Annotated in this window: 50 protein-coding genes, 1 tRNA gene and 1 pseudogene (2 of these 52 cut by a window edge); 41 read left to right on the top strand and 11 right to left on the bottom strand. The window is 55.2% G+C overall.

Annotation, left to right across the window (positions count from 1 at the left end):
- From priA to thiL, 7 genes are all read left to right on the top strand, one after another.
- Nucleotides 1-219, top strand: partial view of a bifunctional 1-(5-phosphoribosyl)-5-((5-phosphoribosylamino)methylideneamino)imidazole-4-carboxamide isomerase/phosphoribosylanthranilate isomerase PriA gene (gene priA, locus QP442_RS05205; protein WP_103633573.1) — the 3' portion only. Its footprint begins 510 nt before the window's first position; only the last 219 of its 729 coding nucleotides appear in the window; its start codon lies off the left edge, out of view; its stop codon occupies nucleotides 217-219.
- A gap of 3 nt (nucleotides 220-222) precedes the next feature.
- Nucleotides 223-1,014 (top strand): SseB family protein, encoded by a 792-nt coding sequence (locus QP442_RS05200; protein WP_006681664.1) that lies wholly within the window; start codon nucleotides 223-225, stop codon nucleotides 1,012-1,014.
- Between the two features lie 365 nt (nucleotides 1,015-1,379).
- Nucleotides 1,380-1,967 carry a translation initiation factor IF-3 gene (infC, locus tag QP442_RS05195; protein ID WP_006681663.1) on the top strand — a complete coding sequence of 196 codons (588 nt, stop codon included), beginning with the start codon at nucleotides 1,380-1,382 and terminating at the stop codon, nucleotides 1,965-1,967.
- A 42-nt stretch (nucleotides 1,968-2,009) separates the two neighbouring features.
- A complete protein-coding gene (gene rpmI, locus QP442_RS05190; RefSeq protein ID WP_006681662.1) occupies nucleotides 2,010-2,204 on the top strand; it encodes a 50S ribosomal protein L35 in 195 nt (64 codons plus the stop codon).
- Between the two features lie 24 nt (nucleotides 2,205-2,228).
- Nucleotides 2,229-2,609: a 50S ribosomal protein L20 gene (rplT, locus tag QP442_RS05185; protein WP_006681661.1), complete on the top strand. Its 381-nt coding sequence runs from the start codon at nucleotides 2,229-2,231 to the stop codon at nucleotides 2,607-2,609.
- A gap of 33 nt (nucleotides 2,610-2,642) precedes the next feature.
- Nucleotides 2,643-3,476, top strand: a complete 834-nt coding sequence (locus QP442_RS05180) for a TrmH family RNA methyltransferase (protein WP_103633635.1) — start codon at nucleotides 2,643-2,645, stop codon at nucleotides 3,474-3,476.
- Between the two features lie 79 nt (nucleotides 3,477-3,555).
- The gene (thiL, locus tag QP442_RS05175; RefSeq protein ID WP_103633574.1) at nucleotides 3,556-4,545 is read left to right on the top strand and encodes a thiamine-phosphate kinase; all 990 of its coding nucleotides are present in this window, start codon (nucleotides 3,556-3,558) and stop codon (nucleotides 4,543-4,545) included.
- Between the two features lie 103 nt (nucleotides 4,546-4,648).
- Here thiL and rpmB read toward each other — a convergent pair whose 3' ends face one another.
- A complete protein-coding gene (gene rpmB, locus QP442_RS05170) occupies nucleotides 4,649-4,840 on the bottom strand; it encodes a 50S ribosomal protein L28 (protein WP_006681658.1) in 192 nt (63 codons plus the stop codon).
- A gap of 572 nt (nucleotides 4,841-5,412) precedes the next feature.
- On the opposite strand from rpmB, the gene QP442_RS05165 reads away from it, so the two are divergent.
- The 8 genes from QP442_RS05165 (at nucleotide 5,413) to QP442_RS05130 (ending at nucleotide 13,310) form a co-directional block, all read left to right on the top strand.
- Nucleotides 5,413-7,080 (top strand): DAK2 domain-containing protein, encoded by a 1,668-nt coding sequence (locus QP442_RS05165; protein WP_285069682.1) that lies wholly within the window; start codon nucleotides 5,413-5,415, stop codon nucleotides 7,078-7,080.
- Nucleotides 7,077-9,233 carry an ATP-dependent DNA helicase RecG gene (locus QP442_RS05160; protein ID WP_103633636.1) on the top strand — a complete coding sequence of 719 codons (2,157 nt, stop codon included), beginning with the start codon at nucleotides 7,077-7,079 and terminating at the stop codon, nucleotides 9,231-9,233. Before QP442_RS05165 ends, QP442_RS05160 begins: the two co-directional genes overlap by 4 nt.
- A 63-nt stretch (nucleotides 9,234-9,296) precedes the next feature.
- Entirely contained in the window at nucleotides 9,297-9,878 is a 582-nt protein-coding gene (gene rsmD / locus QP442_RS05155) for a 16S rRNA (guanine(966)-N(2))-methyltransferase RsmD (protein WP_103633576.1), read from the top strand.
- Nucleotides 9,879-9,980: 102 nt separating this feature from the next.
- On the top strand, nucleotides 9,981-10,463 hold the full coding sequence (coaD, locus tag QP442_RS05150; RefSeq protein ID WP_103633577.1) for a pantetheine-phosphate adenylyltransferase: 483 nt from the start codon (nucleotides 9,981-9,983) through the stop codon (nucleotides 10,461-10,463).
- 27 nt (nucleotides 10,464-10,490) lie between these two features.
- A complete protein-coding gene (locus QP442_RS05145; RefSeq protein WP_006681653.1) occupies nucleotides 10,491-11,207 on the top strand; it encodes a hypothetical protein in 717 nt (238 codons plus the stop codon).
- Nucleotides 11,200-11,748: a YceD family protein gene (locus QP442_RS05140; protein WP_103633578.1), complete on the top strand. Its 549-nt coding sequence runs from the start codon at nucleotides 11,200-11,202 to the stop codon at nucleotides 11,746-11,748. Before QP442_RS05145 ends, QP442_RS05140 begins: the two co-directional genes overlap by 8 nt.
- A gap of 77 nt (nucleotides 11,749-11,825) precedes the next feature.
- The gene (gene rnc, locus QP442_RS05135; RefSeq protein WP_103633579.1) at nucleotides 11,826-12,554 is read left to right on the top strand and encodes a ribonuclease III; all 729 of its coding nucleotides are present in this window, start codon (nucleotides 11,826-11,828) and stop codon (nucleotides 12,552-12,554) included.
- A 141-nt stretch (nucleotides 12,555-12,695) separates the two neighbouring features.
- The gene (locus tag QP442_RS05130) at nucleotides 12,696-13,310 is read left to right on the top strand and encodes a response regulator (RefSeq protein ID WP_040318714.1); all 615 of its coding nucleotides are present in this window, start codon (nucleotides 12,696-12,698) and stop codon (nucleotides 13,308-13,310) included.
- An 80-nt stretch (nucleotides 13,311-13,390) separates the two neighbouring features.
- Here the strand turns inward: QP442_RS05130 and QP442_RS05125 are convergent, their stop codons facing one another.
- From QP442_RS05125 to QP442_RS05105, 5 genes are all read right to left on the bottom strand, one after another.
- The gene (locus QP442_RS05125; protein ID WP_006681649.1) at nucleotides 13,391-15,034 is read right to left on the bottom strand and encodes a sensor histidine kinase; all 1,644 of its coding nucleotides are present in this window, start codon (nucleotides 15,032-15,034) and stop codon (nucleotides 13,391-13,393) included.
- A complete protein-coding gene (cydC, locus tag QP442_RS05120; RefSeq protein WP_103633580.1) occupies nucleotides 15,034-16,791 on the bottom strand; it encodes a thiol reductant ABC exporter subunit CydC in 1,758 nt (585 codons plus the stop codon). Before cydC ends, QP442_RS05125 begins: the two co-directional genes overlap by 1 nt.
- 4 nt (nucleotides 16,792-16,795) lie before the next feature.
- Nucleotides 16,796-18,679: a thiol reductant ABC exporter subunit CydD gene (gene cydD, locus QP442_RS05115; protein ID WP_285069681.1), complete on the bottom strand. Its 1,884-nt coding sequence runs from the start codon at nucleotides 18,677-18,679 to the stop codon at nucleotides 16,796-16,798.
- A gap of 188 nt (nucleotides 18,680-18,867) precedes the next feature.
- Nucleotides 18,868-19,989: a cytochrome d ubiquinol oxidase subunit II gene (cydB, locus tag QP442_RS05110; RefSeq protein ID WP_103633582.1), complete on the bottom strand. Its 1,122-nt coding sequence runs from the start codon at nucleotides 19,987-19,989 to the stop codon at nucleotides 18,868-18,870.
- 17 nt (nucleotides 19,990-20,006) lie between these two features.
- A complete protein-coding gene (locus QP442_RS05105) occupies nucleotides 20,007-21,551 on the bottom strand; it encodes a cytochrome ubiquinol oxidase subunit I (RefSeq protein ID WP_103633583.1) in 1,545 nt (514 codons plus the stop codon).
- Nucleotides 21,552-22,082: 531 nt separating this feature from the next.
- On the opposite strand from QP442_RS05105, the gene QP442_RS05100 reads away from it, so the two are divergent.
- From QP442_RS05100 to QP442_RS05050, 11 genes are all read left to right on the top strand, one after another.
- The gene (locus QP442_RS05100; RefSeq protein WP_103633584.1) at nucleotides 22,083-24,827 is read left to right on the top strand and encodes an Rne/Rng family ribonuclease; all 2,745 of its coding nucleotides are present in this window, start codon (nucleotides 22,083-22,085) and stop codon (nucleotides 24,825-24,827) included.
- Between the two features lie 213 nt (nucleotides 24,828-25,040).
- On the top strand, nucleotides 25,041-25,349 hold the full coding sequence (gene rplU, locus QP442_RS05095; protein ID WP_006681643.1) for a 50S ribosomal protein L21: 309 nt from the start codon (nucleotides 25,041-25,043) through the stop codon (nucleotides 25,347-25,349).
- A gap of 33 nt (nucleotides 25,350-25,382) precedes the next feature.
- Nucleotides 25,383-25,643 carry a 50S ribosomal protein L27 gene (gene rpmA / locus QP442_RS05090; protein WP_006681642.1) on the top strand — a complete coding sequence of 87 codons (261 nt, stop codon included), beginning with the start codon at nucleotides 25,383-25,385 and terminating at the stop codon, nucleotides 25,641-25,643.
- 108 nt (nucleotides 25,644-25,751) lie between these two features.
- Nucleotides 25,752-27,272, top strand: coding sequence for a GTPase ObgE (obgE, locus tag QP442_RS05085; RefSeq protein WP_006681641.1), 1,521 nt, complete (start codon nucleotides 25,752-25,754; stop codon nucleotides 27,270-27,272).
- 29 nt (nucleotides 27,273-27,301) lie between these two features.
- Nucleotides 27,302-28,417, top strand: a complete 1,116-nt coding sequence (gene proB, locus QP442_RS05080; RefSeq protein ID WP_219811054.1) for a glutamate 5-kinase — start codon at nucleotides 27,302-27,304, stop codon at nucleotides 28,415-28,417.
- Nucleotides 28,418-28,454: 37 nt separating this feature from the next.
- Nucleotides 28,455-29,738: a glutamate-5-semialdehyde dehydrogenase gene (locus QP442_RS05075; protein ID WP_103633585.1), complete on the top strand. Its 1,284-nt coding sequence runs from the start codon at nucleotides 28,455-28,457 to the stop codon at nucleotides 29,736-29,738.
- Nucleotides 29,735-30,427: a nicotinate-nucleotide adenylyltransferase gene (gene nadD / locus QP442_RS05070; protein WP_103633586.1), complete on the top strand. Its 693-nt coding sequence runs from the start codon at nucleotides 29,735-29,737 to the stop codon at nucleotides 30,425-30,427. The genes QP442_RS05075 and nadD overlap by 4 nt, the downstream gene beginning before the upstream one ends.
- A 71-nt stretch (nucleotides 30,428-30,498) precedes the next feature.
- Nucleotides 30,499-31,038: a ribosome silencing factor gene (rsfS, locus tag QP442_RS05065; protein ID WP_103633587.1), complete on the top strand. Its 540-nt coding sequence runs from the start codon at nucleotides 30,499-30,501 to the stop codon at nucleotides 31,036-31,038.
- Between the two features lie 2 nt (nucleotides 31,039-31,040).
- On the top strand, nucleotides 31,041-31,844 hold the full coding sequence (locus tag QP442_RS05060; protein ID WP_103633588.1) for a histidine phosphatase family protein: 804 nt from the start codon (nucleotides 31,041-31,043) through the stop codon (nucleotides 31,842-31,844).
- A 132-nt stretch (nucleotides 31,845-31,976) separates the two neighbouring features.
- Nucleotides 31,977-32,049 (top strand) — tRNA-Ala (locus tag QP442_RS05055).
- 116 nt (nucleotides 32,050-32,165) lie between these two features.
- Entirely contained in the window at nucleotides 32,166-32,354 is a 189-nt protein-coding gene (locus QP442_RS05050) for a hypothetical protein (RefSeq protein ID WP_103633589.1), read from the top strand.
- A 264-nt stretch (nucleotides 32,355-32,618) separates the two neighbouring features.
- Here the strand turns inward: QP442_RS05050 and QP442_RS05045 are convergent, their stop codons facing one another.
- Entirely contained in the window at nucleotides 32,619-33,836 is a 1,218-nt protein-coding gene (locus QP442_RS05045; RefSeq protein ID WP_103633590.1) for an amidohydrolase, read from the bottom strand.
- A 438-nt stretch (nucleotides 33,837-34,274) separates the two neighbouring features.
- Between QP442_RS05045 and QP442_RS05040 the strand changes: the two genes are divergently transcribed.
- From QP442_RS05040 to QP442_RS05015, 6 genes and pseudogenes are all read left to right on the top strand, one after another.
- Nucleotides 34,275-35,507, top strand: coding sequence for a YPDG domain-containing protein (locus tag QP442_RS05040; protein WP_219811055.1), 1,233 nt, complete (start codon nucleotides 34,275-34,277; stop codon nucleotides 35,505-35,507).
- A 187-nt stretch (nucleotides 35,508-35,694) separates the two neighbouring features.
- Nucleotides 35,695-36,817 (top strand): annotated as a pseudogene (locus tag QP442_RS05035) (IS1249 family transposase).
- Nucleotides 36,818-37,169: 352 nt separating this feature from the next.
- The gene (locus QP442_RS05030) at nucleotides 37,170-40,544 is read left to right on the top strand and encodes a tetratricopeptide repeat protein (protein WP_103633591.1); all 3,375 of its coding nucleotides are present in this window, start codon (nucleotides 37,170-37,172) and stop codon (nucleotides 40,542-40,544) included.
- 381 nt (nucleotides 40,545-40,925) lie between these two features.
- On the top strand, nucleotides 40,926-41,240 hold the full coding sequence (locus QP442_RS05025; protein WP_006681613.1) for a hypothetical protein: 315 nt from the start codon (nucleotides 40,926-40,928) through the stop codon (nucleotides 41,238-41,240).
- Between the two features lie 99 nt (nucleotides 41,241-41,339).
- Nucleotides 41,340-42,044 (top strand): DarT ssDNA thymidine ADP-ribosyltransferase family protein, encoded by a 705-nt coding sequence (locus tag QP442_RS05020; protein WP_006681612.1) that lies wholly within the window; start codon nucleotides 41,340-41,342, stop codon nucleotides 42,042-42,044.
- Nucleotides 42,037-42,747 (top strand): DarT1-associated NADAR antitoxin family protein, encoded by a 711-nt coding sequence (locus tag QP442_RS05015; RefSeq protein WP_103633592.1) that lies wholly within the window; start codon nucleotides 42,037-42,039, stop codon nucleotides 42,745-42,747. Before QP442_RS05020 ends, QP442_RS05015 begins: the two co-directional genes overlap by 8 nt.
- A 227-nt stretch (nucleotides 42,748-42,974) precedes the next feature.
- Here QP442_RS05015 and QP442_RS05010 read toward each other — a convergent pair whose 3' ends face one another.
- On the bottom strand, nucleotides 42,975-43,961 hold the full coding sequence (locus QP442_RS05010; protein WP_103633593.1) for a sugar-binding transcriptional regulator: 987 nt from the start codon (nucleotides 43,959-43,961) through the stop codon (nucleotides 42,975-42,977).
- Between the two features lie 197 nt (nucleotides 43,962-44,158).
- Here QP442_RS05010 and QP442_RS05005 point away from each other — a divergent pair, with 197 nt between their 5' ends.
- The 6 genes from QP442_RS05005 (at nucleotide 44,159) to QP442_RS04980 (ending at nucleotide 50,587) form a co-directional block, all read left to right on the top strand.
- Nucleotides 44,159-45,151 (top strand): ABC transporter permease, encoded by a 993-nt coding sequence (locus tag QP442_RS05005; RefSeq protein WP_103633594.1) that lies wholly within the window; start codon nucleotides 44,159-44,161, stop codon nucleotides 45,149-45,151.
- 66 nt (nucleotides 45,152-45,217) lie between these two features.
- A complete protein-coding gene (locus QP442_RS05000; protein ID WP_219811056.1) occupies nucleotides 45,218-46,243 on the top strand; it encodes a substrate-binding domain-containing protein in 1,026 nt (341 codons plus the stop codon).
- A gap of 5 nt (nucleotides 46,244-46,248) precedes the next feature.
- Entirely contained in the window at nucleotides 46,249-47,823 is a 1,575-nt protein-coding gene (locus tag QP442_RS04995; RefSeq protein ID WP_103633595.1) for a sugar ABC transporter ATP-binding protein, read from the top strand.
- A 3-nt stretch (nucleotides 47,824-47,826) separates the two neighbouring features.
- Complete coding sequence (locus QP442_RS04990; RefSeq protein WP_101627249.1) at nucleotides 47,827-48,465, top strand: SIS domain-containing protein; 639 nt, start codon at nucleotides 47,827-47,829, stop codon at nucleotides 48,463-48,465.
- Entirely contained in the window at nucleotides 48,462-49,940 is a 1,479-nt protein-coding gene (xylB, locus tag QP442_RS04985; RefSeq protein ID WP_103633596.1) for a xylulokinase, read from the top strand. The genes QP442_RS04990 and xylB overlap by 4 nt, the downstream gene beginning before the upstream one ends.
- 326 nt (nucleotides 49,941-50,266) lie before the next feature.
- On the top strand, nucleotides 50,267-50,587 hold the full coding sequence (locus QP442_RS04980) for a metallophosphoesterase (protein WP_103633597.1): 321 nt from the start codon (nucleotides 50,267-50,269) through the stop codon (nucleotides 50,585-50,587).
- A gap of 324 nt (nucleotides 50,588-50,911) precedes the next feature.
- On the opposite strand, the gene QP442_RS04975 is transcribed toward QP442_RS04980, so the two are convergent.
- Both QP442_RS04975 and QP442_RS04970 read right to left on the bottom strand, forming a co-directional pair.
- Nucleotides 50,912-52,837: an Eco57I restriction-modification methylase domain-containing protein gene (locus QP442_RS04975; protein WP_103633598.1), complete on the bottom strand. Its 1,926-nt coding sequence runs from the start codon at nucleotides 52,835-52,837 to the stop codon at nucleotides 50,912-50,914.
- A 469-nt stretch (nucleotides 52,838-53,306) separates the two neighbouring features.
- Nucleotides 53,307-54,602, bottom strand: coding sequence for an alpha-amylase family protein (locus QP442_RS04970; RefSeq protein ID WP_103633599.1), 1,296 nt, complete (start codon nucleotides 54,600-54,602; stop codon nucleotides 53,307-53,309).
- A 180-nt stretch (nucleotides 54,603-54,782) separates the two neighbouring features.
- On the opposite strand from QP442_RS04970, the gene QP442_RS04965 reads away from it, so the two are divergent.
- From QP442_RS04965 to QP442_RS04955, 3 genes are all read left to right on the top strand, one after another.
- On the top strand, nucleotides 54,783-56,108 hold the full coding sequence (locus QP442_RS04965; RefSeq protein WP_103633600.1) for an MFS transporter: 1,326 nt from the start codon (nucleotides 54,783-54,785) through the stop codon (nucleotides 56,106-56,108).
- Nucleotides 56,109-56,243: 135 nt separating this feature from the next.
- Complete coding sequence (locus tag QP442_RS04960; protein ID WP_257878494.1) at nucleotides 56,244-57,074, top strand: Sir2 family NAD-dependent protein deacetylase; 831 nt, start codon at nucleotides 56,244-56,246, stop codon at nucleotides 57,072-57,074.
- A 65-nt stretch (nucleotides 57,075-57,139) separates the two neighbouring features.
- Nucleotides 57,140-57,343 (top strand): PRD domain-containing protein, encoded by a 204-nt coding sequence (locus QP442_RS04955; RefSeq protein WP_219811058.1) that lies wholly within the window; start codon nucleotides 57,140-57,142, stop codon nucleotides 57,341-57,343.
- A 114-nt stretch (nucleotides 57,344-57,457) separates the two neighbouring features.
- On the opposite strand, the gene pepN is transcribed toward QP442_RS04955, so the two are convergent.
- Nucleotides 57,458-57,671 carry the 3' portion of an aminopeptidase N gene (gene pepN, locus QP442_RS04950; protein ID WP_285069680.1) on the bottom strand. Its footprint extends 2,342 nt past the window's final position, so only the last 214 of its 2,556 coding nucleotides appear in the window; its start codon lies beyond the right edge, outside the window; it ends in the stop codon at nucleotides 57,458-57,460.

Here is a 57,671-nt window from a genome sequence, read left to right as displayed (position 1 = left end):
GACGGCATGCTGTCGGGACCGAACGTTGATCTGCTTGCCCGCGTCTGCGACGCAACCGACGCCGCCGTTGTGGCATCCGGTGGCGTGTCAACGCTGGACGATATTGCCACCCTGCGAGGTCTCGTTGGCGTTGGCGTCGAAGGTGCAATTGTCGGCAAAGCCCTCTACGCCGGCGCGTTCACGATTGAAGAAGCCCTGAAAGTTGCGCGGGGGCTTTAAACGATGAGTGAAACCACGGATTCTCACCCAATCCCAGCTCTCGATGATGCGCAGAAGAGCCGGCTTGCTGCTCGGTTGAAGATGTCGAATCGCGATCGTGGTGACTCGGGTCAGATTCTCGAAGCGACGAGGCGTGCGCTGGCTCTTGAAGCGGATAGTGATAATGGCGCAGCCAGATTGGAAGCCCTCGCCGATGCTTTGGCTCACGATCGCGTGATTGTCCCGATTGCTGTTGAAGAGGATCCTCGTGTCACCGGACACCACGCAGGAATTGACGGCGACGGACAGGCGCCGACGGACTTTGTTCGTGTTGACTGCCTGGCAGGCAAGGCGATTGCCGTATTCTCTTCGGCCGATCAACTTCGGGCTTTCGATGCTTTCGCCAGACCTACCGCTCTCGCATTCCGGAGCGTTGCCCTTGCTGCGCTGGTGGAAACCGGAGGCCGAGTTGTCATGGATCCTGCCGGGTCCAACGTTGTGATACCACGTCCCCTTGTCGCGGCACTTGCGCAGGGAGACACGTGGTTGCCAGCCTGGAAAGACCAAGAACTCGCCGAAGAGTTGAAGATGCTCGCGCAGGTAAGCCATAACGGAACCTCGCCGATCGTTGACGTGCAGCTGACCTGCGGGGCAGTCGGAAACGTGACTGTCACCCTGTTCGTCAACGCCAATGCTGATCAGCGTGGGCTTAAAAAGTCGCTGATGGAAGCGGTGTCTGCTATCGGAGATTCAAAACGTCTTCAGGTATCAGCCGACAGGATTGAGATCGTTCCACGTTGGGTGAGCGTCGCATAGCCTGCACGTCGCATAGTCCACGTGTGTGAGCGATCCCATCTGCGCCGAAGTCACTGAAATTGGTGCGCTATCAGCGCAGATGTTAAAGTTGAAGCAACCGTCTGGGCGAATGCCTGGAATGCAAGCGGAGTTTCCTCCCACCTGGATGCCCGCCTTGGCTTGCCAAGGTCCACGCAATTGGCGTGACGTGAAAGGGGATCGGGTTCTTCGGTAGACGTTTCGGCGTCTGCCAAATGGGCTGGCCTCCGTGCGCATGAAGTGTAACGGAGGCCATTTTCGTTGCTCTTCACGAAGTACCGTGGAAGGAGCCACTCATCAGCGAGACTCGCATTAACGAGCGCATCCGAGTTCCTGAGGTTCGCCTCGTGGGACCCGGAGGGGAACAGGTCGGCGTCGTTTGTGTTGAAGACGCCCTGCGCCTGGCCGAAGAGGCCGGCCTTGACCTGGTAGAGGTTGCCCCCGACGCTAAGCCGCCGGTTGCCAAGCTCATGGATTACGGCAAGTTTAAGTACGAAGCCGCCCAGAAGGCTCGCGATGCTCGCCGTAATCAGGCGAACACCCAGCTGAAAGAGATCCGCTTCCGCTTGAAGATTGACGACCATGATTTTGGCGTTAAGAAGGGACACGTTGAGCGTTTCCTTTCCCAAGGCGACAAGGTCAAGGTCATGATCATGTTCCGCGGACGTGAGCAGTCCCGTCCTGAAGCTGGCGTTCGCCTGCTTCAGCGTTTGGCTGAAGAGGTTGGTGAGCTCGCAACAGTCGAGTCCATGCCTCGCCAGGATGGTCGCAATATGACCATGGTTCTCGCGCCTACAAAACGTAAGTCTGATGCTTTGAACGAACAGCGCAAGCGTCGTGAAGCAGAGCGTAAGGAACGACGCGGTAAGCGTCAGGAACGCGCAATCAAGGACCAGGCACGTTCCGCAAAAGCGGACACCACGGACAAGAACTGACATTGACGCGTAAGCGTTGATGGAACAAAGAAGGAATAGCAAATGCCGAAGAACAAGACGCACTCCGGTGCGAAGAAGCGCTTCCGCGTGACCGGCTCGGGCAAGATCATGCGCGAGCAGGCCGGTGCACGCCACCTGCTGGAGCACAAGTCCAGCCGTAAGACCCGCCGCCTCGCCACTGACCAGGTCCTTGAGAACGCAGACGTTAAGCGCGTCCGTCGTCTCCTTGGCAAGTGAGCTTCGCAAAAGGAGATTTGAAACATGGCACGTGTCAAGCGTTCTGTTAACGCCAAGAAGAAGCGTCGTACAGTCCTCGAGCAGGCGTCCGGCTATCGTGGTCAGCGTTCCCGCATGTACCGCAAGGCCAAGGAGCAGGTCACTCACTCCTTCGTCTACTCCTACCGCGACCGCAAGGCCCGCAAGGGTGACTTCCGTCGCCTCTGGATCCAGCGCATCAACGCTGCCTCGCGCGCGCAGGGCATGACCTACAACCGTTTCATCCAGGGCCTCGGCCTTGCTGGTGTTGAGGTCGACCGTCGCATGCTCGCCGAGCTCGCCGTCAACGACATCAACGCGTTCAACGCGCTGGTGCAGGTTGCCAAGGATGCTCTGCCGGCAGACGTCAACGCCCCCAAGGCCTGACATACGGTGACTTTTCAGTCCGAGCGCCCGTCCATGCTCGCCAATCCTCACGCTGAACGCGTGAAGAAAGTGGCAGCGTTGGCCGGGCGCTCGGCACGTCGTAAGACGAATCTTCTGCTTGTTGAAGGGCCACAAGCAGTCCGCGAACTTCTGGCTTTTAGTGGCCAGCATGTTCGCGATGTGTACTTCACTGACGGTGCAGCGAGTCTGCATCCTGACGTGCACGCCCTGGCTTCTTCCGTGACCCGCTGGTGCCATATGATGACCGATGAGGTCGCTTCTGCGATGAGCTCTGATGCTCAGGGCATTATTGCCGTTGCAACACGTGACGCAGTGGTGTCCACGTTGCGCGATACTGCGCCTCGGCAGACATATGTTGTGCTCGCCCAGGGGCGCGATCCGGGCAACGTTGGTACCATCATCCGCACCGCTGATGCGATGGGATGCGCCGGTGTCATCGTCGTTGCGGGCACCGTCAATGTTGCCAGCCCGAAGGTCATCCGTTCCTCCGCAGGCAGTGTCTTCCACCTTCCGCTCATTGGTGTTCCGTCGTTCGACGAGGCCGCCCGGTTGCTCAAAACGCGCGGTGCGCGCCTGCTGGGAACCAGCGGCGGAGTGGGCACCGAAGACCTTGGGCAGCTGATGACTCAGGCAATCGCTGGGGGAGCGGGTCCTCTTGCCTCATCTCATGCGTGGGTCTTCGGCAATGAAGCGAAGGGCATGAGCCAGGCTGAACTCGATGCGTGTGACACTCTTGTCCGCATCGACATGACCGGTCAGGCCGAGTCCCTGAACGTGGCCTCTGCAGCCTCAATGTGTCTTTTTGCTTCTCAATGCGCGCGCTTGTCCAATGAAGCGCTGAAATAGTGTGCGCGGCCTCGTGAGTCAATGAGTGAATCAGGCGCCAGCTGTCCTTTTGTCGCCACGAACCAACTAGGCTTGAACCATGACGTTGGTAAGTGAATGCTCGGAATCTGAACTCATTCGTCGCTATCAGGAAGTTCTTCCCGTTGGTGAACGCACCATGATCGGAATCGGCGACGACTGTGCACAGATTGCAACCCCTGAAGGATCGTTCGTCGTATCGACGGATGTCATCGTCGAAGACCAGCACTTCCACAGGTATTGGTCCGACGCTTACCAGATTGGTGCTCGCATTACCGCGCAGAATCTTGCAGATATTGCCGGTATGGGTGGGTACACGTCATCGATCGTTATCTCTGTTGTGCTCACTCCTGACACCGAAGTCGAATGGCTGATCGACGTGGTTCGAGGTATCGGCGATCGTGCTCGCGAAGTCGGTGCCGGCGTCGTCGGCGGTGATATGTCGGCGGGAGAAAAGATGGTGCTGTCGATGACCGTCATGGGCTGGTGCGAAGGCGATCCCGTGGTGCGTTCGGGAGCGAAACCTGGTGATGTGATCGCGGTGAGTGGTCGAGTTGGCTTCTCGCACGCCGGCTTGGATCTGTTGCTGGGCGAGCACATTGACCCTGCAATTCGTGACGACGAGTCAATGGGGATTATGGCTGAAGCCCTCAACATGTATCGCGCTCCCGAGCCACCGTTGGAGACCGGGCCAGCTGCTGCGCGCGCCGGTGCCCACGCAATGATGGACCTATCTGATGGCATTGCTATGGATGGCACACGTATGGCGAAAGCGTCTGGTGTGATCATTGACCTCGACCCGACTGCGTTGGAACGCGAAGCAGATCCGTTGCGTCAGCTCGCCGAGATCTGCGGTGTGAACCCGGTGGAATGGGTCGTCTTCGGCGGTGAAGACCACGGCATGATCGCTGCCTTTGGGCCAGATGCGACCATTCCCGAAGGATTCCGCATTGTGGGACACGTCCGCGAGGTCGGTGAAGGGGAAAACGCGAATATGTTCCTGAACGGCCGCCCCTTGCGTGGGAAGTGGGATCACTTCAAGAATGAGTAAGAGGCGCTCGAGGTGAAAAAGTCTGGCTCGCAAGGGCATCCTTGCGAGCCAGACTCATAAAGTGTGGTGACCTTTTAAAGGTCATCCAACAGGTGTGCGGCTATCAGATAGCGCGCTGAACCTTGTCGGATTTCAGGCACTTGGTGCACACGTTCAGGCGCTTCGGGGTGCCCTCAACAAGGGCGCGAACGCGCTGAATGTTCGGATTCCAGCGGCGGTTGGTGCGAACGTGAGAGTGTGACACGCTCTTGCCGAAGCCGGGTCCCTTACCGCACACGTCACAAACGGCAGCCACGATGATCTCCTCGGTTGTCAAAATAGGTTATTCCCGTTTTCACAGGACAGTATTGAGCGGTGTAGTCCACCGCAGGCAACTATGAAAGATTAACGGATTAACGCCTTCAACTCCAAGTTTTGCGCCCTTTGTGGGCTGTCAGGTAGCCCACATTCGTTGATAGAGCGCGGATTGTGTGCGGCTCGCGCAGGGCCGCGTAGCGGCTTGAAGGCTAGAGCGGGGTGTACAGCATCCTAGTGTTGCAGTGTGGTTTCTACGACGGTGATGACGAAGGTGATGCAAGCGACGGCTCAGTAGGTGGCGAGCTGTGCGGTCTGGGTATCCGTCCGTGCATTCCTTGTCCATGACACGGTCCTGCCTGCAGTTCCGGTCGTCTGAGGCGACATTGTGGGCTCTGTGGGAAGGGGAGTGTCGCCTCGTATAACTGGGGGAGCTAGGCGTTCAAAAACTAGTGTGAGCCGTGGAGTACGAAGCGATAAAAATGCAACGATTGTCGGGCTTAGATGTGTCTGGCACGCCGAACGCTGATCCCTGAACGATAATGAACGCAAAGCTAAACGGATGGAGCAAGAGTGGAACTGAATGCTGGGACTGTCGCCTCCCTGTTGCGGGTGGCAGCACATGAATCTGCCACGCTTGCTCAGTTCCTGAATGACCTCGACGGGTGGGACGGCTCAGACTGCGATACCGGCACGAACGCTGCACATACGCTGGCCTCCATGGCAAGCGCCGTCGAACGTCTAGATCCGGTCTCGTCGTTTGCTTCCGGGCTTGAAGCCGCTGTTGACGCTGGCATCATCCTTGCCCAAGGGCATATTGGTGTCATCATTACTGCTGTTCTTTCCGCATGGTCACAAGCCCTCAATGGTCCAGGTCAGATCACGCCGATTCAGCTTCGTCGCATGCTGTGTACACCACATGCGATCCAATCCGATTCCCATGTCACTGACGTTTTGTGTCGAACCCACCTGTCGAATGCGATCGTGACGGTCTTGGATACAGCCAGAACCGCCGCCACTGATTTGGGCGACACGATTGAAACAAACGAATACCTGGTCTCGTGGTACTCACTCGCAGCTCAAGAAGGCCTGATTGGCGCCACAAATGAGAGAACAGGGCGTATCGACGCAGGCGCATCCGTCCTGACCATTCTCTTCGCCTGCTTTGACTCGGTTGTTTCAGGACAAACATCAGTACTCGAGTCGCTAGCTCATATGCTCAGCGAATTAGCGGAAAACAACGGTGATATCCCCAGTCAGAACATTCCCGCCCCGAACCGCGCATTCAGTGTCGATATCGTCTGGCAAGCGACTGCAACAGACGCAGACCACTTTTTCACTTCCATTGAACTCATGGGAGCACGCCTTTCCTGCGTTGGAACGCTTGATCCATTCGGCGTAGGAATGTGGCGCCTACACATCGATACGTCCGCCCCTCTTTCAGTACGCCCCAAGACTGGACGCCTTATCAGATTCCAAGTCGCTGACGCGCGTCCAGATGAGATGCTCGGCGTCGACGAGCTCGCCGAAGAAGGCATTACCCACCGCGGTGTTCGCCTTCTCGAACGGCACCCCATGCGACGAGTCGAACGCGCCCGAGTCCTTGTATGCACCCGAGCTCCCGGATTGATTGAAGATGCCGCCAGAACAGGTGCAATCGTTCTCTACAATCCCAGCGCCGAAGACGCGGCGGGAATCATGGAAATTGCCACGTCCTCATCGACGGGCGTCAGTCTGTTCGTGCCGTGTGACGATGAGTCTTCAACACTTGGCACTATGCTTGCCTCTCGTCTGAACGCGCCCCAATCTCCGTTTGACCCCGAGCCTGCAGGCGCCACCTCGTCAACCGACGCCATCATTGTGGCGGCGCAGTCGAACGACGAACTGTCAGCGTTCTACGTCGCGCAAACATGCGCCGGCTACTTCGTTCCGCAACCCGGCGGGCACAAAGTGGGGCCAACAATGGAACGTCTGCTCACCCAAGGGGCGACGCAAGCGCTTGAAAACCAGGTGACCTATTCGCTCGACTCAGACGATGACCTTGCTATTTCGCAGGTGGTCGCCGACATCGCACGCAGGAACCCCACGCAGTTCCGCCTGCTCCTGTCCGCACACGACGGTCCGGATTTGGTTGGACTTCTCCGGCAACTGGTGATGCACGCTGACTGTCTCCTCGATGACATTGATGTGATCGATGGGGGACAAGCGGGTCGAAGCCTCATAGCGGGCATGTGGGCATGAGCGAACTCGATACCCCACTTTCTCTTCGCCTCCCTGCGTCAACCGCGCGCAAACTCGCAAAAGCAGGGTTTGAAACCGTTGAAGACCTGCTTCTTTGTGCGCCTCGTCGCTACTACCACTGGGGCGCACTGACCCCGATGTCGATGTTGCACGAAGGCGAAGATGTCACGATCCTCGCTCAAGTTGCACGAGCACACCTCGTTGCAAACCGAAGCCGTCAGGGCGTTCGCCTCGAAGTACAACTGACCGACGGCATCACTACGATGAACGCGACCTTCTTCGCGCACAATGAATACAAACTCGCCGTCCATCAGCGCCTCTTGAAACCCGGAGCCTCGTTTCTTTTCGCCGGAAAAGTCGGATCCTACCGCGGTACCCTTTCACTGGTACATCCCAGCTTCGAAGGAATGGATGACGCCAGCGACTCAGCAGAAGAACGCTCCCAACGGCCCATCCCGATCTACCCGACAAGCGGGGGGATCACCAGCTGGATCATGGCACGTAGTATCACCATGATTCTCGATTCTTTGGACGATGAATCGATCGACGACGTGATCCCGGCCGACATCCGAGAACAACGAAAATTGCCCAATCGTGCCACGGCTTTGAGGATGCTCCACCAGCCATCTACCGACGACGACTACAAACAGGCGAAAACCACATTCGCGTTCGAGGAAGCTTTCACCCTTCAGTGCATCCTGGCCGGACGACGCTACGGGGAACGCTCTTTAACTGCGCCTGCGTGTCCGCTCACTTCATCGCACGCAGTCAGTGAATTCATTGCATCGCTTCCCTTCACTCTGACCGACGCCCAATCACGCGCGCTCAAAGAAATCGACGCCGACATGGGCCAGGCCGCCCCCATGCAACGACTCCTTCAAGGAGATGTGGGTTCAGGGAAGACCGTTGTTGCGCTCGCGGCATTGATTGCGGCGGTTGACGCTGGACACCAGGGTGCGCTGGTGGCGCCGACTGAAGTGTTGGCCGGCCAGCATCTTGAGTCGATGCGCGCGTTAGTACAGGGTGTCATGGCCGATGGGAAACCAGTTGATATTCGTCTGCTGACCGGTTCGACACCGCCTGGCGCGCGTCGCGAAATAAGCGCGCTCATTGAATCGGGGGAGCCGCTGATCGTGGTGGGGACTCACGCTTTGTTCTCTGACAGTGTTGTTTTCAAAGACCTCGGCGTTGTCATTGTGGATGAACAGCATCGTTTCGGCGTTGAACAGCGCGACACATTGCGCACCAGCGACGGGGGGCGTAGCGCGCACCAGCTGGTGATGACGGCGACTCCGATTCCTCGTACGGTCGCGATGACGGTGTTCGGTGATCTGGAAGAGACGCGCATGGCGGGGATGCCTGCCGGTCGTACGCCGGTGCAGACGTTCCTTGTTGATAGCGCGAATTCGGTGTGGATGGAGCGCTTGTGGGCTCGAGCGCACGAAGAGATTGAGCGCGGTGGGCGTGTCTACGTTGTCTGTCCGCGTATCGACGAAACGGATGAGGTCACCGACGTTGAAGGAGAGGGAGCGAATCGCCCCCCGCTTGCGTCGGTCGAAAAGGTCAGTCAAACCCTGCGCCGTCTTCCCGCTCTTGGAGCGCACCGGATTGAAACGTTGACGGGCCGCACTCCGACGGCGGAAAAAACCCAGATCATGGAGCGTTTCGCATCCGGAGAATCGCCGATTTTGGTTTCTACGACCGTCATCGAAGTGGGCGTGGACGTCAAGAGTGCGACGATGATGGTGATCGTTGACGCCCAGCAGTTCGGCTTGGCGCAGTTGCATCAGTTACGAGGCCGCGTCGGCCGTTCGTCGACGCCATCTGTGACGATGGCGGTTCATCGTAGCGATTTGAATCCGGACTCGATGGCGCGTCTTGAAGCATTTGCATCAACGACGGACGGTTTTGAGCTCGCAGAAAAAGATGTTCAGCTCCGTCGTGAGGGAGATGTGTTGGGAGCTGGGCAGTCCGGTCGCAGTTCGCACCTGCGTTTCCTTTCTGTTCGACGTGACGAACGGATTATTTCCCACGCTCGCAGCGATGCGTTGCGGATTATCGAAGAGGATCCGAAGCTGATGAATCATCCGGAGTTAGCATGTGCTTTGAGGCGCTTGTCGGCTGATTCTCTTGCTTGGATTTCGATGAGCTAAAGGGGACTACCGTGGTGATCCCTGCAATCTGGGCATTGTGCTTCGCCCGTTAGACTATGGGTCATGACTCGAATCGTTGCAGGCTCAGCCAAAGGTCGCGTGCTGAAAGTTCCCGCGAAGGGGACGCGTCCAACATCGGAACGCGTCCGCGAGGCGCTGTTTTCTCGCCTGGAACATATGAACGTGGTTGAAAACTGTCTGGTTCTTGACCTCTATGCCGGTTCGGGAGCATTGGGGTTAGAAGCCGCGTCACGAGGTGCCTCGCGCGTGGACTTGGTTGAAAAATCGGCACCGACAGCGCGAATCATTGCTCAAAACATCCGCGCAACCGGTCTGAAAGCGCGGGTTCATACCGCCTCGGCGGCCACTTTCTTGAGGGCGCGTGATTTTGAGACGCTCAGTGGAGAGTTTGATCTTGTGTTGCTTGATCCTCCCTATGACGTGAGCGAAGAAGATGTGGCGGAGGTGCTCTCACTTCTTGGACCGTGGATCACCCCGGATGCGCTTGTCGTTGTTGAGCGTTCCAGCAGGTCACCGGAGCCTTTGTGGCCGGATTTCCTTGTGAAGGAAGATCAGCGGACGTGGGGTGAGACTGTCGCATGGTTTGCCGGTCCGCCCGTGAAAGCCGAAGAAGAGAGCGACTGAGATCTCGGATCAATTCATTGAGCATCATCGGTAATCCCACCGAGCAACGCTTGGGGGATACTATCGACTTCAATATCCTCGAGCTACTAGAACAGGACGACAATGCGAGTTCTTTTTGCGGGATCATTTGATCCCATCACCATCGGCCACGCCGATATCATCACCCGCGCTGCCTCCTTCGCCGACGAACTGGTTGTTGCTGTGGGCGTAAACCCTCAGAAGAAATACATGTTCGATCAGGACAAGCGTGTCGACATGGTGAACGCTGTCGTGGCTCAACTGGGGAACGTGCGCACCGTGAAAATGGAAGGGACGCTGATCGACTGCGCGAAGTCGAACGATGTTTCTTTCATTGTTAAGGGCGTTCGTAGCCAAAGCGATGTTGATGCCGAGCTTGCCCAGGCCGCGGTGAATCGTGACCTTGGAGGGGTGGAAACTCTGTTTATTCCCTCCCTCCCAGAGCTTTCGCTGGTGTCCTCATCGATGGTTCGTGAGCTTGTCCACCTGGGATTAAGCGTTTCTCGGTATGTTCCGAACGAAATTGAGCCGTTCGTAGCGCAAAATAGAGCAAAGAAAGGTCACTGAGACCGCTTCAACGATCTGGAGGACACAATGTCGGATCCCGTAACGCCTGAACCCAGCGAAAACGAGACGTGGGATGAGAACACGGTTTACGGACCGTCGACCGTCATTGCTGCTCTCGATCAGATTGAGGCCCTCGTCGAAGATGCCCGCGCTGTTCCGCTTTCGGCAATGATCATGCTGAACCGCGCGGAGATCCTGGATCTTCTTGACCAAGCACGTGAAGCGTTGCCGGAAGATTTGGTTGCTGCCGACGCTGTTGTTGCTGATGCCGATGCCGTTTTAGGACGCGCAGATACCGCTGCCGAAACGACTATTGCTGAAGCTAATTCTCGTGCTCAGTCAACTCTGGACGAAGCCGAAGAAAAGGCGAAGCACATCGTTGATTCTGCGAACGAACAGGCTGAACGCACGGTTGCTCGTGCGAACGAAGAAGCTGAGGCTTCCGTGAATCAGGCTCGCTCTGAAGCTGAAGCGATCCTGGTCGATGCTAACGAGCAAGCGAAGCGTCTGGTTTCCAGCGAGAACATTACTCGTATGGCCGAAGATCGTGGTCGCGAGATTGTTGGTCAGGCTCGTCAGCAGGAAGAAGAACTGCGTCTGGGCGCTGACGACTATGTTGCGAAGTCGCTGGCTGAGCTGTCGGGTATGTTGGCGGATCTGCAGCGTCGCACCGAGGCCGGTCGTCGTGCCATCGCAGAGCGCCAGGGCATCGACGTGACTGACATTGACCTCGACAATGAGTGACTCTCCTCTTGTCATCTCGTTGGTGACACTGTCGCGTCAGATTGGTTCTTTCCGCCACGAGGATCTGCATTGGGTTGCGCCCGATGATTTGGGGACTCCGTCAATGGGGGTTGAGCCGGGCACTCCTTTAGATTTTGGGGTTGATCTGACCAGCGTTGATGATGGCGTATTGGTTCGCTTGACCACCAGTGTTGACCTAGTGGGCGACTGCGTGCGCTGTCTGGATCCGGTCAGTGTTCACCATGACATTGATACGTCGGATGTCTTCTTTGAAACGGCTCCCGTGGCTACAGATGAGGATGACGAAGCCGATGATGTTCGCTTGATTGGTCAGCGTGACACGATCGATCTGGAGCCGATGATTCGCGATTCGATCGTGACGCTGGTGGATGATCGTCCACTGTGTCGGCCTGATTGTGGAGGCTTGTGTGACGTGTGCGGGCAGAAGTGGGATGAGCTCCCTGAAGATCATGAGCACTTCCAGGTGGATCCGCGTTTGGCTTCTCTTGCTTCTCTTTTGGATCAGGCCAAAGACAACTAGGACTACTATCGGTGCCCAAGCACGCTAGGGTGGCTCCTCACCGCACAATTGTATGAACAGAAGTTGAAGACGGACGTATGTCGCATAAGAAGAAACTCCCAGTTCCCGCCAATACGGACTACGACCAGCTCATGGAACGTTGGGGATCGAGTGTCGATCCTGAACTTCTGCTACTTGCCCTGACTCACCGTTCATATGCGAACGAAGCCGGGGGGTTGCCGAATAATGAACGCCTCGAGTTCTTAGGGGACGCGGTTCTGTCAGTAACGACCGCGGATCGTTTGTTCCACGACTACCCGGATGTCACGGAGTCGTCTTTGTCGCAGATGCGCGCTTCAACGGTTTCGCAAACTCCGCTGGCGCAGGCTGCTCGTCGTATTGGGCTTGGGGATTTTATTTTCCTCGGTAGGGGAGAGGCCGCTTCTGGTGGCAGTGACAAGGATTCGATCCTTTCCGACACATTCGAGGCGCTGATCGGGGCGACGTATCTGACGCACGGTATGGAGCACACGCGAGCCGTTGTGCTGGCCAATCTTGAGTTCCTTTTGAGCCAGGCCGAGGTACGAGGCTCTCATCATGACTGGAAAACCTTGCTTGTCGAATATGCGAAGGCGCATAACCTTGGTGAAATTCGCTATGAGGTTGAAGGTTCGGGCCCGGATCATAACCGTTCTTTCACTGCGACCGTCTTCGCGTCGAATGTTGAAGAACCTTTGGCTGTTGCCAGCGCATCGTCGAAGAAGCACTCCGAGAGCGCGGTTGCGCAACAGGCTATGGAGCTTCTTTACTCTCGCCTTGGTGACTAAGAAGCGACCAAAGGACGAAGAATCATCGCAATTTAACCGGTTCTTTGCGGCGTCTTGCCCGACCGTTTGATATAGGACCTAGGGCTTGTCTAGGATATGACTGTGACTGAAAACCCCAAGAATGCCAAGACTACTCGCGTCATGATCATCGATGATCATGAGATCGTTCGACGCGGTATTGCTGAGATTATTGATCGCGATGATGCCCTTGAGGTCGTTGCTGAAGCAGGTAGCGTCGCTGACGCCGTGCGTCGCGCAGATCTGGTTCGCCCAGACGTTGTTCTGGTTGACCTTCAGCTTCCCGATGGTACGGGTATCGATATTCTGAAGCAGCTTGCGGTTTCGCATCCGGAGATCCTGCCGATCGTGCTTACCTCGTTCGACGATGATGAGGCTTTGGCTGAATCTCTTGAAGCTGGTGCGCACGCTTACGTGTTGAAGACCGTGCGCGGTGCAGAAATCACGGACGTGATTAAGGCTGTTGCTGCTGGTCGTATTCTGCTGGACGAGCGCACGATCACGCGTCGTCGCGCTGATCATGATGATCCGACTGCTGACCTGACTCCGTCAGAGCGCAAGGTTTTGGAACTGATTGGTGATGGTCTGTCGAACCGCGAGATCGGTGAGAAGCTGGGCGTTGCAGAAAAGACCGTGAAGAACCACATCACGTCGCTTCTGTCGAAGATGGGCTTGCAACGTCGCACTCAGGTGGCAGCGTGGGTCGCTGGCCAGCGTGCGGCCGCGTGGAGGAACTAAAGCTTCGTTCTTTCTTACTGGTTACGAGGCCGGGGCGCAGTTCGTACGAACTGCGCCCCGGACCTGCATGAAGGTGGAACTTAGGCTAGCGGAGCGCGGAAGGTGATCCTGGCGCCGAGGCCTCCGATTCCGATTCCCTGTTCGAAGTTTCCACCACGGATTCGGGCGCGCTCGGACATGTTGGACAGGCCAGAGTTTCTGGTGTGGTTCGGGTCGATGCCTCGTCCGTCGTCGGCGATTGAAACGGTGACGTGCCCGTTTTCTCCCGTTCCCATGATGTCAACGGTCACCGAGCCCGCGGTGGCATGTGCATGGCGTGCGATATTGGATAGGCCTTCGCGCACGATGGCGACAATGTCATCTCCCAAGTCGGGGTCGATGCGATTGTCGATGGTTTCGATCATCAGCTGTTCGTCGTCTGCGACTTCGTTAATCGCGTGACCATCCAATGTGATCAACAGGGACGGGGCAAAACCAAGGAAGGAACGTGTCAGTGATGCTTCGCGTCGAATACGTTCCACCAGTGCCACTGATTTGTCGGGTTCACGTAGGTTGTGGACGATTGCTCGGATTTGGCGCACAGCCTCGTCGATGGAGGCCAGAGCACGGTCCAGTGTGGCAGTGATGGCCTCAGGATTCGGGTGTCCGCTTTCTACTTCCACCTTGGCGGCATCCAGTTGCATGCCGGTGGCGAACAGCTGTTGGATCGCGAAATCGTGCAGGTCGCGTCCGATACGATCTCGCTCGTCGAGCAGTGTGGCCACGTCTTCAGCGTGCTTGGCGGAGGCGAGCTCCAGTGCCAAGGCAGCTTGAGATGCGAGTGATTCAGCCAAAGACAATTCGGATAGATCAAATTCTGGCTGTCCGATGCGACGAAGCAGGATCAGAATGCCAGCGGAGTTACCTCGCGAACGGAGGGGCGCGTAGAGCGCCGGTCCGAAGGCCGCAAGCTGAGGAAGACGCATGGTTTGTGCCCGCGCCATGGAGTCGACGATCATGCCCGTTCCTTCGTGGAGCACGCTCATCGCGCGACCCTCGGGCGGGAAGACAACGCCGAGAAGAGTATCAGCCAGGTAGCCGTCAATGATTTCGGCAGCCCAGGTGTCACCAACGGAAGGCAGAACGATGATTGCCGTATCTGCACGTGAAACCTCTCGCACGGTCTGTGCGATCAGTTCAAGGGCTTCTTCTTCGTCGGTGCCTTCAAGCATCGTGGTTGTCAGCTGCTGGGAAGCGGAAATCCAGCGTTCCGTTCGACGCGAGTCCGCGTACAGGTGAGCGTTTTCCACTGCGACGCCCGCAGCGGGAGCAAGCATTGACAAAACATCGGCGTCAGAGGCTGTGAATCCGCCGTTCTTATCGGTCAGGAAGAGACGTCCATACACCTGCTCGTTGATCAGCACGGATACGCCCAGGAAACTGGTGATTGATGCCGGAGGAATGTCCTCGCATTCGCTCATGTCGTTGATCAGTAGGTGACCGGTAGCGGGGATCTGGCTGATCAGTTCTTCTGGCATTGAAGGCGAATGTGGCAGTGCTTCGCTGGTGTGTTCGATCAGCTGGGATGCTTCGCCCCATGTGTCAAGGACGATCAGGGCGCCGTATGGTGCGTGGGTGAGCTTGCATGCTTGGTCGACGAAGCTGGTCAGGGCCTTGCGCAGGTCGAGTGTGCTGGTGAGGTCAAGGGCGGCCTTCACCAGGGCATGTTCTGAACCCCATGGCATTAGTTTTCCTCTTCCTGGCCGACGGCCCAACGGTAGGCCTGAGATGTTTCAAGAAGGTCGGCGTGTGTGCCTCGTGCAATCAATTCTGCTTGGGTTCCTTCGCCGCCTGATCGTCCGAAGAACAGGATCTCGTCGGCGTTTTCGAGGGCGCTCAGGCGATGCGAGATGAGCAGGATGCCGCGCGTCGGATCCGAGAGTAGGTCGGAAATGAGCGCGTCAGCTGTCGACGCATCCAAGTGCTCGCCGGCCTCGTCAAGGAGTAGCAGGGGAGCGGGTGAAGCGAGGCCTCGTGCGATGAGCAGACGTCGACGTTCACCGCCGGACACTGTCGTGCCATCTGAACCGATCATGGTGTGGATCCCATCGGGCAGTGCTGCAAGCCAGCTGGCCAATCCAACGCGTTCAAGTAGAGCGATTGCACTGTCTTCGCTGAGCTCACCGTTGGCGACTCGCAGGTTTTCTAAGACGGATGCGGCGAAGATATGCGCGTCTTCGGTCGTGACATTGACGATCTTGGTGAGTTGTACGCGGTCGGCTTCCCACGCGTCCACGCCGTTCACCTGCGCAGATCCAGCCTTCGGCGGAATCATGCCAGACAAAGTCAGCGCGAGCGTCGTCTTACCGATACCCGACTCGCCCACGATCGCGATGGACTTGCCCGGGTGCAATTCCAGATCGATCGAATCGACGAGGCTGGGGCCGCTTGGCCATCCGATCGTCAGGTTCGTGGCGGTAAGTGACGGAACGTCAGTGTGCGGAACGGGGTGGGTAGCGACTTTGATGGATTCGCCGAGCATCTCGTCAATACGGACTGCCGCGGTCGCTGACTTGACCAGTTGAACGCCTGCAGGGGCTAGTTCAGCGGTTCCTTCAAACGAGGACAGGGGAGTGAGAACAAGGACTGCGAGAAGCAGGCCGGTAATCATGCCACCTGTTGTTTGAGGAATGCCGATCAGCAGTGCGGCAACAACGGCTGCTCCCATTGCTGCTCGGTCAATCCCGGAAGCGAGAGCAGCCATCCGCGCACTACGGTGTGAGGCTTCAACGAGCTTTTCTTCGGTCTCATCAATCGATGCTCTAAACGCCTCAAGTTCGCCGGACACCTGGAGTTCAGAGGTTCCCTCCATGACGGTCAGGATCTGCGTCGACAGGGCGGTGCGTGCGCGAAGCGTATCAATTTGAGCGATTCGTGCAGCGTGCATCGACAGTAGGGGGGCTCCGACCCCCGATACTAAAAGACAGAGCGCAACCAATAGCGCAGCGGGAACGGAAATGAGTCCAAGACCAATGACCGTACAGATTCCAACGATTACTGCCACGCAGGTGGGGAGCAGGGTCTTGACAACCAGATCGCCCAAATCATCCACGTCTGCGCCCGTACGAGCAAGCAGATCACCGCGCTTCATCGCGGTCAAGCGGTCGATGGGATTGTGTGCGAGGTGCTGATAGAGGTTCTGGCGCAGGGTGTCCATGCCACGCAAAGCAACGCGGTGGCTGGCCAAACGGCCCGCATATCTCAGGAGTGCGCGCGATACGCCGAATGTGCGTACGCCAACGGCAGCGACGGTCAGGAACAAAACCGGTGGGTGCTCTGATGCCCTAGCGATCAGCCAGGCAGCAGTCGCACCAAGGGCAATGGCAGCACCAAGAGCACCGGAGGCAAGCAGAACAGAGAAGACGAATGCTTTGATATCGACCTCGATGAGGGGGAAGACTCGTTTCAGAGCACGCTTTTCTTCGCGAGTAATGAACAGCATCAGTTCACCGCCTTTCCGGGTCGGTATCGGTCGCACTGACCGTCAAGATTCCTGGCAGATCAACATCGACGCTGGTCTGTGCCCAGTCATTGACCCCAAGTTGCGGATACTCTTCGATGTCTTGGATGGTAGCGGGTGCACTTTCAATCAAGATGACCAGATCGGCAATCGTCTTTAGCGCCTGGCGGTGTGCGATAACCAGAACCGTTTTCCCCTGTGCTTTAAGAGCTCGAATAGCCCGCGTGATCTCTTCTTCGCTGACAGCATCAAGATGCGCTGTCGGCTCGTCGAGGATCACCAGCGGTGAGTCATTCACCAGTGCGCGCGTCAGTGCAAGACGCTGACGCTGTCCAACTGACAAGCCAATGCCACCCACGCCAACCTTTGAATCCCACCCATCGGGCATCGCTTCAACAACGGTGTGGAAACCTGTTGCCTGCGCGGCTTCGACGAGGCTGCTTGTCACGGTTTTCAGCGCCATATTTTCAAGGAGCGTGCCGGGAAGGATCGTCGGAGCCTGAGGAACCCACGTGATTTGCGTCCACCATGAGTGTGCATCGCAGTCGCTGACGTCGCAGGGTGGCGTAGCCCCGTCAAGAGGAGCAAGGACAACGCGCCCCTTTGTCGGAGTCAGCAGGTTCAGAATCGTCAGAACAGTTGTTGACTTACCGGCCCCTGACGCACCTTCAAGAACGGTCAACTGTCCCGGCTGAATCGAAGCTGAAAGATTGTGAGGAGCCCACGTACCGCGAGCCGCCACGCTCAGATTTTCCAGCTCAATCGTGCATGATGAAATTGGGGGAGCTTGGCGCAAAGAAACAGGTGAAGTGCTGTCCCCATCCGCCCCTGAACTGGGGAAAGAAGTTGAAGTGGTGAGCGTGGCCTCGTTACTGGGGGAAGAAACGAGGGGTGAAACGATACGCGAAGCCTGCGGGCGCTCGGTCTCGATGATCTCGAAGGCGCTTTGTGCGGCGGTCACACCGTTCGCGGAAGCGTGGAATTGCGCGCCAACCTGACGAAGCGGTTCGAAGACTTCGGGGGCCAACATGATGACGGCGAGGCCGGTAAAGAGGGTGACGTTGCCGGCGACAAGGCGCATACCGACCTCGACGGCAACAAGAGCAACCGACAGGGTGGAAAGGAATTCAAGGGCTGCACCCGACAGGAACGCGACGCGCAGGGTTGCCATTGTGGTGCGCGTGTTTTCTTTGCCCAGGGCTTCAAGGTGTCCGCGAGGCCCATTCTCGCGACCCAGACTGCGCAGGGTAGGCAAGCCCGCCATGAGGTCAAGAAGCTGCGAGCCCAGACGCTCCATCGCGACTAGCTTCGCCTTCGACGAATCCTGAGTAAAACGACCGATCAACGCCATGAAAATTGGAATCAACGGAATGACGAAGAGCGCGATGACGCCCGACCATGCGTCCAAATAGAGCATGACAGCCAAAGCCAAAGGAGTTGCTGTCATCGTCAGGACAAGCTGAGGAAGGAACTTTACGAAGTACGGGCCCAGATCATCTAAGCCACGCGTCAAAAGCGTTGTCGTGTCGGCGCCGTGAACTGCGCGCCAGCGGGGACCGAGTTCTTCGGTCGCACGCAAAACCTCGCAGCGAAGATCTCGGATGGCACTGTCTGCAGCGCGCTGACCGAGTGAATCGCGCACCCCAACAAGCAACCCGCGAATAATGATCACGATCACCAGCGCAACAATGAAACCTGCAACGTCACCAAGACGAGCGTTGCCGGTGATCACAGGGGAGAGCGCTGCCGAGATCAGTAGGGACTGAGTGATGACGACGATAGCAATCAGCGTGCCGATGAGCCCCGTAATAATGATGGGCATTCGTGCAGAACGCGCGTATTTCAAAAGCCGTGGATCGAAAGGTCGCATTGAACTATTTTGCCGTAATTTCTAGGGGAAGCGGTAACTGAAAAACAGTGCGGACACGGCTGGAACGCGGGGTGAATCGAGGTGCGAAAGACCGGTATCCAGATGGTGGTGAATGTGGCACTGCAATCGTGGTGAAACACAACGGTGGCCCGGCACTGATGCACCGGGCCACCGAAGTGTTTTAAAGATCAGCCAGCAAGGAAGTTCTCACCAAGACGGATCTTGGAGGGAATCAAGCCAGGGTTCTGATCGACGTCGCCAACCGACACGCGCTTGCGGAAAGCCCAGTAGGACCATGCCGTGTAGATCAGGACGATCGGCGTGAAGATCAGAGCAACGATAGACATGACAACCAGGGTTGCCGGTGAGGACGATGCTTGGTCGATCAAAAGCGAGTACGCCGGATCGATCGAGGACTTCATGACGGCCGGAGCCATCGCCGAGAAGACCCAGGTGACGGTCGAAGCGATTGCGACAGCCATCAGGATGAAGGACAGGCCTTCGCGACGCAGTGCCTTCTGGCTGAATGCGGTCGAAGCAATGATCGCGAGTGCTGCGACGAGCAAGGGGATCCATGCCAGGACGTTAGCCGAGTAAGCGAACTGACCCCAGATCAGGAAGATTGCGGCAACGACGGTTGCTGCGATCGACAGGGGAGCTGCTAGGCCGTTTGCGCGCTCACGCACATCGCCTTCGGTCTTGAGCGCCAGGAACTGTGCACCGACTGCCATGCAGACGGCCAGGATTGCGACGCCACCGAGGATGGTGAACGGGGTGAGCAGTGAGAAGAAGCCACCGGTCAGCTGGTGCGTTGCGGTTGCAAGCGACTGAGTGACCATATCGGGTGTGACAACAGCGCCGGTCATCTCATCGACGACCTCGATCTTCATGCCCTGAACGAGGTTTGCGAATGCAACACCGAACAGAACGGGAACCAGGACAGCGGTCACGGTGTGGATGGTGTCCCACGTGCTACGCCACTTTGCCGTTGCGATCTTTGCGCGCCACTCAAGAGCGGAGATGCGCAGGATCAGGCAGAAGAGGATGAGGAACAGAGCAAGGTACATGCCCGAGAACATCGTGGCGTACCACTCTGGGAATGCTGCAAAGGTAGCGCCACCGGCGGTGAGCAGCCAGACCTCGTTGCCGTCCCAGTGGGGGCCAATGGTGCGCAGCATCTGCGTGCGTTCTTCGTCGTTCTTGCCGATAACTTTCAGCAGGATGCCAACGCCGAAGTCAAAGCCTTCGAGGAACAGGTAGCCGGTCCAAAGAACGGCGATGAGGATGAACCAGAGGATTGAAAGTGTCATTGCAGTTTCGCCGCCTCTCAGTATCCGAAGGACAGGTCGCCGGCGGGAGTGTCGGTTTCTGTCTTCTTAGCGGTGTGGATGCCCTCGCGCACGTAGCGACGCATGAGCAGGAACCAGATAACGCCCAGCAGAGCGTAGAGCAGCGTGAAGCCGATCATGGTTGCAAGAACCTGTCCGGCGGGAACTGCCGTTGAAATACCGGTGTCGGTCATCAGCATGACGGAACCGACCGGATCGCCGTTCGAAAGACCTGCGATGTTCGGGACGACAACCCACGGCTGACGACCGATTTCGGTGAAGATCCAACCGAAGGATGCTGCCAGGAACGGCAGAGTCAGGTTGATCAGTGCCATCGTCGACAGTGACTTCGAACCGGGGACGTTGCCCTTGCGGGTAGCCCAGAGGCCCCAGAGTGCGAAGAGCAGGGAGAGTATGCCAAGGCCGATCATGAGGCGGAACGACCAGAAGGTTGCCATCTGCGGGGGAACGAAGTTGTACTGAGCTGCATCGCCGTACTTGGCGGTGAAGTCAGCGTTCGAGTTCAGCAGTTCGACCATGCGCGCCTGCTCGTCAGCGACACCTGCGGAGGTTGCGCTGAAGTCATTGTGCGACATGAAGGAAGCAACGCCGGGGACCTCAATGAACTTGGTGGGTGCTTCGCCGGAGGAATCTAGTGGGCAAGAACCGAACTGGGCGACGGTGAAGGCAGCGCCATCGGTGTCGACGCAGATGCCTTCGGCGACTGCCATCTTCATCGGCTGAAGCTTGACCAGTTCCTGGCCCTGGAAGTGGCCGGTGCCCATGACGCCGAGAGCGCCGACAAGCATGGCGATCAGGCCGAAGCGTGCAACGGGATGCCAGACGTTCTTTGCCTGGCTGGTTGCTTCTTCGCTTCCTTCGCGCTGTGCGCGAACCATCCACCAGATGGAGATGCCGGCAACTAAAGAGCCTGCGGCAAGCCATGCGGTGGTGATGACGTGGGTGTATTCCCAGATGAGCGCCGGGTTTGTGAGGAGCTTGAAGAAGCTCATGGAACCGTCGAGGACTGCGCGTCCAGCTTCGGGGTCGTACTTTGCGCCGACCGGGTGCTGCATCCAGGAGTTTGCGCCGAGGATCCATGCGGCTGAAACGGCGGTGCCGATGGCGACCAGCCAGATTGTAGCCAGGTGCATGCCCTTCTTCAGACGACCGAAACCGAAGATCCAGAGGCCCAGGAAGGTGGATTCCATGAAGAATGCAAGGAGTGCTTCGACTGCGAGCGGTGCACCGAAGATGTCACCGACGTAGCGGGAGTATTCTGACCAGTTCATACCGAACTGGAATTCCTGGACGATACCGGTGGAAACGCCCAGTGCGAAAGAGATGATTAGGAGCTTGCCGAAGAAGCGGGTGGCGTGGAGCCATTCCTGCTTTCCGGTCTTGTGCCAGAACGTCTGCATAAGTGCGACAAGGAGTGCCAGTCCAATGTTCAGTGGAACCAGCACGAAGTGGTAGACGGTAGTGATACCGAACTGCCACCTGCCGAGCATGACAGAGTCGAGCGCTGCCTGCGCGAGGGTCATTGTGCTCGCCTTCCCTCAAATAGTTCGTTGATGGATGGTGCGCGTAGTGACTTTGGGCCCAACAAGCGGGACTATCGTCACGTGCTTACCTGTCAATTTAGCCCATGATTATTCTCTTTTGAGTTGATTTTTGTGAAAAAGGCCGTTATCTGACAGACCCGATACTTTCGTCATTATTTGGGCTGTTTTTTGGCTCGAAAGTCCCGTCTTGCCAGTTTTCAGATGGTGCTTCGGCAATGTTCAAGTGGGTATTTAGCTCACAGTTGGTTTTATAAATTTACGAGGACGAGACGCGTCGTATATATGCGCCGTATATAACTGTGCCCCTTTAAACGGCTCGGGTAAAAATGTGGCAAACTTGAGTGTGTATCGGACATTGCGGACACACCTTCGCAATGAGATAAACGTCGAAGACGCCTCATGCGCCGACGTTTCGACCGCGATTAGCGGTAACCGTCAGGATTTCCGTCCCTAGAGGGCGAGGCCGAGGGCTGGCCCGGTGTGGGACCGTGCCCTCACAAATGGAGAATTGTGACCACTGAGAATGCCTCTTCGGCACCTTCAGCGCCTGCAGCGTCATTGCTGTTCCAGCAGCCTGCGTTCCAGGCTCCCGTTTTTCACGCACCTGTCGAGCAACCCGCCCCGGCTCGTTCGTCGCGCTCGCAGTCTCGTTCAAACGACGAGGCCCCTGCGGAAACCCCCACGCGTGAAAAGCGTTCTCGTAAGACTCGTAAGACCGCAAAGGCTGATGCCGATACCGGTGAAGCCCAGGTTGAAGAGGCAACTGATTCTGCAGAAGCCTCTCAAGCTCCTGATACGAAACGCGCGCGTCGTCGTACCAAGTCGAATGACACGGTTCAGACAGATGCGGACAAAGGTGAAGAGGCCCAGGCAGAAGACGCTGCATCGTCGGATGCTACGCAGTTAGAAGACGATGGGGAAGAGACCTCAACGCGCCGTCGTCGCCGTCGTCGCACACGTTCCACCGCATCCGACGATGGTGACGTTAACGACCAGGTGAAGGCTCTCAAGGGGTCGACTCGTCTGGAAGCGAAGAAGCAGCGTCGCAAGGAAGGCCGTCGTGAAGGTCGCCGTCGCCACGGTATTACTGAGTCGGAGTTCCTGGCTCGTCGCGAGTCCGTGAATCGTCAGATGGTGATCCGAGATCATGATGGTCTGGATCAGATCGCGATCCTCGAAGATGATCTGCTGGTGGAGCACTACGTTGCTCGTCGCACCCAGAAGTCGATGGTCGGCAACATCTACCTCGGTCGCGTGCAGAATGTGTTGCCCTCGATGGAAGCCGCATTCGTTGATATTGGCCGTGGTCGTAACGCCGTCCTCTATGCCGGTGAAGTGAACTGGGATGCCGTTGGCCTTGAGGGCAAGCCGCGTCGCATCGAGTCTGCTCTGAAGTCGGGTGACCCGGTTTTGGTCCAAGTGACCAAGGATCCGATCGGCCATAAGGGCGCGCGTCTGACCAGTCAGATCACGCTGGCGGGACGTTACCTGGTGCTGATCCCGAACGGCTCCATGATGGGTATCTCGCGCAAGTTGCCCGATCGTGAGCGCACCCGTCTGAAGAAGATCTTGAAGCAGGTTGTTCCCACCGGTTCGGGCGTCATCGTACGTACCGCAGCTGAAGGTGCAACCGAAGAACAGATTCGTGACGATGTCGCACGCTTGAGCGCGCAGTGGGCGTCAATCGAAGAACAGCAGAAGAATACGAAGACCGCTCCGACGCTGTTGCGTGGCGAACCCGAGCTTGCTGTCCGCGTTGTCCGCGATATCTTCAACGAAGACTTCTCTAAGCTTGTGATTGAAGGAAATGAAACCTTCGAAACCGTCAAGTCTTACGTGGATGAACTTTCACCGGAACTGTCTGACCGCGTCGAAAAGTGGGTGGGCACCGATAACGTGTTTGCTGCTCACCGCATTGACGAGCAACTGTCGAAGGGTATGGACCGCAAGGTCTGGTTGCCGTCGGGAGGCACGCTCATCATTGATCGTACGGAAGCGATGACGGTCATTGACGTCAACACCGGTAAGTTCATTGGCGCCGGTGGCACGCTGGAAGAAACCGTGACGCACAACAACCTTGAGGCTGCCGAAGAGATCGTTCGTCAGCTGCGTCTACGTGATATCGGTGGCATCATCATCGTCGACTTCGTTGACATGGTGCTCGAATCCAACCGCGATCTGGTTCTCCGCCGTCTGGTCGAGTGCTTGGGTCGTGATCGCACGCGTCACCAGGTCACAGAGATTACTTCTCTCGGTTTGGTGCAGATGACGCGTAAGCGCGTGGGTGAGGGTCTCGTCGAAGCTTTCTCAACCCCGTGTGAAGCGTGTGAAGGCCGTGGCTTCATCGTTCACGAACATCCGGTTGAGCTCTCGGGCTCGCAGTACCACACAGGGTCCGCTCCGAAGTCGAATAAGCGCAAGAAGGCTGAGCGCATCGAAGACTCCGCCGAGCATGAAAAGGCCAAGCAGGCCCTGTCCGCCATCGCCGCTGCATCGCGCAAGTCTGACGAATCCGAAGCGCCTGCCTCCGCTGATTCTCCGGTCAACGAGGCCGCCTCCGCGGGTGAGAAATCTGCTCCCGAATCAAAGGGCGCTAAGGGACGCAAGCGTGTGCACGAAAAGGCCGGTTCGACCGTCGCTGACTCTGTTTCACCTGCTGTTGAAACGGGAAAAAGTGAACAGGAACAGCCTGTGAAGAAGCGTCGTCCGCGTCGCGCAGTCCGCGTGTCGTCAGAAGAAACACTCTCCTCTTCGACTGAGGCTGAAAAGAGCGAATCGAAAGCTGATGCCACCGCTCAGGTCACACCGGTTGAGTCCGGTTCCGCGGGCCAGACAGACAATAAGTCTGAAAAGACTGCGCGGCCTCGTCACCGTCGTAGGGCAGTCTTGATGGATTCTGCCCAGCCGGATGTGAGCGAGCCCGTAGCACATGCTGCGCCGGCGAACGAGCCTGAAGCTCAGAAGGCAAGCGGGTCCAAGACTCGCGCGCGATCGGCGTCGGCTCACTTAGCACCGTCCGCATCTACGCCTCGAAAGACGCGCAGGCGTGTTGTCACCACACCAAGCGTTGAACCGGAAAAGACGGCTCCCGCTCTGGTGTTGGACTTGCCCGCTAGGGTAGAGGCTCGCGCAACAGTGGTTGCACCCACGATGACAACGGATGCGTTGGCTTTACCTGAAGCCTCCACGTCTAGCGCTTCCAAGCCGAAGCGTCGTCGTCGCGTCGCCACCCAAAGCGGCGACGAGACTGCCTGATTTATCTAAACTAGGGTGACTCGGCGTGTCGCCAAAAGTTGCAGGGTGTGGAATCGCACAGCGTAAAACCCCTGTTTTTGGCTCATCCAAGTTGCCCTCAGATAGGCAAATCAGCTAAATTTGATCGTCGGCGCGACCAGCGCCAGCGGGATAAATATTGAAACGCTGTTCAAGCGAATCCCGTTCCGTATATCTAGAAGAGATGAGCTACACGTGGTCTACGCGATCGTCAAGGCCGGCGGCCGTCAGGAGAAGGTCTCCGTCGGTGACGTCGTCGTCGTCGACAAGGTTTCCGAAGAAATCGGTTCCAGCATCGAGCTTCAGCCGCTGATGCTGGTTGATGGCGATGCCATCACCGTCGATGCTGCCAAGCTTGGCAAGGTCACCGTCAAAGCAGAAATTGTGGACGCAACTAAGGGTCCGAAGATTTCCATCATCAAGTACAAGAATAAGTCGGGCTACCGTAAGCGCCAGGGACACCGTCAGAAGCTGTCGGTTGTCAAGATCACTGAGATCGCCTGACCTGAGACCGATTCGAGCAGAAAGTAGTTTCTGATGGCACATAAGAAGGGCCTTGGTTCCTCCCGTAACGGCCGCGACTCGAACGCTCAGCGACTGGGCGTTAAGCGCTACGGCGGTCAGCTTGTGAACGCAGGCGAGATTATCGTTCGCCAGCGTGGCACTCACTTCCATCCGGGCGACGGCGTTGGTCGTGGCAAGGATGACACCCTCTTCGCCCTGCGTGCAGGCGCCGTTGAATTCGGTGTGAAGCGCGACCGTAAGGTTGTCAACGTCGTTGAGCCGGTCTCTGCCTGAGACCGATCGCTTGAAGGGGGCGTCCGGCACATGCCGGGCGCCCTTTTCACATAGCTTTGATGTGCAGAGGTTTGTGCACAGATCCTCGGATCGCTTTAAGGAGACGAAATGGCAGACTTCATTGATCGCGTGACAATCCATGCTGCTGGTGGCAATGGCGGTAACGGTGTTGCCTCGATTAAGCGTGAGAAGTTCAAGCCTCTCGCTGGCCCAGATGGCGGCGACGGCGGCAATGGCGGTTCCGTCATCCTCGAAGTTGATCCGCAGGTGACGACGCTCCTGACATATCACCGTGGTCCACACCAGAAGGCGAGCAACGGTACGCCCGGCATGGGTGACTTCCGTCAGGGTAAGAACGGCGAAGACATTATTCTTCCCGTTCCCGACGGCACGGTTGTGAAGTCCCCGTCCGGTGAGTTGCTTGCTGACCTCACTGGTGCAGGCGAGCGTTTCATTGTTGCTGAAGGTGGCCGAGGTGGCCTAGGTAATGCTGCGCTTGCTTCGAAGGCGCGTAAGGCTCCTGGCTTTGCTCTGCTGGGGGAGCCCGGCGAAGAACGCGATGTTGTGCTTGAACTGAAGTCGGTCGCAGACGTTGCTTTGGTCGGTTTCCCGTCGGCTGGTAAGTCGTCGATTATCGCTGCGATGTCGTCTGCCCGCCCGAAGATTGCGGACTACCCGTTCACTACGCTGATCCCGAACCTTGGTGTTGTGCAGGCTGGCGATGAACGCTACACGATTGCTGACGTTCCCGGTCTGATTCCTGGCGCTTCTTCCGGTAAGGGCCTCGGCCTTGACTTCCTGCGCCACATTGAACGCTGTGGTGTGATTGTGCACGTGCTGGACACCGCCGCCTACGAATCCGAGCGCGAACCCCTGTCTGACCTGAAGACAATTGAAGCTGAACTGGCCGCCTATCAGGGCGATCTTGGCCAGATTGAAGGCTACGTTCCACTGATGGAACGCCCGCGTGTCATCGTCCTCAATAAGGTCGATGTGCCGGACGGTCGCGACTTGGCAGAGATTACGCGCCCCGAACTCGAGCAGTTCGGCTGGCCGATCCACGAGGTTTCTGCCGTCACGCACGAGGGCTTGAAGGAACTGTCCTTCACGCTGGCCGCCCTGGTGAAGAAGCACCGCGAATCCCTGCCTGAACGCGAAGCGCGACCGGTTATTCGTCCGAAGGCTGTCGGGTCGCGTGACACCGTCACTGTTGGACGCGTCCAGATGGATGGTGAAGAGGTCTTCCAAGTTCGTGGTGATAAGCCTGAACGCTGGGTTCGCCAGACTGACTTTGCGAATGACGAGGCGATCGGCTACTTGGCTGACCGTCTTGCTGCCGCAGGCGTTGAAGACCAGTTGATGAAGGCCGGTGCCTTCGCCGGAGATACCGTCGTCATTGGTCCGCTGGATACCGGCATTGTCTTCGATTGGGAACCGACGCTTACCACCGGTCCGGAACTGCTGGGACAGCGTGGCACTGACGTGCGTATTAACCAGTCGGCTCGCCCGACGCGTAAGCAGAAGCGCGAGATCCACCATCAGGTGATGGACGCGAAGACTGCGGCGCGTGAAGAACTATGGACCGAACGCCAGAAGGGCGTGTGGACCGACCCACATAGCGAAAACTGAACCACTTATCCCTAAGGCAAGGACTCGAAGTGACTCCTTCGTGTGACGGCCGTATCAACGATGCGAACCGTATTGTCGTCAAAATTGGATCCTCGTCGCTGAGCCGCGATGATGGTGGCCTGGATCTGAACCGTATTGATTCCGTAGCGCGCTTGGTCTCGAAGTGGAAGACGCCGGGTAAAGAGATCATTATTGTCTCTTCCGGTGCGGTTGCAGCGGGTCTGGATCCGCTGGGCTTCAATTCGCGTCCGCGCGATCTGGCAAGCGTTCAGGCTGCTGCCGCGATGGGGCAGGGGCTCCTGGTTGCTCGCTGGACGGCAGCATTTCAGGCGCACCACCTTGATGTCGCTCAGTTGCTGCTCACCACTGAAGACGTCATGCGTCGCGAACACTACACGAACGTGCGTTCTGCGCTTGATCGCCTGCTCAGCTGTGGCGTTGTTCCGATTATTAACGAGAATGATGCGGTCACTACTCGCGAGCTTCGCTTTGGCGACAATGACCGTCTGGCCTCGTATGTGGCGCAGATGGTTGCAGCCGACGCGCTGATCCTGCTGACCGATGTTGATGGGCTGTATACCGCGCCTCCCAGCCATCCGGGTTCGCAGCTCATTCGCGAGGTTCATTCGACCGACGACCTACATGCTGTCTTGGTGACGGGCTCGGGATCAAAGGTGGGCACCGGAGGCATGGTGACGAAGGTTCAGGCTGCGACGATGGCTGCGACCTCCGGCATTGGGGTGGTCTTGACTAGCGCGGATGAACTGGGGACTGCACTGTCGGGGAGCGCGACGGGTACATGGTTCGCTCCTTCATCGGTTCGTCCGGCATCGCGTCGCCTCTGGATTGCTCATGTTGCTCATTCTCGTGGCGAAATCATCGTCGACGAGGGGGCGGGTCGTGCAATCACCGCAGGCAAGAAGTCTTTGCTGGCTGCCGGCGTTGTTCGCATCATCGGACACTTTGATTTAGGCGATGTTGTAGATATTGCTGGCCCAGCTGGCCTGTTGGCGCGAGGCATCGTCTCCTACGACTCCGATGAGGTCGCACATATGGCGGGCTTGTCTGCTGAAGATCTGCGTCTTTCGGGTTGGGAGCATCCGCGCCCGATCGTGCATCGCGACGACTTGGCACCGCTGGTCTAGTACTGCTCAGCGCTCCAACCTGTGGGAAAATGGGGACATGACTGACCAGATTCCTGATATTTTAGATCTGACTACGGTTGCGCGCACGGCCTCCTTGTCGCTCGCCGTGGCGACAGCTGGTGTGAAGAATCGCGCGCTGGAAGCAATTGCGATTGCCCTTGAAGAACGGTCCCGCGAAATCTTGTCTGCGAACCAGCTGGATTTACTGCGAGGTCGCGAAAACGACATGTCCGCTGGGCTCTTGGATCGTTTGGCGTTGGACCAGTCGCGTATCGCGTCAATTGCTGATTCTGTTCGCGAGGTCGCCAGCTTGCCGGATCCGGTCGGCCAGATCCTCCGTGGAACCGTGAATGAGCTGGGTCTTCGTATCCGTCAGGTGCGCGTGCCTATGGGCGTTGTCGCAGTGATTTACGAAGCTCGTCCGAATGTGACGATTGATGCGACAGTGCTTGGCCTGAAGTCCGGTAACGCGGTTATTCTGCGCGGTGGTAGCGCGGCGTTTAACTCGAATCAGGCGATCATCACCGTGATGCGTGATGCTCTTGAAAGCGTTGATCTGCCCGCTGATTTAGTTCAGACGGTTGACCATCTGGGACGTCCTGGTGTGACGGCTTTGATGCGTGCTCGTGGTGGCATCGATGTGCTGATTCCTCGCGGTGGTGCGGGCTTGATCCAAGCTGTCGTCGAAAACTCGATTGTCCCTGTTATCGAAACAGGCACGGGTAACTGTCACGTTTACGTTGATGAGGGCGCAGACCTGGAAGCTGCTGAACGCATCATTATGAATGCGAAGACTCAGCGTGTGGGTGTCTGCAATGCAGCTGAGACTCTCCTTGTGCACGAAGCCGAAGCCGAGCGTTTCCTGCTGTCAGCGCTGACTCGTTTGGCAACAGCTGGCGTTACTCTGCACTTGGATCCTGCTTCTGCCCAGATTGCTCGTCAGACCCCGTCGATTGACTCCGATATGTGGGTTGAGGCAACCGAAGAAGACTGGGCAACCGAATACCTGTCGATGGATTTGGCTGTGCGGGTTGTCCCCTCGATTGATGAGGCCATCGCCCATATTCGTCGCTACTCAACCGGTCACACTGAAGCGATCTGCACCCGTTCCCTTCAATCCGCGAACCGTTTTCAGACTGAGATTGATTCGGCTGCCATTGCGGTTAACGCGTCGACCCGTTTCACCGACGGTGGCCAGGTTGGATTGGGCGCAGAGATCGGTATCTCGACTCAGAAGCTTCATGCTCGGGGTCCGATGGGCTTGGCTGAACTGACGACAACGCGGTGGATTATTGAAGGCGATGGGACGGTTCGTCCATGAGCGACCAGACTTGCGCGCAGGCCAGTAGCGTCGATGGTGTCGAGGCGCCCGATGATGCTCTGACCACCAGTGCAGCTAAAGAGTTTTCAGCCGGTCGGCCTCGTCGATCCATCGGGATCATGGGTGGAACTTTCGACCCCATTCACCACGGCCACCTTGTCGCGGCGTCGGAAGTGATGGAAGTCTTCCAACTTGACCAGGTTGTGTTCGTCCCCGCGGCGATGCAACCGTTCAAGGCCGGGCGCAAGGTGACCAGCGCCGAACACCGCTATCTGATGACGGTTGTTGCCACGGCATCGAACCCGCGTTTTACCGTGTCTCGTGTCGATATTGACCGTGGTGGGACAACGTACACGATCGATACGCTGACCGATCTTGCGGCGCAATACCCGGAGGATACGGACTTCTACTTCATTACGGGCGCAGATGCTCTGGAACAGATCGCCCAGTGGAAGGACGCGGATAAACTGTTCGAAATGGCGCATTTCGTCGGCGTTACTCGTCCAGGACATCAATTGGATGCGTCGGGTTTGCCTAGTAATTCGGTGTCGTTGGTGGAGGTCCCAGCAATGGCGATCTCGTCAACGGACTGCCGTAAGCGCGTTGAAGGTGGGCATCCGGTCTGGTATTTAGTGCCCGACGGTGTTGTCCAGTACATCAAGAAATACGACCTGTACACGGATCAGTGACGGGCATAGAATCCGCCGATTGTCGGCGTGAAGCATCCGCCGATTGTTGGCGTGAAGAGAGGGAAAACCACGTGAGTGAAGCGCAAAAGGATCTGCGGGACGTCATCGTAGAGGCAGCGATCGACAAGTTGGCGACGGATCCGGTGGCGGTGGACGTGGGGAATCGTCTGGCGTTGGCTGAGTCATTTCTGATTTTTTCTGCTCCTACGGATCGTCAGGTGCGCGCGATCGCTGAAGAAATCATGGATCAGACGGCGAAGCAGCTGGGTGTGAAGCCCGATCGCATCGAGGGGCGTACAGGTGGCACGTGGGTACTGATCGACTACGGTGAGCTGATCTGCCACGTTCTGACCGATGAACAGCGCGAGTTCTACGCTCTGGAAAAGCTCTGGGCAGACGGTAAGGTGACGCACCTTGCTCCCGAGGGAGAGGCCGCACGCGTTGCCGGTTTTGTTGTGGCGCCGGGCACGGTGGGTGCTGGGGTCGGTACTCCGATGTCGGCGGCTGAGGTTGTTGCGTCGATGGGTGATGCACGAGGCATGGACTTAGCGTCAGCGATTGCATCAGGCGCGATGGATTTAGCCGCCGATTCTGACGCTGAGGAAGACTGATCATGACCGAGCCTGCTACTTCTTCACCCGCTACTGTCACCGCACCTGCCAGCGACACTAACTTTGCTGTTGAGACACACGATGACGGCGCGAATCGTATTGTGTTCGTGCGTCACGGACAGACGGACTATAACGTTGAGCGGCGTTTCCAGGGCGTGATTGATCGTCCGTTGAATACTTGTGGTCGTAAGCAGGCTGAGCGCGCTGGCGAGGTTCTAGCGAAGCGTGTCCTGTCACGGAGTGCTCAGGTTGGTGTGAGTGTTGCTTCCCAGACCTCGAATAAGGTTGTGATTGTTTGTTCGCCTCTGTCGCGGGCCTCGGAAACTGCTGAGCTGCTGGCTGGAGTGTTTCGTGCCCAGGGCGGCGATGTTGAAGGACCGATCGTGGATGAGCGCCTGATTGAGCGCAACTACGGCCTGTTTGAGGGACTAACCCTGCCGGAGGCTCGCGAAAAATATCCGGATTTGGTGGATGCGTGGCGTCAGACGGGCGAGAGTGGCGAGGCGTCAATTGAGCCATCGGATGTTGTGGGGGCGCGCGTGCGGGATGCTACTTTTGAGGCGGCTCGCCAGGCTCCTTCGGATGCGACTGTCATTGTGGTTGCTCACGGTGCAGCAATTTTGCGCGGTCTGATTACCTGCATGGGCTTGAACCCGCTTGAATTTGATGCGATGCGTGGCTTGGATAATTGTCACTGGTCAGAGCTTGTTCGCGTGGGTGGGGGAGGTTCCGGTGCGTCGGGTGCTCCGTCTTTCCGTTTGGCTGCGCACAATATTGGATACCGCGAGGATCTGTTGGGCGCGTAAGCATCGCGCATCTGCTTGTCGCGTGGATCCTGTGATCGCGGCTGATGTGATGGCCTGCACGGGGTTTCGATTTTACGAACCGGCTGGCGTTCCGTTATGCTTAACGGGTCGCAAGCGCGATGAACTGAATACGGGGCTATGGCGCAGTTGGTAGCGCGCTTCCATGGCATGGAAGAGGTCAGGGGTTCGAATCCCCTTAGCTCCACCTGAGGGGGAAGTGTCGAACTCTCGCTTTCGAGCGTAGGTTCGCACTTCCCCCGCTCTGTGTCCGCTGGACAGCGCTTCTTCTAGGTCCTCGAACTCGATGGGTGCCGTGCTGTCGTGGAAGTACGAGGCGATGACGATCTGCTCGCGACCGATGAACACCTTGTCCACGAAGTACTCGAAAAGCTGGTCGCGGGTCTCGGGCGTGTCGATCGTGGCCTGGGCGAAGCGCTCGTAGAACGAGCTAATGGAAGCTTCATCCTCAAAGAGAGGGCGGTTTTGACGTTTTCTGTTTGGATGGCTTGATTGAGATCGCGTTTTTGTTCTTCCAGTGCACGCATGGCTTCGGCAGTGGTGTCATTGAAGATGCCTTGGGATATTGCTTTGACGAAGTTGGCGAGTTGGATTTCTACATCTTAGTGGCGGGTTTCTAGGGCTTTGAGGACTTCATTTCCTTGGCCGTGTCCTTTCCTGTAATGGTCTGCCATGTCTACTGCTAGTGAGGCGAGCATTTCAGGGTCGCTGAGGAAAGACTCAATAATCTCTTCGATGCGCGTTTCGATTTCTCCTTTACTTCTTCAACCAGGCCATTACCGCAGCCAAAATCGCTTCGGTGCCGGTGGGTAGCGTGGGCTGCATAACCGGCCCAAACTTGGGGTTGTGGTTGGGATACTGGGGGTCGCCCTCATTGAAGCCACCTAAACCCCAGTAAGTATAGGGAATCCCGAAGGCATCAGGGATGGTACTGAAATCTTCCGAGGCCGATACTTCGCCGCAATCACAGACGCGATCCGACCCGAAATGTGCCATAAACGCGTCAGTCACCTTCTGGGTGGTTTCGGCATCATTATTGGTCAGGGGATAGGAGTCGTAAAGCTCAAACTCGGCAGGCGCGGGGGCTCCGGCTGCTTTGCATTCAGCGTTCACCATCCGTTTTATTGCTTCCAATAGGTGTTCGCGCACCTCTATGTCGTAGGCGCGGATATTCAATAGTAAAGTGGCGCGGTCAGGAATGATATTCGACTTGGAACCGGCCTGCAGCGACCCCACGGTCACTACTGCCATCTTGAAGGGGTTGATTTCGCGGGAAACAATGGTTTGCAGCCGCATCACTATCGCAGAGGCGAGCACCACGGGATCTACTCCCATGTGGGGCATGGAGCCGTGCGAACCTTTGCCATGCACAATAATTTTCAAGGAGGCGCCGGTCGAGAGAATAGCGCCGGAATGGGTGCCGACTGAGCCGGAAGCCATGGGCCCGGCGAGCACGTGCTGTGCTAAGGCCACATCGGGGTGCGGAATTTTGTCAACCAAACCGTCTGCAACCATGGACTTTGCGCCCTCGGCGGTTTCCTCGCCAGGCTGGAAGAGGGCGATATAGGTGCCGCTCCACGCCTGCCGGTTTTCGGAAAGTATCCGGGCAGCACCCAGCCCGGCGGTGACGTGAAAGTCATGTCCGCAGGCGTGCATAACCGGGACTTCATTTCCCTGAGCATCCCGACGCGTCACCGTAGAGGCGTAGGAAAACCCGGTGTCCTCTTTCACCGGCAAAGCATCAATGTCGGCGCGGAACAGCGTGGTTTTGCCCTCGCCGTTCTTAAGTACACCCACAACACCGCCACCGATTCTCTGGGTTACGTACCCAAAGTCTTTTAGCTGTTTGTCAATAAAATCGCAGGTTTCGGTCTCTGCCATAGAAAGCTCGGGGTTTTGATGCAACCACAAATAGGTTTCTTCTTGCCACGAACTGAGCGCTGCTACCGCGCCCTCAATATCTAAATCGGTCATATCTTTATTACCCTTTCTTTATTTCCTAAAATCATTGCGCGACCAGGAGCACCAGCTATCCGCTGTAGATGAGTAAGGTGTACCTTACTTTATGCGATAATCCTCAGTTTTATTTTTATCAATTGGTTATTTGAACGTTGAGGTCAGCATGAGAAAAACATAAAAAACATGAAATAACTTAGTGGGTGGCGCGCTTTGCTTGTCGGTAAAAGTACCGGGTTGCTTGCGGTGGGCGTTTTGGCCCTTGGAGGGCGATTTGGATCGAAGGGGCGCTGTGGTTGCTGGGGGTGATTTGGGTTGGGCGTTTATGAAGTGAGGAGGTGAGGGGTGGCATTTTCACCCTCCCGGTACAAAATTACCCTCCCGCGACGTACCTTATGTATTTTGAGTGCGAAGGCGGTGTGGTGCCTCATTTAGTTTGGAACATATGATGTGTCGTTGTCAGGTTTGGAGGGCCTCAAAGCAAACGACCTGACAGCCTCTAGAAAGAGCAGTCTTCGCGATGATGCAACGCTAGAGGTTACAGATAATACGCCGAACATCTTTGTCGACCTGGTAAAGGCTCAGTTCCTGACGATTCGTGTGAAGGTTGACGGTAGCAACATTCCTTCGGTTAACGATCCTTCTGCGGAGAAGACTCTTCCGGAGTCAATTCGTGACCTTGTTGTCACGCTGACTTCACAAGACGGTGAGCAATACAAGTCCAGCGCAGATGCAGCACATTGGGTAAGCGGAGGTGCATACTCAGTTGCGCAGAACTTTGATCTAGAGATGCTTCCACTGGGCACTTACACAGTGTCGATTTCTGGCCTTGACGACCTCGCTAATGATGATCTGAAAGTCAAGGATGATAGCGTGATTCGTGAGGGCGCAACGGTAGAAATCACGGGTAACACTCCAGACCTCTTCATCGAGTTTGAGACTACTGATAACAAGAACTTCGAGCCTGAGTATCAGGATGGTTCTGGTAAGCCTGGTGTGGATTCGACGGTTCCTGGTCCTACGTTTAAGGACAAGGACGGTAAGGAAACCAAGGCTCCTGAGGGTACTAAGTTCACTCCTGGTGAGGGTGCTCCTGAGGGCTCTAAGGTTGATGAGAACACCGGTGAGGTAACCGTTTCGGTTCCTGAAGGTGAGAAGCCGGGCGACAAGATCACGGTTCCAGTAGTTGTAACATACCCGGATGGTTCGACCGACACGGTTGAAGTAACCGTTACCGTCGGAGAACCTGACCCTGCTGATAATGGCAAGGATTCGGATAAGTGCCAGCCTGAATACCCGAATACTACTGGCAAGGTAAATGACAAGACTGAGATTCCTTTGAAGCCCGGCGACCTGCCAGCAGACACTAAGTGTGAGGTTGATCCAAGTAGCGTGCCGTCAGGCTGGAAGGCTTCTGTGGATAAAAACTGCACTTTGACCGTAGAGCCCGGCAAGGATGCAAAGCCAGGACAGAAGGCTGACATTAAGGTGAACTTCACCTACCCTGATGGCAGCATTGACACGGTGACTGCCCACTTCGAGATTGCAAAATCTGATGCGATCCAAAAGTCTAAGCTTGCACGCACCGGTGCGCAGGTAGCAGGGCTCGCTGGTATCGTAGCCGCAATGGGCGTAGCAGGCCTTGGCCTGGTGCTCGTGCGTCGTCGTCGCGAAGGCGAGGAGAACTAATCGCCTAGCCGACGAAACATCGGCATAACAGTACGGGGGTGAGATCTTAAACGGTCTCACCCCCGTCACTAATTTTCAAACAAAAACTAGAATTTCTGGGCTTATAGGTCATTTCGTGTTGGTTTTTCGTGGACTTTTTGTTGTGTTGGTGGGGGAAAGTCGGGTTTGAAGTCGGTTGAATTCGAGGATGGGAAATCCTCGTTGTTTAGTTTGTGGTGGATCAACACATAAGTGGGGCAAGACTGCTGCTGGTCGAGTCAGGTTTAGGTGTAGTAAGTGTGGAGCGAGTCAGTCGCGTCGCAATGATATTCAAGCGCGGTATTTCGGTGTGTTTTTAGAGTTTGTCACTGGCCGGTTACGCTACCAGGATCTACCTGGTGGGGTCGTAGTGCTCGGCGCCATTTTGAAATGGTTTTGGCGTTTATGGCATAAATGCCCACTGGTGGATGAGGTTCATCATGTGGTGTTTGTAGATGGGATTTATCTAGCCCGTAACGTGGTGGTTTTGATTGCCTGCACTAAAAATCACGTGTTGGGCTGGTATGTGGCCAAAGGCGAGTATTCCGGAGCGTGGCAAGCCTTGTTTGATCGCATTGCCCCACCAGATGTCGTGATCTGCGATGGGGGCAGCGGGATCGCTAGCGCCTTACAAGCTCAGTGGCCTACCACCAGGGTGCAAAGGTGTACTTTTCATGCTTTCAGCGCGGTGAAACGTAAAACTATCACGCGTCCTCGCACCCAGGCCGGAGTGGAACTCTACGGGCTAGCAAAGCGTTTACTACACATAAAAACCCCAGCTCAAGCCACCCAATGGTGAGTAGACCTAGCTGCGTGGAACACTACTTACAAGGCCTTCCTAGCCCAAAAAACAAGACTCGAAAACGGGGCCATAGTTCCCACCCACCGGCGGTTAATAGAAGCGCGTAACTCCCTTAACAACCTCGTACGCAAAGGCGCTCTATTTACCTACCTAGACCCCCACCTACACATCCCCACACAACCCATCCCAGCCACCACCAACCACATTGAAGGCGCCATTAACACCCAACTAAGAGCACTACTGCGCACCCACCGGGGAATGCCTCTCAACCACCGCGTAAAAGCCGTCCTGTGGTGGTGCTACCTACACACTGAAAACCCCGCCACCCCCGCACAAATACTCACCAACACCCACACAGATCAAGAAAATCACCCAACTATTCGCAACCGCCCAACACCGCGCCCAAAAACAAAAACAACTACAAGGCTGGGGCGCAGCCATCAACTGGACCGACCTCCACCACTCCCACCCATGGAAAGAAACCTACTAAACAAAAACCAACACGTTTTGTCCTATAAGCCACCGTTTAGCACCCTGTAAGTAATACAATTACTCGCAGGGTGCTTCTTCGTGTAATGGTTAGTTCACCATGCAACGAAGCGCTAAAAGCGCTGGTCAGAGAGATCTTTATGGGGGCTGATGAGCCTGTTGTCACTTGTGTGTCATCTATATAGATTCAAAGGCTCGGATACCAGTTCATTGGCTGTACCATGCGCTCGAATCAGTTATGCTGAGGGATAACCTAGTAGTTATCATGGCAAGTTTTCCAAGTTACTTAGCCACGCTTTACCTTGACTAATGTGTAATTGGTATTGTGCCGTGTGCTTAGCGGGAGGGGCTGGATGCCAGAGTTATTAGGTCAACACGAATCGATAGCTCAAGACTTACACAGTCGGATTATTGAACTGTCCAATGGTACCTACTCTGGACCACACGTGGTGCTGCTTCGAGGGGCATCCGGTGTTGGCAAGACGGCAATTATTCAGCGTCTATATGAGTTGCTACGATTGGACAACTTTAATAACCCTAGGCATGGGTATGGTCAGTATTGGCCTGAGCTCAATAACGTAGACAATAGTTCCAACCCACTGAGAGATCGAGCACTACTCTCCCCTGAGTTGGATTCCTTTGTTTGGGCGCAGGACACGCTTCCCACGTTTGGATGGTGGTCGTTTAACTGCGAGGAGTTGCGTAATAGTCAAAAAATAGATGTTGTGGCAATGGGGAAAGAGCAGATGGCGACTCATCTGGCACCGTTGTCGCTTGCGTGGTGGGAAGCATCGGGAACTCTCGCTCAAATCGGAAGTGTACTCTCAGAAGTAACGACTCGAGTGCGCAAAGATCTACAATCAGATGTTGCAGATTCATTACTTGAATCCTCCCTCGACGCTCTGAGCATTGGGATACCGCTTCCTGCTACTCTCACATCATGGGTTACTGACATACTACGTTGGGTTGGGAAGAAACGTAAAGACTCCATAAATCTTCACCAAGATGTTTACATGGGAAAACAACATGTTAAGGCTAAGAAGGATGCCGGTAAAGAACTGGCCGAAGCGATCAAATCCTTAACAGCAAAACGCCTGCCTGGAATTGTTGTTGTTGAAGATATGCACCTTATGGGTCCAGAACTTCGATCTCTATTGAATGCGCTAAGTGAACGCGATAATCAACGGCCCGTCATGGTAATTGGTACTGCCTGGCCTGAGGGGATGACTCAGGATGACTTTATGCTATGGCAATCAGAGATGAAAGCAAAGTCGGACGACCAGATGCGACTCATTGATGTTGACGTGCCGTCATTGCAAGAAGAATCTCTTGTTGAGCTTTTGCTTCGCTACGCCCCAGAAACCTCAGAAGATGTCGCAACAAAAGTGGTGGAGAAACTGAATACCCCTTTGTTCCTTCTACTCTGGATTACAGAACCCAATGTTGCACTAGAAATTCGACTGGCAGGAAACAAAATCCTTCTATCAGATAACTTCAAACTACCAGATAGTGTAGAGCAGGTAGTGGAAAACCGCTGGAATGCCTTGCCAGACGATGTAAGAAATGCCCTGACTATAGCAGTGGCTGGAAATCCATCAAATCCAGATATGGACAAACTGAATCGATTCGTGCCAGCTGTAATTTCAGAAGTCTTTAAGGAAATCTATCAAGTCTCGGAAGAAACCACTAAAGAGGCAATCCAAAAAGCCCGAGACCCCATCGGGTGGTGTAGAGGATCAATCCAAGTGACAAATTTCTCTGATCCCCTGCTGGCTAGGCATGTACGAAAATCCGTACAGGGTTTGTCGACTTTGAAGACGCATATGCGAAGGATTACGCAACAAGCTTGTACAAATTGGCTAGACGAACATCGTGAGCACCTTGACTTACCGAACACTACACAGGTCGAGGCAGTGGTGGACTGGTATCTCAAGTTTGCAGATGACGAATCATCACTTACTTTTGCTGCTGCGCAAATACATGTCGCAAGACGCAACATGGAAGCATACGAGTTTTCCAAGGCAATCGAACACTACAATGCGGCTCTCAACGTGATTGCAGAGGTTGCTGGGGACCGAGATCGTACCATGCTACTCCGACAGATTGCGAGTTGCTATTACGCCATGTCTGAGTATAGTGATGCCGAAGCAATCATAATGGAACTGCTTCCTATGCAGATTAGGCTGGATGGGCACTCACATCCAGATACCCTGGCCGTCAAACTTCTTCATGCAAGACTATTGATGAGGAGCGGGGAACCGCTAAGAGCGATGCCAGTCTTGCTTCACATCACAGAGATGTTACAGCAACATTTCTTTGGCAAGTCGATTCCAGAGAATGTAATACAAGAGATTTATATTCCGTTGGTAACACTCAAGGGAGATTTGTCCTTTGAAAGTCATGCTAATGACGATGCCATAGAATTTTACGATCATGGTTCAGAAGTATCAGCGAAGATTTATGGTGAGCGATCCCTGAAAACACTCATTCTTCAGTTGAAACGACTACGCGCAGTACACGCACAGACTCCCGAAAGCGAAGTCGCTTTCGACCAAGGAACCGAGTTATTAACAAAAATTCGAGAAGTCAGCGGTGGACAGTCGGCTGTGGCCCTTGAAGCAGAATCGAACTTGATTTTTTGGGGATACAAGGCACAACAGATTGAAAATGTAGAGGAAGCGTTTCGAGATTTAGATTTAAGGATTCCCAAGTTAAGAGATTATGCCTCACTTCGAGCAGATACTTATTTGTGGGCCGGGGACATCGCACTTGAAGAGCGGAGATTTGCTGATGCTCAGCATTGGTTTTCAGCTTGCTTGTCCGTGGTAAATGAGCACCACGGAGCTTATGATCCATTAAGCCTGCGTGCAGCACACCAGCTAGGCGTCACATTACTGAAACTCGAGCAATATGACTCTGCGCGGGAGGTTGTCGAGACTTTGACTGAAAATGCGCGCATTGTGGTTGGTCCTACTGGAAGTAGCGCGGTGCGTGCGGAAGTCCTCCTCTCGTTGATTTATCAAATCCTGAGGAGAGATGATGAAGCGATCAAGCGGCTTACTAAACTTCGTGCAGAATTTGTTAGTGATTCGAATGCTGACATCGAACTTGTTGAGTTGGTCGATGCCCGCTTGCGTAAGCTTAACTTGGGGGTGAAATTCACTGACTTTTACCCGCTGGTTCAAATGAAGAACGGGCGGTTTGGACGCCTGAGAGGAACTGATGTTGACGATGATCCGCTTTGGTTCATTGAAGGTGATAGGGAGTTCCCCGAAATCACCAATCAGTTGATTGTTATTGGGAATACTGAAAATTTTCTTGAGAGAGCCCCGGAACATTGGGCCTATTACCTAAGCGTTCTTAGTCGTGCTTATCTGAATCTGGGATCATGTTACTGGAGGTCAGGCAAGATAGATGAGGCAGACCAGGCATTTGGAGCTGCCGACAAGTGCGTGAATCTGTATTTCTCTAGAGCAAGCAAGACTGGTGATATCCCTCCTGACCCGGAAATGGCTGAGATGGCTTCAAGGGGGGTGGCGCTTTCCATCAACATGGTGGGTATGCTGGTTGCCCTCAATCTAACTTCTGATATGAGAGAGGTGTTTGATAAGAACAGAGAGCGAGCTTTTGGTCTTTTGAGTCAGCTTAATAATGAAACTCAGGAGAACCTTAGGAACGTGAACCTAGAGTTACTCGAGCAGGTTCTAGTTGAACTAATACCTGAATAGAAAAGTAGACATGAGTCAGGAGCAAAAAGTTCATAAAAGCATGTGTCGAGGCTGTTGACGGAAATGCGTTCTAGAGATATGAAAATACGCCATTCTAACTATTACTTGAATTAGAAATAAATTGAAAGTCAATAGTTAGAAATGGCAGTTCTACCTGTTTCGGCAAATTGTTCATAAAACATGGGCGAGATGTAAATGGATTATTGCAGTGTTTACTCCAAGACCCTAATTAACTTATTCGGGATGTTCCAGTGACTGTTGCTGGTTCGATCTTAGTTGACCGGGCATGTTCAATGCTTAACTTTGAAAATTCGGTTGAATACCCCAAATCACTAGAGTTAATATATAGGTTGGCTTAGCCCCCATTCCAAAATCTCAAACATGGCATCTAAACTCAACATCAATCTGCCCGTCAGTGGCAACCAGAATCTTCTCGGTGATGAGGTAGAGCAGGGCTTTGTCCCAGTCGAGCACGGGACTGCGGACGAAAAGTTGGACCTTTGGGTCTGGTTTGGAGTTCATATGTCTTGTTTGGTTGATGGGTCATGTGCATACGCTGGTGTGGTTCCTCAAGCTGCCGTTATAGAAGTAATTGACGACGAAGATTCGCGCTACGGGGTTGATTGGCGACAAAGAGATCGTTATCAAAAGATCGCCAGTAAGGTTGAGAAAGAATACGGGTGGCGAGAACCGTGATGATGCCATGTAATTGCATACCCTGCGGCTATTACGGTGCCATGATGTTGGGAAACGAACCCTTGTTAAAATATTCTCTTCAGGCAAGGTGACACTGAGATGAGAGAAGTAGTTGAGTATCTCGAAGATAGGGGAGTCGAGCACCTCGTTCATTTTACTCCTATTACAAACTTAGGGGGTATCAAAAAACGCGGTATTCTCCCTCGGAATGAGATTGACGGCTTCCCAGATATTGTATTTGAGGCACTGGATGAAGTACGGCTCGATGAGCGTACAGACATGTCATGTTTCTCGATCTCGTTCCCGAATTTCTTGATGATGTACCGCTACAGAACTAAGCTTTGGAGTCGGGAAGAGGATGTTGCACTTCTATTTATCCCGATTTCCGTGTTATCTGACCTCGAGTATGACCAAGTAGTGTTTTGTCCGTCTAATGCTGCCTCAAGAGAGTGCAGACGTACTGATCCACAAGACTTGCTCGGTCTCGCAGCAGTCGAAAAGTTGTTTGTTGAAGAGATGACCACAAGATCTGGGGTTGTATTCTCTCGACAGAGCGAAGACTTACCAGATTTTCTAACTACGAACCCACAAGCAGAAATCCAGATTGCTGCTACGATTCCATGGGAAAAAGTGTCCTTCGTAGTTGTTAATGATTATGAAACAAAGCAATCTTTGTTGCAATCCGGAATACACAGGAATGTCTACGCCAAGTGGGAAGTCAACAATGATTCATCTTTAAATGTATTTAAGTACCCCAGTTATTGGCGAGCATGGGTGGACGCTGCGGGGGATTTGCATGGCTAAGAGACCAGTCTTTCTTGTTTTGGACCGCCTGCCGTACGTTGATGAGCGGGAGACTGAATTTACGTTCCACCCCGGTTTTTCGATACAACAAAAGCAGCGTTCGATTGCTAGCCTGCATGATTCTTTTCATCTGTTGGAACCAGATCATGCGGTTTTGGAAGTCTCATCTAAAAGTCCTGACAGCCTGGGTGTTGAATTGAGCGCATTTAATCTAAGGATCCATCATCCAGGCTACGGCGAGTATTCAGTTGAATCGGCATTTCAAGCTTCGAAGGTATTTTTACGAGGTGGGCCTTTTGCTGACTTATTTGAGGTCTCAAGCCGTGAGTCAAAAAGCGATCCCCGCTTGAAGGATAGTGGTCAATTGATCGGCTTTCGTTTTTTCTCGCGGGATTTCCCGTTAGAGCCAAAAACTTACTTTTACGACTGGTTATACGCATCTGCTCTGATTCGTAAACCTGATTTGCTTTCAGCAGTCGTCAAGTATGATGCCTTTACTGACATCGAGTTTAATCCGAACAAATCAATTAACTGCCAGGCGCGATCGGTTGCTAAGGCTGTTGGCCTGTGGAGGCAGAATCTGCTGGCTCAAGCCCTATCTTCCCCGGAGATTTTTCTGGAAATAGGCTACGGGCAGAAAGGTTCGGACAGCGGTGTTCCAAGGAAGCCCGAAGGAGTGCAGGTTCAAGATTTTCTTTTCTGACCTGAGCTGAACCCAATAAATGTCGTTCAACTAATCTCATAGAACACGATAGCTCTATAGTCGGTTGGGATGTTTTGCACCCACCTGTTTGGTTTTGCACCCACCTCTGGCGGTCGTGCACCCACCTAGTGCCTAAATGCACCCACCTACACTTCCGTATCCCTTTCAACGTGAAGGCAACAACCAGCCGGACTACTTCGCAGTCCGGGTTTTGTTTTGGCTGGGAGTCAGCGATACTTGCCCTTCGAAATCGCGGGGAGAGTAAGGAGTTTTTGCGCAACTTCCGTGGTAGTAACAAGAGCAGTTGGGATCCCTGAATGACACACGGCGTGGATTGCTTCTGTCTTTTGTGTTCCGCCAGCAACCATCAGGACGTTAGGGACCTTCAAGATTTGCTCGACGGTTATGGAAATACGGCGATCGTTCAGGGAGAGATTGAGGTAGTTGCCGTCGGCATCAAAGAAAACGCCAGTGGAATCGGCCACCGCACCACGCTGATCCAAGACTTCAATGTCGCTCTGAGGAAGCACTTGCTCAAGCTGGGTGACGCGAGAATCCCAAGCGCCGACAGATAAGACTGCGATGTCAATGTCATCGAAGAGCTCAAGGATGCGAGCAACAGCTGGTTCTTTCCTCTGAACCTTCGCCGTTTCAGCTGAAGAACTGAACAGGGGAGCGATAAGCATTCGCCCTTCAACGCCAGATTGCTGACTGATCTGTCCGATCAAAGTGATTGGAGACTTTGAAGGATCGTCACCAATTACTCCTGTAATTTGAACAAACTCTGATGGGGGAAGAGGCCCAAGATAACGGGCGATAGGCATCAAAGTACGACCCCAAGAGAAACCGATGCGGTCGTTCGGTCGAATATTTGTGGAGAGATACTTGGCTGCTTGACGCGCCAGAGTATCTCTTTCGGTTACAACATTTCGGTTAGCTTCAACAAGACAGACATGGTCAAGATGGAGATGGCGAGCAAGAAGCTGAGCTAGCTCATCAATGTTGACGCCAACGTTTGAGATTTCGATTCTGACCATGCCAATGGCGCGGGCTTTTTCGAGCAGGCGGGCAACGCGAAAACGCGAAATGCCAAACTCATTTCCGATCTGCATTTTACTGACATCGTCAAAGTAGAAGCGGCGCGCGATTGCTTCCATGAGTTCAGATTGAGTGAGCTCGGTAGATCCTTGGCGAGGCTGACTGGGGGTGTACATGTTGCAACTCCATAATGCTCAAGCGAGGGAGGACTCCGAATCGCCTTGATATTACTACCAGTATTATCATGTAGCGCTCATTTGAGCGCCGTTTAGGTAGTTGCGTACTCATATGATTGGTGTTAATTTAACCGTATTCGAGCACAACGCGGTGCTCAAGTGAGCAAAGGGAAGTTATGTCGCCTCGAAGAAGACGAATGCCTCAGGAACTTGGCGTTTTCGTTGTTGTTATTTTGGTAGCAGCAGTGATGGGGATTCTTTCACCGGAGTTTCGTACCGCTAGCAACCTTTCAGTGTTGCTTCTTAACGGCTCTGTGGTTACATTCCTTGCTATCGGTCAGGCATGCGTGCTTCTTACCGGTGGCATCGACTTGTCGGTTGGTTCGAACATTGCTTTGACCGGTGTTATTGCAGCAATTGCAATGCACGCCGGTGCGCCATGGTGGGCCGGAGCCCTCGTCGCCATCGTTGTGGGCATCGCAGTCGGTGTCTTCAACGGTGTCATGGTCCACTACGGAAAGCTCCCGCCGTTCATCGTCACCTTCGCAACCTTCGGTATTTCTGCGTCAATCCCGAACATTCTGACTCAGGCCAAGTCGGTGACCATTACCGAGCCGCTCTTCGCGGTCTTCGGTCGTGGCAAGATCTTCTCCGTCCCGGTCCCGATCATCATGGTCATTATCGCGGCACTGGTTATCAGCTACTTCTTGCGTCACACCGCAACAGGTCTTCACATCTACGCAGTTGGTGGCAACCGTGAAACTGCACGTCTTGCCGGCATCAATATCGCGAAGACCACGATTCTGGTCTACGTCATCTCCGGTGTGTGCGCAGCATTTGGTGGCATCATTACGGCTTCTCGTTTGATGGTTGGGTATCCGACAGCAGGCTCGGGCACCGAGCAGTTCTACTCGATTGCATCGGCAGTTGTTGGTGGCGTCAGCCTCTTCGGCGGCGTCGGCACGATTCTCGGTGCATTCATCGGTGCGCTTTTGATCGCTACCGTTTCGAACGGCATGAACGTTATCGGCGTCGACTCTTACTGGCAGCCACTCGTCATCGGCGTGATCATTCTTGGTGGTGTCCTGCTTGATACCAACAAGGCTGGCCTGAACACCCTGACTTCTCGCTTAAAACTAAGAAAAGAAAGCTCAAAGGCTGATACTTCTCAGCCGACCCCATCCCACTGACTTGTTTCAGCAATCGGCTGAAATAACAGAACGTCTCTTCACGCAGAGAACACAACAAGGAGGACAATGATGTCTATTCGCAAGAAGCTTGGTACTACCGCAGTTGTCACTGCAGCAGTACTCACTCTTGGCGCATGTGGTGGTATCGATACGGGCACGGGGAGCAACACCCCAGCCAGTGGCAATGCAGCAGGCTCGGGTGCATCGGCAACTCTGCCGGAATCGTGCTCGTCAGACAATCCGACGATTGCAGTTCTGCTTCCGAACCAGACCAACCCTTACTACGTTGCAATGAAGGAAGGGTTTGAAACCGCTGGAACTGACAACGGCTTCACTGCTGAAGTTCAGATTGCAGACGACGACGATGCGCAGCAGCTCGCTCAGGCAGAAGCTGCACTGCAGAAGAAGCCGTGTGCGCTGGCACTGAACCCCGTGAAGTCCGAGCCGGCAGCAGCAATTGTTCGCGCCGCGAATGACGCTGGTGTCCCCGTATTCACCGTCAACATTATTGTTAACGAAGATGCTCTGAAGGCACAGAACGCAACGGTCATCCAGTACCTGGGTGCAGATAACAAGCAGGGGGGCATTGACACCGCAAAGGTTGTCCTTGAAGACATGGGCACCGACACTGCTCTGAACATTGGTCTGGTCACCGAACCCGATGAGGTTCCGGTTGTTATTCGTGACGAAGGCTTCCAGGAAGCGATCGCCGAGAACCCGAACGCAAAGGTCGTTGCCACTGTTGACGGCAACGTGAAGGTCACCGACTCCCTGGACGTCACCGCAGCAATGCTACAGGGCAACCCGGATATGAATGTCATCTTCGCTTCGACTGGCCCGGCAGCACAGGGCGCGATTGAAGCCGTCAAGGCTTCGGGTCGCGACGTGAAGGTCTACGGCTTCTGCGCACCTGAAATCACGACCACCGATGCATACCCGGCATGTGTGGCACAGGAACCTGCTGACTACGGTAAGCGCGTTGTTGAGCAGATCGCTGCATACGTGAAGGGCGAGACGGTTGAGTCCGAGATTCTCCGTCCGCTGAAGATGTTCCGCAATGGTGAAACCCCTGCAGCTGGAGAGGTTGGCTGAACAACATGGCAATGAAGGACATGCCCAGGGGCGCTGGAAGCTTCGAGGCTAGTGAAATCACAAAGGACTATTCTGGGGTACCTGTGCTCCTGGGTGTGTCCCTCACATTGCACCCCGGTGAGATTGTCGGCCTTGTTGGCCATAACGGTGCAGGCAAGTCGACGCTCTTGAAAGTTTTGTCTGGAGCGCACAAGCAGTCTGGTGGCACGCTTCGTATCAACGGGCAACGCGTTGATTTTGCTTCCCCCTCGGAAGCCATTGATTCAGGCGTCTCGACCGTCTACCAGGAACTGTCACTGCTTCCTAACCTGACGGTTGCCCAGAACGTATGGCTTGGGCGTGAGCCTCGTCGCGCCCCATTTTCTCTCGACCAGGCAAAGATGAAGAAGGGTGCTCAAGAACTCGTAGATGAGTTCGGCATCGACGTTGACGTGGATCGTTTGGTTGGTTCCTACCCGGTCGCAGTTCGTCAGCTATTAGAAATTGCGATTGCCTCAAGTCGTGAAACAAAGTACCTGCTGCTTGACGAGCCGACGACGGCACTTGAAGGTGACCAGGTTACGGAGCTCTTGGCTTATATCCGCAAGATCGCAAGTGAACGTGGCATTGGTGTATTGATAATCAACCACAAGCTTGACGAACTCTACGGAGTTGCAGATCGTATCGTTGCCTTAATGAACGGCAAAGTTCTGCTTGACTCCTCAGTTGAGAGCATTGATCGTCACGCTGTTGTTGCCGCAATTGCTGGCGCAGATCACGCAGAGCGTGTCGAAGTTCAGCGTGAAAAGACCAGCGATCATCCCGTTAAGATGACGGTTGAAAACCTCAAAGGACACCTGTTGAACGGTGTTTCCTTCGAAGCACGTTCTTCGGAGATCCTCGGCATCTACGGCCTTGGCGGTTCTGGACGCTCAGAGTGCCTGCGTGCAATCGCAGGTATTGATCCGGCTACATCCGGTGCGATTGTGATGCCCGATGGTGAGCGTTTTCTGCCGAAGACTCCACGTGAATCGATGAAGCATCGAATCGCATTCTTGACCGAAGAACGCAAGCAAGATGGCATTGTTCCCCAAATGAACAGCTATTTGAACGCTTCGCTTCCGGTTCTTAAGAAGTTCTCCTCTTTCTCATACCTGAACAACAAGAAGCTGGTTGAATCCACGGACGAGCTACTTGAATCAACAGGTATTAAAGGTGACCCGCAGTCGCCGATTACTTCCTTGTCTGGTGGCAACCAGCAGAAGGTGATTATTGCCCGCGCATTGATGCAGGATCCGGAGATCCTGTTGCTCGATGAGCCCAGTAAAGGCGTTGATATCGGCGCAAAGTCCGATATCCATACTCTTTTGCGGAAACTTGCCCACGAAGACGATCGCACGGTCGTCATGGTTTCTTCCGAAGAAGAAGAGATCTTGGACGTTGCAGATCGCGTGCTCGTCTTTGTTGGGGGACAGGTTGTGGCCGGTCCTCTGGATGCTGCGGAACTGGATATCGCAACACTTCGTACGTTGGCATGGCACGAAAGCGATGACGACGCTACGAACCAAACCTCACACGTATATTTAGCTGAAGGTGAATAAACAATGACCCTGACCGTTTCAATGACTGACGAAGAGCTTATCGTCTTTGGACGCAACGAAGCGAGTAGCGAGCTGAGCGCTATCGGCAAGGTTGCCGACCAATTCACAGATTCTTTCGTCGAAACAGTCCACCTGCTCGCAGAGTGCACTGGAAAGGTTATCGTAACCGGTAGCGGAACCTCGTCCACGATTGCACGACGCCTGGCCCACCTCTTGTCCGTCACCTGCAAGCCCGGCTTGTTCGTTCACGCCATGGATGCTTTGCACGGCACAATGGGCGCCATTGAACCCACGGACGTGCTGATCGCGATTTCGAAGGGCGGCGAGTCCGATGAAATCAATAATCTGTGCAAGCTGGTCCACGACAAGGGAACGAAGCTCATTGGACTAGGGGAGCACCCCGAATCGACCTTTGCCTCTTTGTGTGATGTGTTTGTTCACCTTCACACTGATGAAGGCGGAGACCCCGAAAATGTGATTGCAATGGGGTCAACGTTGCTTGCCGCAGTGTGGGGCGACGCGCTTGTTCGTACCATGATGAAGCTGAATGAATGGGATGTTTCCGAGTCCTTGTCGCTCCATCCCGCGGGATTTGTGGGCAAGAGTGCTGAAGAGATTCTACGCCAGCAGGAATCGAAATGACTAACGATCGCCTGGTCATCGGCATTGATCTTTCTACGCAGTCGTGCACGGTTGAAGCCCGACGCGTTGAGGATTTTGAAGTTGTAGCGCGACAACGCCTGCCGTTGGCGTCTACGACTCCGCCTGTTTCAGAACAGAATGCCGATGACTGGTGGGAGGCGCTTGTTCAGGCTTTCCATCTGATGAAAGCTGATATTGATCTGCAGGCTGTTCGTGCGATTGGTGTCAGCGGTCAGTGTCATGGTCTTGTTCCGCTGGATGGGGACAACCATGTGATTCGTCCTGTGAAGTTGTGGAATGACACAACATCAGCGCCTCAGATTGATGCGCTTATTACTCGATTTGGCGCCGACTATTGGGCGCAGAGGGTTGGTTCTGTCCCGACTGCTGCCTTCACGATCGGTAAGCTCGCATGGCTTATTGAGAATGAGCCGGCCACGATTGCACGCCTACACCGTATTCTGTTGCCTCACGATTACTTGGTTTTCAAGCTGACGGGTGAAGCAGTCACAGATCGTTCGGAAGCTTCTGGCACCGGCTACTTTAATTCGCAGTCGAATTCCTATGATTTCGAATTGCTACGCGGATGCTTCGGCGACGTGTTGACGTGGGAATCATTGTTCCCGCGGGTCGGTCAGCCCAATGATGTGGCTGGAACCGTCCTTCCTGACGTTGCCAACTTGCTGGGGCTACCCACTGATGCGGTTGTAACCGTCGGTGGTGGTGACCAACATATGGCTGCTCTGGGACTTGGAATCAATGACGGTGACGTAGTTTTCAGCTTGGGCACCAGTGGCGTTGTGTACACGTCCAGTAGCGTTCCCGTTACATCTGGAATCGTGGATGGTGTTGCGAACGTTGTGGGTGGCTACTTGCCTCTGGCATGCACGTTGAACTGCACGAAGGTAACGGATTGGGCTGCGCGTCTGCTGGGAGTTTCTGTGCAGGAACTTGATCAGCTGGCATTGGATGCGTATCGCTCCCATGATCCGTTCCCTGTTTTTGCTGCGTACCTTGATGGGGAGCGTTCGCCAGCGTATCCGGGTACGACTGGTGTGATTGCTGGTTTAACCAGTGATATGACTCGTGAGCGGTTTGCGGAGGCGATCTTCGTTGGGGTTATTGCTGGACTACTGCGAGGCTTGGATGCGATTCATCAGTCTGGTGTGTCTACCGATGGGCGTGCGATTGCTGTAGGCGGTGGTGCACGATCGGCTGCCTATACGCAGATCATCGCTGATCTGCTGGGGCGGTCTATCGATGTGATTCGTGAGCCTGAAGCGACAGCACGAGGGGCCTGTATTCAAGCGTTGTCTGCGATTACGACGGGTGACGTGGTCATCGTGGCGCGTGATCAACAGCCGTCAGTTTTGGCAACGGTGAATCCCCAGGGGCACTTGTCTTGGGATGAAGTCCGCGATCGCTACATTTCAGTGTGTGACTACGCGGCTTCAACCGCGCATCTGCGTTCTTGATCAGATGTTTTGAAGCCTTACGCTTCGCCAAAGTAGATCTTTATGCGACTGCGCGTCCTTGGAGGAATAAGTGTATAGGCATTACGCGTTCAATGACGGTGTAGTCAGTCGCCTGGGTTATTGCGTGCGTATTTCTGTAGGTTGTTGCCACGCCTCTTCACGTCTTGCCAATCGGTTGCTACATGGTTGTCGTTAGCCTAAGAAGGTAGGTGCTAAGCATCATGAGATTGTGACTCGTGTGAGGAGTGGCGAAGGGAATCAGATATGTGATGTCCGATATTCACGGGCATCTCGATGCATGAGAAGATGCCCTTGCGCGTATTGGCTTGGGTGCTGACGACCAGTTGGTCTTCTTGGGTGACTACATTGATGGTGGTCTGCAGTCGCTTGAGGTTCTCGAACGGGCGATAGGTTTGGTTGACTCAGCTCCATATCAAGCGATCGCTCTTCCGGGTAATCATGAAGTCGACTTTATTGATTGGGCTCTGGTCTGTGACGACCCGTACACGTGGCCAAATGCGGACAAAGATCCGTTCGAACAAGTGGAAACGCTGGGAGTAATGCTTCGTGATGCGGTTGTCTCGACAACACAGACCATTGCTGAGGTTGCTGGATCAGCTGCCGTTGTTCTACAACTGCTACATTGATTGCGACGTCGAAAAAAACGGGGAGGCTCGGAATATTCACCACCTGAGGTGAGCTCTACGAGCTTTTCTCTAGGTGAGCAGTGTACGAATGGAGAGCACCTCAGGAGGACTGATGGGGCTCGAAACCCATCGTGGCTGACGTCGTCACCAGGGATGGTGAACGTACAGACCTTGATACGTCGAATGTCGTCATGACAAGGCATCTCCTTACCGCCGTCATTGTACTGAGCCATCGAGGCCACGGTGTGCCAGAGAGACAATGCGACAGGAGCTTTAGCGCGGCGAATCATATTGAGAAGCAGCGCAAAAGCAAAATTCAGATATTCATTCGCGTAAGCCCTCACATACTAAAGTACGAACAGGCATCTCCTGAGCCCGCTCGTTCACGAAAGCCTTTTCAGCTTCCGACAGCCCAAAGAAATCAGCCAAGTGCGAATCAATCACTGGAACTAAAGACCCCCAATCGATGCTCAAATCAGCCGGAGCCTTGCTCACCAAGTTCGGCACATTCGCCCACACCGCGCGCTTGTTATCCTGCGTCACCTTCAAAGACCCAAGAAGAAGCCTCGCGAACTTCGTATGCAAAAACGTCGCTAGTTCTTCAGCTTCCTTACGCGTCCCAAACGCGCCGATAGAAACGAATGACTGCGTATGAGCGAAACCAGGGGGCAACAGAACAGGAGGAGCAAGAACTTCACCCAACTTGCCTGTGCCATTCGACTTCGCCAGCGCAACTTTCCACGCATCCAAATTTGGATGATCGCGCACGTAACGACGATCAATAAACTTTACAAGCCGGCGATTATTCTGCCGGCCAAGTACTCCGATCATTCCTCTGTGGGCAACATCGTGAAAAATCTCAGGCAACACATCGAAACAATTCGTCGTCATATCAAACGAATGCCCCGCAGAAACACGTTCAATCGCCTGTGGATGCTCGACATGCAACACCGAAGTGAACCGGTAGCTCTCGGGAGCAAACACAATCTGATCAAGAAAACTGTCAGCGACCGCATGAACTCGAGCAACAATCGAACGCAACTCATGGTCAGGAATGAACGAGCCGATCGGGGTCAAAGAAACGTTCGTATCCCGTAGCGTGACAGCGATCCCGCCCTTCACTTCAGCAGCAGGAAAAACGCGTCGACTATCCGCCTCAAACAAAGACACGCTCACATGCGGGTCTGAAAGAACCTGACGATTCCACTTCTTCGAAGTCTTTCCAGCATTAAATAAGAAGCGAGCCGGCGTTACGAAACACGCCAGAGGAGACACCCTAAACGCAAAATCCATGAAGTCCGGGTAAATCTGACGATCGCTAGTGTCAGCCATCGCCTTCTGATACGGCGGATTGGCGACCGTAACGTCAAAGGAGTCAACAGGAGGAACAACATCCGCCCCAGACGGAGACTTCAACGTCAGCCCATCCATCTGCCAGACGTTTCGGGCAATTTCATGAGCTACTTCGGTCAGTTCGTCTGTGACAAGAGAACGCCCAAGCAGAGCCGATGTTGCTTCATCAAACGAAGCCAGAAGATTCAGGCGCGCAAGCAACAAAGAATCACCCTGAAGCTCGAATCCGAAGGTCGCCCTCAATGCGCGCAACGCCCAATTAAGCGTTGCGGCCTCGTCACCCAATGAAACGGGAATAGCTGCCAACTTGCGGTCTAAAAACCCAACGCGCCCACCAAGGCCAATCGGTTCGCCCGTCGTAGCGTCATATCGGCTGGTCAAATACGGAGCCTCCCCACACGCGATTTCAAGTACCCGACGATCCACGTAGTTTTCCCACGCTCTGTCAGACATATCGTTGAACGTGGGAAGCGTTGGTCGGAGCGGACGCAATATGCTGGCAGACGCATCCAGGATCGCATCATCACAAGGCTCGTGGACTCCAGACCACGCATGATCCACGACATCATTTTGAAAGTTCACCAGCCACGCCGGAGTGAAAATCTCAGCGCGTTCTTTCGTCCGAACAGCCTGAGCGTCACGCGCCTTCGTTGTGCGCGGAGTAATCAAGCCAGGATTCGCGTTCAAAACATCAAGGGTGATCTGCTGATCAGCATGGATTCCCAGATCCTCATAGTCTTGGGTCGCCCACACAATATTGCGCGAGAAGACACCAGTATTGCTACCGTCGGCGCCAGCAGGTGTGTCCGCGTCAGTGGAAGTCGCATAATCTCGAAGCAAAAGTGGCAGTAGATCAGCGAAACGCGCGGACAGGTCAAGGGCCTGCGAGCGTTGCATCGGATCACCTCACGAATTGGACGGGACTTCCCTCATAAGGCTACCTTCCGAGATACTGATGCGAACCACCTCTCCGCTTCAGAACGTTGTTGAGAGGAGACATCATGATCCAACGAATGGCCTCGGTCTTCCCCGGAATCTTTCTGCTGATTATCGTTCTTTCTGCTAATTATCGTTGCGACAATATCCAGCGTTGAAAGCGATGTCATTTTTCGGCCACATCCAGCATTGTGAGTGCTCTTGATTGTCTCGCCAGCAGATCTCATCTGGTCTTTAACTTCAATTCGGCAGCTACGACCGAGTACTTCCATGTTGTCACGCGTCGGAACACGCTGGGGCGACCGATTAGTGTTCTTGACGCCAGATTGTGTCTATGTGCGTGACGCGTGTGGCAGTTCTTGCAACTTCGAACGCCAAGGATTTTCAGGGGGCTGGTGTAGAGCTCGTCAATCCTTGGGACTAAGAACAGCTATTTCTGCCAGAGTGTGTGCCCGGCCTCGTCCAGGATGAGGGCGTGAGCGGTTCCGGCCTCGTCGATTGACAAATGGACATCCACGAAGGTGGAATCATCGCCTGGGGCGCATGAGCGGTAGGAGTAGCTCGTGTTAGCGACAGTGACGGTTGTTGTGAGTGCACGGGTCAGCCACGGACGCTTTCTACGTAGCCAGACCAGCGACCTCAATGCCTGGTAGGTTGTGTGCCCAAACCCTAGCAATTCGCCGGGAGATGCGGGCAGGGGAGGACGCACCGCGTCATCGCCGAACTGGCGGTCTTCTTTCACCCCCGTGAAGCCCTGCTCATCGCCGTAGTAGATCGACGGTGTACCACCCAGCGTCATGATGATCGCCTGCGCCACCAGTCCGCCATCGGCGCCAAGCAGAGACGAGATGCGCGTCGTGTCATGATTGCCCACGAACGTCTGCGGAACGAACGTCTCTAAGAATTCGCCGTGGCGTTTCAGCGTCCAATCGAGCTCAAAGAAATTCTTATCCGTGATCGACGACCACATTGCCTTCCACAATTCGTACTGCGTGACCGTATCAACGTGGGCATCCCCAACGAACGCGGGGTAGTCACCGTGAATGACTTCGCCGAGGAAGAAAGTATCGGGGTGCGAGGCCCGGACTCGGTCGCACACGTCTGCCCAGAACTCAGTTGGAACGGAATATGCTGCATCAAGTCGCCACCCATCGATGCCACGGGCACACCAATACTCCATTACCTGCTGAACAAAATCCTTGACGCACGCGTTCGTGTGGTCGAAGCGCACGAGGTCCTGGTTCCCTTCAAAGAACCAGGGGTAGGGGCCACCGTCGGACTCCCAATCAATGTGGAATAGGGGAGCATCAGGGGAATTGGGCGTTCCGAAAACGGGATCCTTGCCGGCTTCAAGAACCGCGCGCAGAGGCTGATACTGGTCGCTGACGTGCGAAAATACGCCATCGAGCATGATGTTCATTCCGTGAGCATGGCATGCCTCAACCAGCGCGTCGAAGTCTTCGACACTGCCCAGACGCGGATCGATACGGAAATAGTCGAGCGTGTCGTATCCGTGCGTCGCCGAATCAAAGATCGGGCCGAGTAGCAGTCCCGTCGCACCAAGCTCGGCGGCATAATCCAACCAGTTGATCAACATTCGCAGGCGCGGGGTTTCTGTCCGATCACCGTCGCGAATCGGCGCGCCACACGCTCCCAGCGGGTACACGTGCCACCATATGGAATCTGCTCCGGGCGTGCGATCAGAGGGTGAAACGCTGTGGGTCATAGGCAAACTGTAGCCCGTGACGCAGGGGAATCGAGGTGGAACACAAGGTGGAGCACAAACGGACAGTGCGGGTGCAGGCGTGACCTGATTGTGCGCACGCTGAACTTTAAGGGTGCGACTGTGACCAAGCAATCGCGGGCAAGTTTGCGCGCCCACAACGCACAATGCGACCCTGGATGTATGAGTTCTTCTGAGCGCGACATGACCGCCAGACCCGAAGGCGTATCTTCGTCGACTGGTGTGAAGCCACGGCGCGTTTCCACACTGTCGACCGTGATGGCGCTGGTTGCTGTCCTCACGATCTCACCCTCGATGCGCGTCGGAGCAACATCGCTCGGGCCTGTCCTGACTGGTGTCCAATCCACTTTTGGAGTGGGAGCGATGGCGGTTGGTCTGCTCTCCGCGTTGCCGTGTATTGTCTTTGCTCTCATTGGCGTACTGGCAGTTCCACTGTCAAAGCGCTTCGGACTGACGTGCGTCGTAACCGTCGCAATGGCCGTGACAACCATCGGCTTGGGTGTGCGTCCCCTCGTGTCGAACTACTGGGCGTTCCTCCTGCTCAGTGTTGCTGGACTTGCTGGTCCCGCCGTCGCTAATGTCATCGTGCCAGCGTGGATCAAACTGCACAAAGCTGGTCGCACGGTTCTGCTTCTGACGGTCTACGGTAGCGTTCTCCCGCTGGGTGGCGCGGCGGGTTCCTTCCTCAGCGCGCCGATTGGGGGGCCTGATTCATCCGGCTGGCGAACCGCGCTGTTCATCTGGGCACCGTGTGCACTGTTGGCAGTGTTCGTCTGGCTTCTCGTCTGGAAGAGTGTCGGTCGAGACACTCCGCCACTCGCTCACTCTTCTGGGCCCGTACCTGAGTCTTCTACGCTGCTGACAGGGGACGAGGCCCCCCAGTCGTCATCGCCCTCAGCTACCAACAGGCGGAGCCTGATGACGTCACCAACCGCCGTGGCGTTGATGGTCGCGTTTGGCCTTCAATCTTTGAATGCCTATGTTCAATTTGGTCAGCTTCCAACGATTCTCACAATGGTGGGAGTCGACCGAACAAGCGCAGCTGCGATGGTCGCAGCCATCAACCTGTGGACACTTGTTGGTGGCTTGATTATGCCGAAGATCGTTGACTCGGTGAAGAACTTGCCTCTTGTCTCTCTGCTCTTCGGGGTGCTGACTGCTTCCGGTTATCTCGGCCTCTTGCTTGCTCCAACCTTCTCTCCCTGGCTGTGGGTGACGCTGCTGTCGATCGGCGGCTTCATGTTCCCGCTCTGCGTCACTCTGATCCCTGCGCGCGCTCGCACTGCATCGATGACCGCGCGCCTGTCGGGTATGACTCAGCCTGGCGCATATATTGTCGCAGCATTCGGTCCGATCATTGTTGGCATGGTGCTTCAAGCAACCGATTCGACTACTCCTGTTCTGATCTTCCTGACGATCATGGCTCTCTTGATGGGCATCATTGGCATGCGAGCATCCGCTCCCGTATTCGTTGACGACGAAGTGTAAGAGCAGGCGGCCTCGTACCTGAACGGTGGCCGAATGACGCAAAAGTGGCTGGCATTTGCATCCGCCCAATCTCATAACGCACCAACATGCCACTCCTGATGGTGGTACAACGGAGAAAAGTGTTCGCGGGGAGGAATGACGATGCAAGGAAGCGTCGAAGAAGCAATCGACATTGCGCGCGGTGGTCGAATTCTGGCGGTGACTGGCGCGGGAATGTCCACCGACTCGTCCCTGCCGGATTATCGAGGCACCGGCTCAACCCCTACAACCCCAGTTGATGTCGACATGTTTACGTCCGACCCCGTGTGGTATCGCTGGCTCTGGTATCGCAATGAAGCGACGTGGAAAATCCTCGAAAACTGCCAGCCCAACGATGGGCATCGGGCGCTTGCCACGATGGAAGCATCCGGACATCTGCTGGGCGTCTCCACGCAGAACGTCGACCGGCTGGACGCGCGCGCTGGAACGCGTAACGTCTGGGAGCTCCACGGACGTTACGACACGGTTGAATGCCTGAGCTGTGGATCCGTCACGCCCCGCGCAGCATTGTCCGTGCGGTTGCGTGCGTTGAATCCGGACCTCGTCGAAGAAACCGATCCCGCGCACGTCGATATCACCCCCGATGCCCGTCGCGACTTAGCCGAAGTCTGCACGTTCACTCCCGTGTACTGTGAACGCTGTGGCGGAATGCTGAAGCCGTCCATCGTCATGTTCGGCGAAGGGCTGCCCGAGTCCGCGTTCGGTCCATCCCTCGATATGGCCGCGTCGTGCAATGTTGTGTTGGTCGCGGGCACGTCACTCGCCGTCTCCACCGGCTTGTGGGTTGTTCACGAGGCCATGCGTGCAGGTGCTGCCCTGATCGTAGTGAATAGGGGAGTGACAGCCGTGGATCGCTTCGCCGACGTTCGGATTGAGGCAGGCACGTCTGAGGTACTACCTCAGATTGCTAGTGCGCTCGCCGGCTGAACATATCGAGGCGTGGCAGGTTGCCCACGTTGTGCGCGGTTGAAGAACATCTCAGGTGTGACAGGGTGAAGGTAGCTGCTCGTTCTCTCGAGCACCACATGCGTGCAGTCGTTCAATCAATCGTTGACTCATATCCGAAAGAAAACACGTGTGCGAAGACAATCGCAGCACTGGTCGAGCTGAGACTCGGTTCTTCTTTGTCGACCGATGAGATCGCGTACCTGACACTTCATTGTGCACGCTTGTCGATGCCGACTCCGGCTCAGTGACGATGCTACGAAGCTGAGGCGACGTATTCTGCGCTAGTCATCACGAGGTGCAGAGTGGAAGGGGCCCCGAACCGTAACGGTTCGGGGCCCCTTCCTTCAGCTTAGAGACCTGAATCAGACGTCAGCCTTCTGAGCTTCAATCTGGCGGCGAGCAACGTCAACGCGCTCGCGGATGATGCGAACCAGAGCAGCGGACACCTCGGTGTGCGACGCGATCCACTCTTGACCGGCAGCGACGATGTCCACGCCTTCGGCGTAGCCAGCAATGTCGGTCGGGAACATGAGGATCGCGATGTCCTCAGCAGTGTGGAATGTATTCTCTGCCCAC

This window comes from Pauljensenia sp. UMB1177 (assembly GCF_030217965.1).
Taxonomy (GTDB): Bacteria; Actinomycetota; Actinomycetes; order Actinomycetales; family Actinomycetaceae; genus Pauljensenia; species Pauljensenia turicensis_A.
Note: the sequence above shows the minus strand (reverse complement) of the source record. Positions and strands in the feature narration are given on the sequence as shown.

Bases quoted from the DNA above. Each gene is read 5' to 3' on its own strand.
- QP442_RS05000 (WP_219811056.1), top strand. From the start codon at position 45,218: ATGATGTCTATTCGCAAGAAGCTTGGTACTACCGCAGTTGTCACTGCA.
- QP442_RS05105 (WP_103633583.1), bottom strand. From the start codon at position 21,551: ATGACCCTCGCGCAGGCAGCGCTCGACTCTGTCATGCTCGGCAGGTGG.
- QP442_RS05005 (WP_103633594.1), top strand. From the start codon at position 44,159: ATGCCTCAGGAACTTGGCGTTTTCGTTGTTGTTATTTTGGTAGCAGCA.
- QP442_RS05010 (WP_103633593.1), bottom strand. From the start codon at position 43,961: ATGTACACCCCCAGTCAGCCTCGCCAAGGATCTACCGAGCTCACTCAA.
- QP442_RS04965 (WP_103633600.1), top strand. From the start codon at position 54,783: ATGAGTTCTTCTGAGCGCGACATGACCGCCAGACCCGAAGGCGTATCT.
- obgE (WP_006681641.1), top strand. From the start codon at position 25,752: ATGGCAGACTTCATTGATCGCGTGACAATCCATGCTGCTGGTGGCAAT.
- cydD (WP_285069681.1), bottom strand. From the start codon at position 18,679: ATGCGACCTTTCGATCCACGGCTTTTGAAATACGCGCGTTCTGCACGA.
- rpmA (WP_006681642.1), top strand. From the start codon at position 25,383: ATGGCACATAAGAAGGGCCTTGGTTCCTCCCGTAACGGCCGCGACTCG.
- QP442_RS05180 (WP_103633635.1), top strand. From the start codon at position 2,643: ATGCTCGCCAATCCTCACGCTGAACGCGTGAAGAAAGTGGCAGCGTTG.
- QP442_RS04970 (WP_103633599.1), bottom strand. From the start codon at position 54,602: ATGACCCACAGCGTTTCACCCTCTGATCGCACGCCCGGAGCAGATTCC.
- QP442_RS05025 (WP_006681613.1), top strand. From the start codon at position 40,926: ATGGCATCTAAACTCAACATCAATCTGCCCGTCAGTGGCAACCAGAAT.
- cydC (WP_103633580.1), bottom strand. From the start codon at position 16,791: ATGCTGTTCATTACTCGCGAAGAAAAGCGTGCTCTGAAACGAGTCTTC.
- QP442_RS05030 (WP_103633591.1), top strand. From the start codon at position 37,170: ATGCCAGAGTTATTAGGTCAACACGAATCGATAGCTCAAGACTTACAC.
- cydB (WP_103633582.1), bottom strand. From the start codon at position 19,989: ATGACACTTTCAATCCTCTGGTTCATCCTCATCGCCGTTCTTTGGACC.
- QP442_RS04960 (WP_257878494.1), top strand. From the start codon at position 56,244: ATGACGATGCAAGGAAGCGTCGAAGAAGCAATCGACATTGCGCGCGGT.
- QP442_RS05015 (WP_103633592.1), top strand. From the start codon at position 42,037: ATGGCTAAGAGACCAGTCTTTCTTGTTTTGGACCGCCTGCCGTACGTT.
- rsmD (WP_103633576.1), top strand. From the start codon at position 9,297: ATGACTCGAATCGTTGCAGGCTCAGCCAAAGGTCGCGTGCTGAAAGTT.
- QP442_RS05045 (WP_103633590.1), bottom strand. From the start codon at position 33,836: ATGACCGATTTAGATATTGAGGGCGCGGTAGCAGCGCTCAGTTCGTGG.
- QP442_RS05145 (WP_006681653.1), top strand. From the start codon at position 10,491: ATGTCGGATCCCGTAACGCCTGAACCCAGCGAAAACGAGACGTGGGAT.
- nadD (WP_103633586.1), top strand. From the start codon at position 29,735: ATGAGCGACCAGACTTGCGCGCAGGCCAGTAGCGTCGATGGTGTCGAG.
- rpmI (WP_006681662.1), top strand. From the start codon at position 2,010: ATGCCGAAGAACAAGACGCACTCCGGTGCGAAGAAGCGCTTCCGCGTG.
- QP442_RS04990 (WP_101627249.1), top strand. From the start codon at position 47,827: ATGACCCTGACCGTTTCAATGACTGACGAAGAGCTTATCGTCTTTGGA.
- QP442_RS05060 (WP_103633588.1), top strand. From the start codon at position 31,041: ATGACCGAGCCTGCTACTTCTTCACCCGCTACTGTCACCGCACCTGCC.
- thiL (WP_103633574.1), top strand. From the start codon at position 3,556: ATGACGTTGGTAAGTGAATGCTCGGAATCTGAACTCATTCGTCGCTAT.
- coaD (WP_103633577.1), top strand. From the start codon at position 9,981: ATGCGAGTTCTTTTTGCGGGATCATTTGATCCCATCACCATCGGCCAC.
- rnc (WP_103633579.1), top strand. From the start codon at position 11,826: ATGTCGCATAAGAAGAAACTCCCAGTTCCCGCCAATACGGACTACGAC.
- QP442_RS05130 (WP_040318714.1), top strand. From the start codon at position 12,696: ATGATCATCGATGATCATGAGATCGTTCGACGCGGTATTGCTGAGATT.
- QP442_RS05125 (WP_006681649.1), bottom strand. From the start codon at position 15,034: ATGCCATGGGGTTCAGAACATGCCCTGGTGAAGGCCGCCCTTGACCTC.
- QP442_RS05160 (WP_103633636.1), top strand. From the start codon at position 7,077: ATGAGCGAACTCGATACCCCACTTTCTCTTCGCCTCCCTGCGTCAACC.
- QP442_RS04975 (WP_103633598.1), bottom strand. From the start codon at position 52,837: ATGCAACGCTCGCAGGCCCTTGACCTGTCCGCGCGTTTCGCTGATCTA.
- QP442_RS05140 (WP_103633578.1), top strand. From the start codon at position 11,200: ATGAGTGACTCTCCTCTTGTCATCTCGTTGGTGACACTGTCGCGTCAG.
- QP442_RS05075 (WP_103633585.1), top strand. From the start codon at position 28,455: ATGACTGACCAGATTCCTGATATTTTAGATCTGACTACGGTTGCGCGC.
- xylB (WP_103633596.1), top strand. From the start codon at position 48,462: ATGACTAACGATCGCCTGGTCATCGGCATTGATCTTTCTACGCAGTCG.
- QP442_RS05200 (WP_006681664.1), top strand. From the start codon at position 223: ATGAGTGAAACCACGGATTCTCACCCAATCCCAGCTCTCGATGATGCG.
- QP442_RS04995 (WP_103633595.1), top strand. From the start codon at position 46,249: ATGGCAATGAAGGACATGCCCAGGGGCGCTGGAAGCTTCGAGGCTAGT.
- rplT (WP_006681661.1), top strand. From the start codon at position 2,229: ATGGCACGTGTCAAGCGTTCTGTTAACGCCAAGAAGAAGCGTCGTACA.
- QP442_RS05020 (WP_006681612.1), top strand. From the start codon at position 41,340: ATGAGAGAAGTAGTTGAGTATCTCGAAGATAGGGGAGTCGAGCACCTC.